Origin of the sequence: Pseudomonas sp. NCCP-436 (assembly GCF_019656335.1) — a bacterium.
GTDB lineage: Bacteria > Pseudomonadota > Gammaproteobacteria > Pseudomonadales > Pseudomonadaceae > Aquipseudomonas.
On the sequence record NZ_BPLZ01000020.1, the window covers coordinates 1 to 48265 of the forward strand.

47 protein-coding genes, 1 other RNA gene and 4 pseudogenes are annotated in these 48265 nt (G+C 60.1%); 28 read left to right on the top strand and 24 right to left on the bottom strand.

Annotation, left to right across the window (positions count from 1 at the left end; translation table 11 throughout):
* Positions 1-126 precede the first annotated feature (126 nt).
* A pseudogene (locus NCCP436_RS16165) lies at positions 127-451 on the top strand (IS3 family transposase); the annotation flags it as partial.
* Between the two features lie 121 nt (positions 452-572).
* On the opposite strand, the gene NCCP436_RS16170 reads toward NCCP436_RS16165, so the two are convergent.
* Positions 573-1496: a LysR family transcriptional regulator gene (locus NCCP436_RS16170; RefSeq protein WP_220804997.1), complete on the bottom strand. Its 924-nt coding sequence runs from the start codon at positions 1494-1496 to the stop codon at positions 573-575.
* A 212-nt stretch (positions 1497-1708) separates the two neighbouring features.
* Between NCCP436_RS16170 and NCCP436_RS16175 the strand changes: the two genes are divergently transcribed.
* Genes NCCP436_RS16175 through NCCP436_RS16200 form a run of 6 tightly spaced genes read left to right on the top strand, consistent with a single transcriptional unit; the run spans position 1709 to position 8098 of the window.
* Positions 1709-2785, top strand: coding sequence for a 4-oxalomesaconate tautomerase (locus NCCP436_RS16175; RefSeq protein WP_143499044.1), 1077 nt, complete (start codon positions 1709-1711; stop codon positions 2783-2785).
* Between the two features lie 39 nt (positions 2786-2824).
* On the top strand, positions 2825-4075 hold the full coding sequence (locus NCCP436_RS16180) for an OprD family porin (protein ID WP_220804998.1): 1251 nt from the start codon (positions 2825-2827) through the stop codon (positions 4073-4075).
* Positions 4076-4110: 35 nt separating this feature from the next.
* Positions 4111-5091, top strand: a complete 981-nt coding sequence (locus tag NCCP436_RS16185) for a tripartite tricarboxylate transporter substrate binding protein (protein WP_220804999.1) — start codon at positions 4111-4113, stop codon at positions 5089-5091.
* Between the two features lie 46 nt (positions 5092-5137).
* Positions 5138-5590 (top strand): tripartite tricarboxylate transporter TctB family protein, encoded by a 453-nt coding sequence (locus NCCP436_RS16190; RefSeq protein ID WP_220805000.1) that lies wholly within the window; start codon positions 5138-5140, stop codon positions 5588-5590.
* 3 nt (positions 5591-5593) lie between these two features.
* Positions 5594-7108, top strand: a complete 1515-nt coding sequence (locus tag NCCP436_RS16195) for a tripartite tricarboxylate transporter permease (RefSeq protein ID WP_220805001.1) — start codon at positions 5594-5596, stop codon at positions 7106-7108.
* A 24-nt stretch (positions 7109-7132) separates the two neighbouring features.
* Positions 7133-8098 (top strand): D-2-hydroxyacid dehydrogenase family protein, encoded by a 966-nt coding sequence (locus NCCP436_RS16200; RefSeq protein ID WP_220805002.1) that lies wholly within the window; start codon positions 7133-7135, stop codon positions 8096-8098.
* Between the two features lie 42 nt (positions 8099-8140).
* Here the strand turns inward: NCCP436_RS16200 and NCCP436_RS16205 are convergent, their stop codons facing one another.
* Positions 8141-9049 (bottom strand): LysR family transcriptional regulator, encoded by a 909-nt coding sequence (locus tag NCCP436_RS16205; RefSeq protein ID WP_220805003.1) that lies wholly within the window; start codon positions 9047-9049, stop codon positions 8141-8143.
* Positions 9050-9166: 117 nt separating this feature from the next.
* Between NCCP436_RS16205 and NCCP436_RS16210 the strand changes: the two genes are divergently transcribed.
* A complete protein-coding gene (locus tag NCCP436_RS16210; RefSeq protein WP_220805004.1) occupies positions 9167-9925 on the top strand; it encodes an SDR family NAD(P)-dependent oxidoreductase in 759 nt (252 codons plus the stop codon).
* 111 nt (positions 9926-10036) lie between these two features.
* Here the strand turns inward: NCCP436_RS16210 and NCCP436_RS16215 are convergent, their stop codons facing one another.
* The 3 genes from NCCP436_RS16215 to NCCP436_RS16225 form a co-directional block, all read right to left on the bottom strand.
* The gene (locus tag NCCP436_RS16215; RefSeq protein ID WP_220805005.1) at positions 10037-11233 is read right to left on the bottom strand and encodes a benzoate/H(+) symporter BenE family transporter; all 1197 of its coding nucleotides are present in this window, start codon (positions 11231-11233) and stop codon (positions 10037-10039) included.
* A complete protein-coding gene (locus NCCP436_RS16220) occupies positions 11233-11844 on the bottom strand; it encodes a LysE family translocator (protein WP_220805006.1) in 612 nt (203 codons plus the stop codon). The genes NCCP436_RS16215 and NCCP436_RS16220 overlap by 1 nt, the downstream gene beginning before the upstream one ends.
* A gap of 181 nt (positions 11845-12025) precedes the next feature.
* Complete coding sequence (locus NCCP436_RS16225) at positions 12026-12472, bottom strand: MarR family winged helix-turn-helix transcriptional regulator (protein ID WP_220805007.1); 447 nt, start codon at positions 12470-12472, stop codon at positions 12026-12028.
* 83 nt (positions 12473-12555) lie between these two features.
* Between NCCP436_RS16225 and NCCP436_RS16230 the strand changes: the two genes are divergently transcribed.
* The 7 genes from NCCP436_RS16230 to NCCP436_RS16260 all read left to right on the top strand — a co-directional run bounded on the left by NCCP436_RS16230 (position 12556) and on the right by NCCP436_RS16260 (position 18776).
* Positions 12556-13716, top strand: a complete 1161-nt coding sequence (locus NCCP436_RS16230; protein ID WP_220805008.1) for a PLP-dependent aminotransferase family protein — start codon at positions 12556-12558, stop codon at positions 13714-13716.
* An 83-nt stretch (positions 13717-13799) separates the two neighbouring features.
* Positions 13800-14402: a glutathione S-transferase family protein gene (locus NCCP436_RS16235; RefSeq protein ID WP_220805009.1), complete on the top strand. Its 603-nt coding sequence runs from the start codon at positions 13800-13802 to the stop codon at positions 14400-14402.
* A gap of 120 nt (positions 14403-14522) precedes the next feature.
* Positions 14523-15029, top strand: coding sequence for a hypothetical protein (locus NCCP436_RS16240; RefSeq protein WP_259651512.1), 507 nt, complete (start codon positions 14523-14525; stop codon positions 15027-15029).
* A 75-nt stretch (positions 15030-15104) separates the two neighbouring features.
* The gene (locus tag NCCP436_RS16245; protein ID WP_220805010.1) at positions 15105-15404 is read left to right on the top strand and encodes a hypothetical protein; all 300 of its coding nucleotides are present in this window, start codon (positions 15105-15107) and stop codon (positions 15402-15404) included.
* Positions 15391-16791, top strand: a complete 1401-nt coding sequence (locus tag NCCP436_RS16250) for a TolC family protein (RefSeq protein WP_220805011.1) — start codon at positions 15391-15393, stop codon at positions 16789-16791. The genes NCCP436_RS16245 and NCCP436_RS16250 overlap by 14 nt, the downstream gene beginning before the upstream one ends.
* Positions 16792-16806: 15 nt before the next feature.
* A complete protein-coding gene (locus tag NCCP436_RS16255; protein ID WP_220805012.1) occupies positions 16807-18219 on the top strand; it encodes a multicopper oxidase family protein in 1413 nt (470 codons plus the stop codon).
* A gap of 263 nt (positions 18220-18482) precedes the next feature.
* A complete protein-coding gene (locus NCCP436_RS16260) occupies positions 18483-18776 on the top strand; it encodes a copper-binding protein (RefSeq protein WP_220805013.1) in 294 nt (97 codons plus the stop codon).
* Positions 18777-18819: 43 nt separating this feature from the next.
* Here the strand turns inward: NCCP436_RS16260 and NCCP436_RS16265 are convergent, their stop codons facing one another.
* Positions 18820-19098 carry an HU family DNA-binding protein gene (locus tag NCCP436_RS16265; RefSeq protein WP_220805014.1) on the bottom strand — a complete coding sequence of 93 codons (279 nt, stop codon included), beginning with the start codon at positions 19096-19098 and terminating at the stop codon, positions 18820-18822.
* Between the two features lie 370 nt (positions 19099-19468).
* Here NCCP436_RS16265 and ffs point away from each other — a divergent pair.
* Positions 19469-19565: signal recognition particle sRNA small type (ffs, locus tag NCCP436_RS16270), an RNA gene on the top strand.
* A 153-nt stretch (positions 19566-19718) separates the two neighbouring features.
* On the opposite strand, the gene NCCP436_RS16275 is transcribed toward ffs, so the two are convergent.
* Complete coding sequence (locus NCCP436_RS16275; protein WP_220805015.1) at positions 19719-20762, bottom strand: LLM class flavin-dependent oxidoreductase; 1044 nt, start codon at positions 20760-20762, stop codon at positions 19719-19721.
* Positions 20763-21113: 351 nt separating this feature from the next.
* Here NCCP436_RS16275 and NCCP436_RS17915 point away from each other — a divergent pair.
* Positions 21114-22049: pseudogene (locus tag NCCP436_RS17915) on the top strand (cache domain-containing protein); the annotation flags it as partial.
* Positions 22050-22367: 318 nt separating this feature from the next.
* A pseudogene (locus NCCP436_RS17920) lies at positions 22368-22904 on the top strand (methyl-accepting chemotaxis protein); the annotation flags it as partial.
* A gap of 48 nt (positions 22905-22952) precedes the next feature.
* Here NCCP436_RS17920 and NCCP436_RS16285 read toward each other — a convergent pair.
* From NCCP436_RS16285 to ribBA, 7 genes are all read right to left on the bottom strand, one after another.
* Positions 22953-23438 carry a flavin reductase family protein gene (locus tag NCCP436_RS16285; protein WP_220805017.1) on the bottom strand — a complete coding sequence of 162 codons (486 nt, stop codon included), beginning with the start codon at positions 23436-23438 and terminating at the stop codon, positions 22953-22955.
* An 89-nt stretch (positions 23439-23527) separates the two neighbouring features.
* Complete coding sequence (locus tag NCCP436_RS16290) at positions 23528-24541, bottom strand: ABC transporter substrate-binding protein (protein WP_220805018.1); 1014 nt, start codon at positions 24539-24541, stop codon at positions 23528-23530.
* A gap of 64 nt (positions 24542-24605) precedes the next feature.
* A complete protein-coding gene (locus NCCP436_RS16295; protein ID WP_220805019.1) occupies positions 24606-25754 on the bottom strand; it encodes an ABC transporter ATP-binding protein in 1149 nt (382 codons plus the stop codon).
* Positions 25755-25771: 17 nt separating this feature from the next.
* Positions 25772-26581 (bottom strand): ABC transporter permease, encoded by an 810-nt coding sequence (locus NCCP436_RS16300; protein WP_220805020.1) that lies wholly within the window; start codon positions 26579-26581, stop codon positions 25772-25774.
* 3 nt (positions 26582-26584) lie between these two features.
* Positions 26585-27481: an ABC transporter permease gene (locus NCCP436_RS16305; RefSeq protein ID WP_220805021.1), complete on the bottom strand. Its 897-nt coding sequence runs from the start codon at positions 27479-27481 to the stop codon at positions 26585-26587.
* A complete protein-coding gene (locus tag NCCP436_RS16310) occupies positions 27478-28503 on the bottom strand; it encodes an ABC transporter substrate-binding protein (protein ID WP_220805022.1) in 1026 nt (341 codons plus the stop codon). The genes NCCP436_RS16305 and NCCP436_RS16310 overlap by 4 nt, the downstream gene beginning before the upstream one ends.
* A gap of 240 nt (positions 28504-28743) precedes the next feature.
* On the bottom strand, positions 28744-29853 hold the full coding sequence (ribBA, locus tag NCCP436_RS16315; protein WP_220805023.1) for a bifunctional 3,4-dihydroxy-2-butanone-4-phosphate synthase/GTP cyclohydrolase II: 1110 nt from the start codon (positions 29851-29853) through the stop codon (positions 28744-28746).
* Positions 29854-29929: 76 nt separating this feature from the next.
* Between ribBA and NCCP436_RS16320 the strand changes: the two genes are divergently transcribed.
* Positions 29930-30232, top strand: coding sequence for a DUF1330 domain-containing protein (locus tag NCCP436_RS16320; RefSeq protein WP_220805024.1), 303 nt, complete (start codon positions 29930-29932; stop codon positions 30230-30232).
* Positions 30233-30247: 15 nt separating this feature from the next.
* On the opposite strand, the gene NCCP436_RS16325 is transcribed toward NCCP436_RS16320, so the two are convergent.
* The 8 genes from NCCP436_RS16325 to NCCP436_RS16360 all read right to left on the bottom strand — a co-directional run bounded on the left by NCCP436_RS16325 (position 30248) and on the right by NCCP436_RS16360 (position 37018).
* Entirely contained in the window at positions 30248-30811 is a 564-nt protein-coding gene (locus tag NCCP436_RS16325) for an NUDIX hydrolase (RefSeq protein WP_220805025.1), read from the bottom strand.
* Between the two features lie 5 nt (positions 30812-30816).
* Positions 30817-31569 carry a GntR family transcriptional regulator gene (locus NCCP436_RS16330; protein WP_220805026.1) on the bottom strand — a complete coding sequence of 251 codons (753 nt, stop codon included), beginning with the start codon at positions 31567-31569 and terminating at the stop codon, positions 30817-30819.
* Between the two features lie 70 nt (positions 31570-31639).
* Complete coding sequence (locus NCCP436_RS16335) at positions 31640-32032, bottom strand: carboxymuconolactone decarboxylase family protein (protein WP_220805027.1); 393 nt, start codon at positions 32030-32032, stop codon at positions 31640-31642.
* A 19-nt stretch (positions 32033-32051) separates the two neighbouring features.
* Positions 32052-33491: an NAD-dependent succinate-semialdehyde dehydrogenase gene (locus NCCP436_RS16340; RefSeq protein WP_220805028.1), complete on the bottom strand. Its 1440-nt coding sequence runs from the start codon at positions 33489-33491 to the stop codon at positions 32052-32054.
* Between the two features lie 102 nt (positions 33492-33593).
* A complete protein-coding gene (locus NCCP436_RS16345) occupies positions 33594-34079 on the bottom strand; it encodes a flavin reductase family protein (protein ID WP_220805029.1) in 486 nt (161 codons plus the stop codon).
* 11 nt (positions 34080-34090) lie between these two features.
* Positions 34091-35572 (bottom strand): aldehyde dehydrogenase, encoded by a 1482-nt coding sequence (locus NCCP436_RS16350; protein WP_220805030.1) that lies wholly within the window; start codon positions 35570-35572, stop codon positions 34091-34093.
* Entirely contained in the window at positions 35569-36402 is an 834-nt protein-coding gene (locus tag NCCP436_RS16355; RefSeq protein ID WP_220805031.1) for an alpha/beta fold hydrolase, read from the bottom strand. Before NCCP436_RS16355 ends, NCCP436_RS16350 begins: the two co-directional genes overlap by 4 nt.
* A gap of 25 nt (positions 36403-36427) precedes the next feature.
* Positions 36428-37018, bottom strand: coding sequence for an amino acid synthesis family protein (locus tag NCCP436_RS16360; protein ID WP_220805032.1), 591 nt, complete (start codon positions 37016-37018; stop codon positions 36428-36430).
* 351 nt (positions 37019-37369) lie between these two features.
* Between NCCP436_RS16360 and NCCP436_RS16365 the strand changes: the two genes are divergently transcribed.
* Positions 37370-38902, top strand: a complete 1533-nt coding sequence (locus tag NCCP436_RS16365; protein ID WP_259651513.1) for a BCCT family transporter — start codon at positions 37370-37372, stop codon at positions 38900-38902.
* A 71-nt stretch (positions 38903-38973) separates the two neighbouring features.
* Here NCCP436_RS16365 and NCCP436_RS16370 read toward each other — a convergent pair whose 3' ends face one another.
* Together NCCP436_RS16370 and NCCP436_RS16375 are read right to left on the bottom strand one after the other, a co-directional pair.
* Entirely contained in the window at positions 38974-39261 is a 288-nt protein-coding gene (locus tag NCCP436_RS16370; RefSeq protein WP_220805034.1) for a DUF3509 domain-containing protein, read from the bottom strand.
* A gap of 52 nt (positions 39262-39313) precedes the next feature.
* Positions 39314-39535, bottom strand: coding sequence for a hypothetical protein (locus tag NCCP436_RS16375; protein WP_220805035.1), 222 nt, complete (start codon positions 39533-39535; stop codon positions 39314-39316).
* A gap of 534 nt (positions 39536-40069) precedes the next feature.
* Between NCCP436_RS16375 and dnaX the strand changes: the two genes are divergently transcribed.
* The 8 genes and pseudogenes from dnaX to NCCP436_RS16415 all read left to right on the top strand — a co-directional run.
* A complete protein-coding gene (dnaX, locus tag NCCP436_RS16380) occupies positions 40070-42181 on the top strand; it encodes a DNA polymerase III subunit gamma/tau (protein ID WP_220805036.1) in 2112 nt (703 codons plus the stop codon).
* Between the two features lie 22 nt (positions 42182-42203).
* The gene (locus tag NCCP436_RS16385) at positions 42204-42530 is read left to right on the top strand and encodes a YbaB/EbfC family nucleoid-associated protein (RefSeq protein ID WP_220805037.1); all 327 of its coding nucleotides are present in this window, start codon (positions 42204-42206) and stop codon (positions 42528-42530) included.
* Positions 42531-42612: 82 nt separating this feature from the next.
* The gene (recR, locus tag NCCP436_RS16390; protein WP_220805038.1) at positions 42613-43212 is read left to right on the top strand and encodes a recombination mediator RecR; all 600 of its coding nucleotides are present in this window, start codon (positions 42613-42615) and stop codon (positions 43210-43212) included.
* A 199-nt stretch (positions 43213-43411) separates the two neighbouring features.
* Positions 43412-44560: an acyl-CoA dehydrogenase family protein gene (locus tag NCCP436_RS16395; RefSeq protein WP_220805039.1), complete on the top strand. Its 1149-nt coding sequence runs from the start codon at positions 43412-43414 to the stop codon at positions 44558-44560.
* A gap of 294 nt (positions 44561-44854) precedes the next feature.
* Positions 44855-46144, top strand: a complete 1290-nt coding sequence (locus NCCP436_RS16400; protein WP_220805040.1) for an FAD-binding oxidoreductase — start codon at positions 44855-44857, stop codon at positions 46142-46144.
* Positions 46145-46161: 17 nt separating this feature from the next.
* Positions 46162-46719 (top strand): helix-turn-helix domain-containing protein, encoded by a 558-nt coding sequence (locus NCCP436_RS16405; RefSeq protein ID WP_220805041.1) that lies wholly within the window; start codon positions 46162-46164, stop codon positions 46717-46719.
* A 28-nt stretch (positions 46720-46747) separates the two neighbouring features.
* Positions 46748-48094 (top strand): glutamine synthetase family protein, encoded by a 1347-nt coding sequence (locus NCCP436_RS16410; RefSeq protein ID WP_220805042.1) that lies wholly within the window; start codon positions 46748-46750, stop codon positions 48092-48094.
* A 23-nt stretch (positions 48095-48117) separates the two neighbouring features.
* A pseudogene (locus NCCP436_RS16415) lies at positions 48118-48265 on the top strand (aspartate aminotransferase family protein); the annotation flags it as partial.

Here is a 48265-nt window from a genome sequence, read left to right on the forward strand (position 1 = left end):
AGCGGCAACATCAGGAACTGGGTGCTGGCACCAATCGTGTGCCTGAACCCGGAGCGGGAAGCGGTACTGCAGCAAACATCAAAGGCAGCGTGATACGCTCACGCGACAACTACCTTGAAAATCGCCGAGAACAGCCGGCTGAAAAAGCTACTGGCCGAAGCCCATCTGGACATCGAGGTGCTGAAGGTGGTCGCTCGGAGACAAGGGTAAGCACGACAGCTCGGCGGGAAGCGCTGCAGGAGATGCGGGAGCGAACCGGTATCTGCGGCGCCGTGCCTGTCAGCTGATCGGGTTGTCTTGCTCGGTGCTGCACTGTCAACCTCGTGGCAGCGAGCAAAACACCAGGGTGCAAACCCAACTCGTGGAACTGGCACAGGAGCGCCGGTGTTTCGGCTATCGGCGCCTGCATATCCCGCTGCGATGTGCTGGTGTGGAGGTCAACCCTGACCGGCAGTGAGTCCGAGCAGCCACTAGCCGATGAAGCGCACGGCTCAAACGACTGCAGACCGAATAAGTCGAGGAGTTGGCCATCGTGAAGAGGGCTGATCTTGCTTATTCCAATAACTTCGAACTCAACTTGATTTGCTGTCGACGCCAAGCGAGGTGTAGCTGGGCCATTGCCGCAGCAGGGTTTCGACGAACTGTTCCGCTGCCGGTGACAGTGAAGAGCCACGGCGGCGCACCAGACCCAGAGTACGGCTGATTACCGGGTCGACCAGCGGGCGACTGACCAGGATCGGATGATCCTCGGCCGGCATCGCCAGGCTGGGCAGGGCGGCTATGCCCAGGCCGGCCTCGACCATGCCGAGTGAGGTCGACAGGTGTTGTACCTCGTAGAACCAGCTTGGGCGCCAGTCGAGATGGGCCAGGCCGTGGTCGAGCAGCACGCGGTTGCCACTGAGGCGGCCGACGCCAATCAGGCGGTAGTCGCTCAGTTCGCGCCAGGCCACTTCCGAGCGTTTGGCCAGGGGATGATCGCGCCGGCAGGCGAGCACGAAGGGCTCGTTGACCAGCGGCGTGAAGTCGATTTCCGCGCTCTGCCCGCTCTGCATGTTGATGCCGAAGTCCGCCTCGCCACGTATCACCGCCTCCAGCCCTTCATGGGCACTGAGGTCGAGGATACGGATGCGGATCTTCGGGTACTGCAGGTTGAAGGCGCGGATCACTGTCGGCAGGAAATAGAAGGCGGCCGTCGGTATGCAGGCGAGGGTGACCTGGCCGGACTGGCGCTCGGCCAGTTCGCGAATGCCGAGGATCGAGCGTTCGAAGTCGTCCAGCAGACGCTGCGCCTTGGGCAGAAAATCCCGGCCCACGGCTGTCAGGCTGACACGGCGCGTGGTGCGGTCCAGGAGCTGGATACCGAGGCTTTCTTCCAGCTTCTGCATGCGCCGGGTCAATGCCGGCTGGGACAGGTGGATGGCGTTGGCTGCCTCGTGAAAGTTGCCGAATTCGGCAATTTTCACGAAAGCGCGGATGTCTTGCAGTTCGTAATTCATGCGTCTGGATTATTAGTTGTGCGTATTTTTGTTTGAAAGTTACCAATGAACCCTAGTCTTTCGGCTCAGGACTGGCAAGCGAGAAAACTTCCGCATGCATTAATGCTTGAAATGGAATAAATATCAAAATATATGCATTTTACAAAATAAATACCTGCTCCTCATAATCAACGCAAAGCAACAATCACTAGTTTTATTGCGTTGGAGGCATCATGCGGACGGTACCTTGTGTACTCATGCGAGGCGGTACTTCGAAAGGACCGGTCTTTCTGGCCAATCACCTGCCCACTGACCCGCAGCAGCGCGACGAGGTATTGCTCAGCCTGATGGGGTCGGGCCACGAGCTGGAAATCGACGGCATCGGTGGCGGCAGCCCGCAGACCAGCAAGGTGGCGATCGTTAGTCGCTCGCCGCACCCGGACGCCGATGTCGACTACCTGTTCGTGCAGGTCATGGTTACCCAGCGCCGCGTCGATACCGCGCCCAACTGCGGCAACATGCTCTGCGCCATCGGTCCTTTCGCCATCGAGCACGGCCTGGTCAATGCCGGCTCGCCGATGACGCGGGTGCGCATTCGCAACCTCAATACCAACACCTTCGTCGACTCCGACGTGATGACCCCTAACGGCCGCGTTCGCTATGACGGCGACACCGCCATCGACGGCGTGCCCGGTACTGCCGCGCCCATCAAGCTGACCTTCCTCAATGCCGCTGGTGCCAAGACCGGTCGCCTGCTGCCTACCGGCCGCGTGCGTGACGAGTTCGACGGTGTCGTGACGACCTGCATCGACATGGCCATGCCGATGGTGCTGATGCATGCCGAGGCGCTGGGCAAGACCGGCTACGAGTCGCCCGCCGAGCTGGATGCCGACAGCGCGTTTCTCCAGCGCCTGGAACGCATTCGCCTGCAGGCCGGCCTGGCCATGGGGCTTGGCGATGTGTCGCAGATGGTCATTCCCAAACCGGTGCTGCTGGCACCTGCACGCCACGGCGGCACGCTGAGCGTGCGCTATTTCATGCCGCACAACTGCCACCGCTCGGTCGCTGCCACCGGGGCCATCGGCCTGGCCACGGCCTGTGCACTGCCCGGCAGCGTCGCCCAGGATGTCGCGCCCATCGAAGGCGAGGCACTGGTACGCCTGGAGCATCCGGGCGGCCAGATCGAGGTTTCCCTGCAGCCTGCTGCAGACGGTAACCCCGAGAACCTGCGTGCCTCGCTGGTGCGCACGGCCCGTCGCCTGTTCTCCGGCGAGGTGTACATCCCCACCCTGAGGCGCACGGGCAGCTGACTTCGTTTCACCACAACCACACCCCTAGGGCCAACCACAATGACAAGAACAAAATCCCTCAGTTGCTCCGTCGTCGGTCTGACGGTCATGGCATTGCCAGCAGTCGGTGCCAACGCTGCCGGTTTCATCGAGGACAGCAAGGCCAGCCTGGAGCTGCGCAATTTCTATCTCAACCGCGATTTTCGCGAGAATGCCGGGCAGAACAAACGCGAAGAATGGGCGCAGGGCTTCATTCTCAACCTGGAGTCCGGCTACACCCAGGGCACCGTGGGTTTCGGCGTCGATGCCATCGGCATGCTCGGCATCAAGCTCGATTCCTCACCCGATCGCAGTGGCACCGACTTGCTGCCGCGCAACAGCCGCAACCGCGCCGAGGACGACTACAGCAAGCTGGGTGTGACCGGCAAGGTGCGTTTCGCCGAGAGCGAGCTGCGCGTAGGCACGCTGCTGCCGAAGATGCCCTATCTGCAATACAGCAACGCACGCCTGTTGCCGCAGGTGTTCGAGGGCTGGCAGGTGCAGAGCAAGGATCTCGAACGCGCCACCTTCACCCTCGGCGAGATCGACCGCGTGGTGCAGCGTAACGTCTCCGGCTCCGACAAGCTGACGCTGAACAACAAGAACGGCCGTTTTGGTGGTAGCCCGGAGAGTGACGAGCTGCGTTTTGCAGGCGTGGATTACGCTATCAATCCGCAGTTGCTCACCAGATATCACTATGCTGAGTTGAACGATGTCTATCGCCAGCATTTCCTCGGCCTGCAGCACTCCCTGGCGCTGGGGCCTGGCAAGCTGAAAAGCGATCTGCGCTACTTCAGCAACAGCGAAGCCGGGCAGGAACTGGCAGGCGATATCGACAACCGTGTCATCAACGGCATGTTCACCTACAGCGCCACGGGTCACTCCCTAGGCCTGGCTTACCAGAAGATGCTCGGTGACGACGGCTTCACCTACGTCAACGGGGCTACGCCTTACCTGACCAACTTCCTGCAGATCAACGATTTCGCCGGTCCCGGCCAGCGTTCCTGGCAACTGCGTTACGACTTCGACTTTGCCAGCGTCGGAGTGCCGGGACTGACCTTCATGACTCGCTATGTGCGCGGCGACCAGGTCGACCTGGCGGTAGGCGAGGGGCGTGAGTGGGAACGCGATACCGATATCGCCTACGCCTTCGGCGATGGCCCGCTGAAGAATCTGAAAGTGACCTGGCGAAACGCGACCTACCGGTCGAGCTTCGTCCGCGACCTGGACGAGAATCGCCTGATCCTGAGTTACATCGTGCCGCTCTGGTAACGCCTTTCCTGACAACTCCAATAAAAGGAACAAACATGTCCACTTCAAATATTCGCAAGATTCTGCCGCTTACCCTGGCCTTGCTCATTGGCAGCACTGCCTCTGTGGCCGGTGAGCCGCATCGCCCTGAATGCATTGCCCCGAGCAAGCCCGGTGGCGGTTTCGACCTGACTTGCAAGCTGGCGCAAGTCGGCTTCAAGGACGAGAACCTTATCAACTCACCGATTCGCGTGACCTACATGCCGGGTGGCATCGGTGCGATTGCTTACAACGCCATTGCAGCCAACCGTCGTGCCGAGCCCGGCACTCTGGTTGCCTTTTCCGGCGCTTCGCTGCTGAACCTGGCACTGGGAAAGTACGGTCGCTTCGACGAGAACGCCGTGCAGTGGCTGGCTACCGTTGGTACCGACTATGGCACTCTGGCAGTCCGTGGCGACTCGCCATACAAGACGCTCGACGATGTCGTGCAGGCGCTGAGGAAGGATCCGAAGAGTATCACCGTGGGCGGTGGTGGCAGCATCGGCGGCCAGGGCTGGATGAAGATAGCACTGCTTGCCCGTGCTGCCGGCCTCGATCCGCGTGACCTGCGCTACGCAGCCTTCGAAGGAGGCTCCGAGCACTACATGGCACTGATGGGCGGGCATGTGGATCTGGTCACCGGCAGTGCGAGCGAGATTCGTGCACAGCAGGACAACGACATCCGCACGCTGGCGGTCTTCAGCGAAGAGCGCCTGACTGGCGAGCTGGCGTCGATTCCCACAGCGCGCGAGCAGGGTTATGAAATCCTCTGGCCGCTGATTCGTGGCTACTACGTCGGCCCTGAGGTGAATGCCGAGGACGTTGCCTGGTGGCGCGATCGCTTTGCCAAGCTCAGCGCTTCACCGGACTTCCAGAACTACCTGGCAGATCGTGATGTGCTTCCTTTCCATGTCGATGGAAAGGAGCTCAACGATCTGGTGAAAGCCCAGGTACAGGAGTACCGGAAATTGGGACGCGAGTTCGGTCTGGTTGAATGATGTCTATGGCGCCGCCTGTGTGCGGCGCGTTCTCGCGGAGCCCCCTATGCACGATCGTATCTTCGCAGCTATCACCCTGCTGCTTTGCTGTGTCCTGGCCATAGCCGCCTGGGGATACAGTGCCCCCTTTTCCTACGAGCCTGTCGGCCCGAAAGCCTTTCCCTTGCTGTTGCTCCTGCTGATTGCAGCCGGCGCCGTGCAACTGATGCTCAGACCAGTCCACGAGTCGCACAGCGAAGAGGCTGCCGCACCGCGTGAGGTGTTGATCAAGGTCGGTATCTGCCTGGCGATTCTGGCGCTTTACGCGGCACTGTTCGAAGTGCTCGGTTTCATCCTCTCCAGTGTGATGTTCGGCATCGCAATGGCCAGATTGTATGGCGGTCGCTGGTCGCACAGCCTGATCAACGGCACGGTGTTGGCTGTTGGGCTTTATCTGCTGTTCGACAAGGCGCTCGACGTTCCTCTGCCGCTCGGCATCCTTTCGTCCCTGGAGAACTGATTCATGGATACTCTCGGTTATCTCAGTCAGGGCTTCGGTGTCGCCCTGACGCCCTACAACCTGGTCACGGCCCTGTGTGGCACCTTGATCGGCACCGTGGTTGGCCTGCTGCCAGGTCTGGGCCCGATCAACGGCGTGGCCTTGCTCATTCCGGTCGCGTTCGCCCTCGGCTTACCGCCGGAAAGCGCCCTGATTCTGCTGGCTGCCGTGTATCTCGGCTGCGAGTACGGCGGCCGTATTTCTTCGATCCTGTTGAACATTCCCGGCGAAGCCTCGGCGGTGATGACCACCCTCGACGGCTACCCGCTGGCACGCAAGGGCCATGCAGGCGTCGCTCTGTCGCTGTCGGCCTGGAGTTCGTTCATCGGTGGGCTGATCGCCACCATCGGCGTGGTGTTGTTCGCGCCATTGCTGGCGAAATGGGCCGTGGCCTTCGGCCCGGCGGAATACTTCGTGCTAATGGTGTTCGCCATCACCTGTCTGGCCGGCATGGCAGGCAACAAGCCGCTGAAGACCGCCGTTGCGGCGTTAATCGGTCTGCTGCTGTCGTGCGTCGGCATCGACTCCAACAGCGGTGTGTACCGCTTCACTTTTGGCAGCCTCGGCCTGGCTGACGGCATCCAGTTCGTAGTGCTGGTGCTCGGCCTGTTCTCGATCAGCGAAATCCTGGTCTTGCTGGAGCGAACCCATCAGGGTCAGAAGGCGATCAAGGCAAGCGGTCGCATGCTCTTCAACCTCAAGGAAGGCGCTTTCGTTCTGGGTACCAACCTGCGCAGCGGTCTGCTTGGTTTTGTCCTCGGTATTCTGCCGGGCGCCGGGGCGACACTGGCCAGTGCTGTGGCTTATATGTCCGAGAAACGCATGGCGGTGAAGGACAACACCTTCGGCAAAGGCGATCTGCGTGGCCTGGCTGCACCGGAAACCGCCAACAGCGCCTCGGCTTGTGGCTCCATGGTGCCTATGCTGACCCTGGGCGTGCCGGGGTCGGGCACCACGGCAGTAATGCTAGGGGCGCTGACTCTGTACAACATCACTCCTGGCCCGCTGCTGTTCCAGAACCAGCCAGACATCGTCTGGGGCCTGATCGCCTCGCTGTTTGTGGCCAACCTGATGTTGATCGTGATGAACGTGCCGATGATCAAGATCTTCACCAAGATCCTCTCCGTGCCTTACTGGGCGCTGGTGCCTGCGGTCGCGATCATCACGGCCATCGGTGTCTACGCGGTACATGCGACCACCTTCGACCTGTTCCTGATGATCGTCATCGGCATCTTCGGCTACGTGCTGCGCAAGATGGATTTCCCGCTCTCGGCCATCCTGCTGGGCTTCATCCTTGGCGGGCTGATGGAGCAGAATCTGCGCCGTGCCCTGTCGCTGTCCAATGGCGAAATCGGGATACTGTTCGCCAGCCCGATCACCTGGGGTGTGTGGGCCTTGGTTGGCGTGATGATCGCGTTGCCGTTCTGGCGCGCCTGGCGTGCACGTCGCCAGCAGGCTCGTGTATCCAGCATGGCCTGATCCATTTCAAAGGAGCGTTCCTAGATGCGTGTCGTGATACCGGAAGACTACCAACGGGTCGTACAGTCGCTGGAGTGTTTCCAGCTGCTCGACGGTTTCGAGGTTCGCGTGTATCACGATCATGCCAGCGACCTCGAGGTACTGGTTGAGCGGTTTGCCGACGCTGACGCGCTGGTATTGACACGTGAGCGCACACGTATTGATGCCGAGTTGCTGGCACGTCTGCCCAACCTCAAGCTGATCAGCCAGACCGGAAGGGTGGGGCCGCACCTCGACCTGCAGGCCTGCCGCGAGCGCGGCGTGACCGTGGCTGAAGGCACCGGCTCACCCATCGCCGCTGCCGAGCTGACTTGGGCATTGATTCTCAATGCCCGGCGGCAACTGCGTGAGGCTATGAACGGGCTGTATGCTGGGCGCTGGCAGGTCAACCTCGGCCAGCGTCTGTATGGTCAGACACTGGGTATCTGGGGCTACGGCAAAATCGGCCAGCGTCTGGCTCGCTATGCACGAGCTTTCGATATGCGTGTGCTGGTGTGGGGCAGCGAAGCCTCACGGCAGACTGCCGTAGCGGATGGGCATGAAGCCGCGCAAACGCGCGAAGCCTTTTTCGAGCAGGCCGATGTGCTCAGCCTGCACCTGCGTCTGGTACCTGCCACTCGGTACTGTGTAGGTGCTGCTGATCTTGCACGGATGAAACCTGACGCGCTGCTGGTCAATACCAGCCGTGCCGAGCTGATCGCCCCGGGAGCTCTGCTCGAGGCTCTGGATCGAGGGCGTCCTGGTCAGGCGGCGCTGGATGTATTTGAGCAGGAGCCGATCCTGCAGACCGATCATCCACTGCTGGCCCATCCGCGCATACTCTGCACCCCGCATCTGGGCTATGTCGAAAAGCACAGCTACGAAGCTTACTTCGGTGAAGCATTTGCCAATGTGCGCAAGTTCTTGAAGAACCAGTCCGCAGAGATTGACCGTGATCCAGCGGCGAATTGAATCGACAGACGTGAGGGAACTTCGCCACTATGCTGTGTAGCTCTACTTGATCGAGGTGACATGAGGGCTGATCAGGCCTGTCAGCCAGTCCATAAACACCTGTACTCGCTTCGACAGATTGCGCCGGTGCGGGTAGAGCAGCAACACAGGCATGGGGGCGGCGCGGTACTGGGGCATCACCTCCACCAGACGACCGTCCGCCAGATAGGGCAAAACCCCGACCCGCGGCACCTGGATCAGCCCCAGGCCAGCGAGACAGGCCTGACTGTATGCGTCGGTGCTGTTGACCGTCAGCGTGCCGGGCATATCCAGCGTGCGCAGTTCACCGTTTTCCAAATATTCCCAGCCGTCGGCCCGGGCGCCCAGGTTGGGCACGTAGTGCACCAGGCGATGGTCGGCCAGATCCGCCAGGCTCCGTGGCGTGCCGAAGTGTTGCAGATAGGCCGGGCTGGCGCAGTTTATCTGCTCCATCTGCCCCAGGGTGCGGGCAATCAGGCCCGGATCGACCTGGCCACCGACCCGTACCACGCAGTCGAAACCCTCGCGGATCAGATCGACACGATGATCCGTGCAGCTCAACTCCAGCTGCAGTTGTGGGTGGATAGCGAGAAACTCGGCCAGGTGAGGCAGCACCAGGTCGCGGGCAACTGCCTGGTTCATGTCTACCCGTAGCCGCCCGCGCAACTGGTCTGCCTCCAGCTGGAACATCGCTTCGATTTCTTCGGCGTCGGCCAGCAGATCCTTGCAGCGCTCGTAACAGGCCTGCCCGTCCTGGGTCAGGCTGACCCTGCGAGTGGTGCGGTGCAGCAAGCGGGCGCCCAACTGGTTTTCCAGCTGCTGCACCAGCAGTGAAACGCTAGCCTTGGGTAGGCCCAGACTGTCGGCTGCCCGAGTAAAACTGGCCAGTTCGGCGACCCGAACAAATGCCTGCATTGCGTGAAGTCGATCCATAGAGGGGGGATTGTTAGCAAATTTTGGATAGTATAAAAATATTTCTTGGATTTATCCGTTATTGATTGGTCAATACTCTAGTTCTCGCAAGTCATATACCACTGCGAGGTCGTTACAATGAGTACCCCCATTACCCTGATCACCGGCGCCAGCCGCGGCCTTGGCCGGAATGCTGCCATTCACCTGGCGCGCCATGGCCACGATCTGATCATCACCTACAACAGTGGCAAGGAAGCGGCCGAGGCGGTGGTCGCGCAGGTTCGTGAACTTGGCGTCAAGGCTGTGGCCCTGCAACTGGACGTGGGGCGCAGCTCCAGCTTTGTCAGTTTCGCCGAGCAGGTGCGCCAGACACTGGCGGAAGTTTGGCAGTGTGACAGCTTTGACGCCCTGGTGAACAACGCCGGTATCGGCATCAACGTGCCGTTCGCCGAGACCACCGAGGAGCAGTTCGACCTGCTGATGAATATTCATCTCAAGGGCACCTATTTCCTCACTCAGAGGCTGTTGCCACTGTTGGCTGATGGCGGTCACATCCTCAATATCTCCTCCGGGCTGGCGCGCTTCTCGATGCCGGGTTATTCGGCCTATGCGGCGATGAAAGGAGGGGTGGAGGTACTGACCCGTTTCCTGGCGACTGAGCTGGGGCCTCGTCGCATTCGTGTCAACACCATCGCTCCGGGAGCCATTGAGACAGATTTTGGGGGCGGTGTGGTGCGTGACAACCGTCAGATCAATGCGGCGATAGCTGCGCAGACGGCCTTGGGCCGGGTTGGCGTGCCGGACGATATCGGCAAGGCTATCGCCATGCTGCTATCGGAAGAATCATGCTGGGTTAATGCGCAGCGCCTGGAGGTATCGGGCGGCATCTATAGCTGATTTTCCATCGCTACCCCGGCTGGTTTTGGCCGGGGTACTTGCGGTGTAGTTCCGCTGTTTAAGGCGTGTGCTCCAGGCTGATTAGAGAAACGTATGCGGAGCCGCGTCGAGTCAGGAATGAGGCTTGCCCGCATTGAGCACAGCCAGGGTCAGCAGCCCGGCAACTATACCCCAGAAGGCTGAGCCGACACCGATCAGGGTCATTCCCGAGGCTGTGACCAGAAAGGTGACCAGAGCTGCTTCGCGCTCGCTGGGTTCGCTCATGGCCTGGGTCAGGCCACCGATAATTGAGGCAAACAGCGCCAGAGCGGCGATGGATAGGATCAGAGCGGCCGGCAGGGCAGCGAAGAGAGCTGCCAGGGTGGCTCCGAAGAGTCCGGCGATACCGTAGAACACCCCACACCAGACGGCAGCGGTGTAACGCTTGCGCGGATCTTCATGGGCTTCCGGGCCGGCGCAGATGGCTGCGCTGATGGCTGCCATGTGAATGCCGTGACTGCCGAACGGCGCGCTCAGGATCGATACCAGCCCGGTACTGGTCAGCAGCGGCGAAGCCGGAACGTCATAGCCGTTGGCGCGCAGTACGGCCATGCCCGGCAGGTTCTGCGAGGCCATGGCGACGATGAACAGCGGAATACCGATGCTGATGGCGGCCGACAGCGAGAAGCTCGGCGTCGTCCACTGTGGGGCTGCCAGCTCCAGCTCGAAATTGCTGAAATCCAGTAGGCCGAGGAGGCCGGCCATCAGGCTGCCGACCACCAGTGCGGCCAGCACTGCATAGCGTGGCCACAGACGCTTGCCGGAAAGATAGGCCAGCAGCATGGCCAGAACCAGCCAGGGCTGCTGCTCGGCAGCGTTGCAGATTTCCAGGCCGATTCTGAACAATACTCCGGCCAGCAGTGCGGCAGCGATGCTGGCGGGAATGCGGCGCATCAGGTGGTCGAAGGTGCCGGTCAGGCCGATCAGCACGATCAATCCGGACGCCAGAATATAGGCACCAATCGCCTCGCCATAGGGCACCCCGGGCAGGCTGGTGATCAGCAGGGCTGCCCCAGGCGTTGACCAGGCGATCATTACCGGCGCGCGATAGCGCAGCGAAAGCACGATGCAGCACAACGCCATGCCGATGGACAGGGCCCAAATCCAGGAAGAAATCTGCCCACTGCTCAGCCCGGCGGCCTGGCCGGCCTGGAACATCAGCACCAGCGAACTGGTGTAGCCAGTGAGCATGGCGATAAAGCCGGCCACGATGGAGGAGGTCGAGCTGTCCGCCAGCGGCCGCAGGCGAGTGGTGGTTGCATCGTGCATCAGAACGATCCTGAATCGACGAGGATGGGGTAGAGGGAGGCCACCAGCAGGACGGCCATGGTGATATTGAATAACTGCAGTGCCCGGGGGTTGTCCAGCCAGTGGCGCAGAAGGCTGCCAGCCACGGTCCAGATGCCCACGCTGGGGCAGTTGACCAGGGCGAACAGGGCCGCTATCAGCAGTACGTTGGTGAAGAAACCCTCGTGAGGCGTATAGGTGGTGATGGCACCGATGGCCATGATCCAGGCCTTGGGGTTGACCCACTGAAAAGCCGCCGCCTGGAGAAAGGTAAAGGGTTTGGCAGCACTGTTGTCGGCGCTTTGTGGGGCTCCCGAGCGGGCGATCTTCCAGGCCAGGTAGAGCAGATAGGCGGCTCCGGCATAGCGCAGTACGCGGTGTAGCAGGGGAACCTGCTCAAAGATCTGTCCCAGTCCTAGGCCGACAGCAGCCACCAGTAGCATGAACCCCAGGCTGATGCCCAGCATGTGCGGAATGCTGCGACGTACGCCAAAGTTCACACCCGAGGCGAGCAGCATCATGTTGTTCGGCCCCGGCGTGATCGAGGTGACAAAGGCGAAGGTGATGAAGGCAAGCAGCAGTTCGGCGGTCATCGCAGGTTCTCCGTAGACTGTGCATCAGCCTATTGATCCGCCTGCTCGGCGTCGCGATACAGCCAGTGGCGTGATAAGCCGTACAGTCGTGATCCACGTTTGGGCTCTGATTCTTTGCAGCGGCATACCTATGGCTGTTACGAGCATCCGGATGAACCCGGACTGATTGTTATAGCCTCGTCTATCCATGCTCCTGTCGGCCGCGGGCCAATGCGCGGTTGACATCCAGCCAGCCCTGCACGGTTTCCTCGCCCATTTCGCTAAACACTTTTTGCAGCAGGCGTGCCTGTTCGCGGCGCAAGGCCTGTTCCAGCCTGGCGCCTTCCGGGGTGAAGCCAAGCAGGCGCTTGCGTTTGTCGTCAGGCGCCGTTTCGCTGATTACCAGATGCATTTCCATCAATTGGCGCAGGGGCGTGCTGAGTGCCTGTTTGCTCACGCCCAGGTAGCCCAGCAGTTCCTTCATGCTCAGCCCCGGGTACTTGGCGATGAAAAAGAGGATGCGGTGGTGCACGCGCGACAGTCCGCGTCGTGCCAGCATCACGTCGGGTTTGGCGGTGAAGGCCTGATAGCCGAAGAAGAAGGCTTCCATGGCAGCCTGCTGAACGGCAGGGTTTTTTAGGTCAGGCATATTGACGTATCCCTGGGTGTCGTCGTAGTTTCGGTCAAGCAGTTTGACTTAAATATCGCACCTTTGGCACCTCGGGAATACACATGGCCTTCTCTGAACGCATCGCCCGCCTGAAAAGCTCTCTGATTCGTGAAATTCTTGCTGCGGCGCAGCGTCCGGAGGTGATGTCGTTCGCCGGGGGATTGCCGGCCGAACCAATGCTGCCAAAGGTGGACTGGGCGGAAATGCCGGCCAGCATGGGCCAGTACGGCATGAGTGAGGGCGAGCCGGCGCTACGTGAGGTCATCGCCGCTGAGGCCCGCAAACTGGGTGTGCCCTGTGAGGCCAGTCAGGTTCTCATCGTCAGTGGTTCGCAGCAGACCCTGGATCTGGCCTCCAAGCTGTTCATTGATCCGGGCACCGAAGTGCTGCTTGAGGCGCCGACCTATCTGGCGGCGCTGCAGGCGTTCCAACTGTTCGGTGCCGATTGCATCAGCGTGCCGCAGGAAGCCGACGGCCCCGAGTTGGCCACCCTGCGTCAGCGCCTGGAGCAGCACAAGCCGGCCTTTGCCTATCTGATCCCGACCTTCCAGAATCCGTCCGGTACTCGTTACAGTGAGGCCAAGCGCGAAGCCGTGGCTGCGCTGCTCGATGAGTTCGGCGTGACCCTGATCGAAGATGAGCCTTACCGCGAGCTGGTGTTTGACGCTGGCAGCGCCACGCCTATCGTCAGCCGCCTGAAAAAGGCCAGCTGGATCTATACAGGCACGGTCTCCAAGACTCTGCTGCCGGGCCTGCGGGTCGGTTACCTGATTGCCACGCCTGATCTGTTTCCGTATCTGCTGCGCCTGAAGCAGTCGGCGGATCTGCACACTAACCGCATCGGCCAATGGCAGGCACTGCAATGGCTGGGTAGCGAGCACTATCAGCAGCACATGGCCGAACTACGAGCTTTCTACCGTATTCGCCGCGACGCCATGCAGGCGGCATTGCTGGAAAACTTCGATGACCTAGCCGACTGGCAGGTGCCGCAGGGTGGGCTGTTCTTCTGGCTAACCCTGCGGCAGCCGCTGGACACTCGCACACTGCTCGATGCAGCGCTGGCGCAGAACGTGGCCTTCATGCCGGGCGAGCCGTTCTTCATCAACCCGGATGCCAACCCCGGTCATTTGCGGCTGAACTTCAGTCATGTGGCTCCCGAGCGTCTTGGCGAAGGTCTGGGACGGCTCGCGGCGGTCATCCGGAAGGCACAGGGGGCTGTATAAGTCGGGCAGTTATCCGGTGCCGTAAAGGCCGGGTTCGGAATGCTTTTGCAAGACGGCACGCTAGCCGTGAGCGAGGAGGAGCGATGTTGAAGGTCTATGGTGATTACCGGTCGGGCAACTGCTACAAGGTCAAGCTGATGCTGCATCTGCTGGATAAGCCCTACCAGTGGGGCGCCGTCGACATCCTCAAGGGCGAAACGCAGAGCGAAACCTTCCTGGTCAAGAACCCCAACGGCAAGATTCCAGTGCTGGAACTGGAGGACGGCACCTGCCTTTGGGAGTCCAACGCCATTCTCAACTTTCTCGCCGAGGGCAGTGAATTCCTGCCCGGCGAACCGCGGCTGCGCACTCAGGTATTGCAGTGGCAGTTCTTCGAGCAGTACAGCCATGAACCCAATGTTGCAGTGGCGCGTTTCATCCAGCTTTATCAGGGTATGCCCGAGGAGCGTAGGGAGGAGCATGGCATTCGCCTGGCGCGTGGCTACAAGGCGCTCAAGGTGATGGAACAGCAGTTGCTGCGCACCCCCTACCTGGTCGGGGAAGACTACTCGATCGCCGACATTGCACTCTATGCCTACACCCATGTGGCGCATGAGGGGGGATTCAGTCTGGAAGCATTCCCGGCCATTTGCAGCTGGCTCGACCGGATTGCCAGTCATCCGCGGCATGTGACCATGCTGGGGTGATCTACTCAAAGCGACAGTCGTAACGTGCGAGTGTAATTCGTGTGATACGACTGGTGCGGGCGTTTGGCTCTCTTTAAGGGGCGACTCATTTGCTCAAGCACTATGTCTGACGGGGTGGCAGTGCATTTTCGCAACGCCCCCGACTTTCTTGCATTCTGTTACGTAGCTCTGGACAAAGTACTCGGGGCACGGATAATCCGCCCATCGCTCATTGCGCTCTCTTTTTGCGAACCTATGCGCCATTTCCTGCGTAACGTTGTTGTTTGGGTGCTGATGCTGGCTTTGCCAGCACAGTCCTTGGCGGCGTTCGGCATGCAATTGTGTGAGCAGGTATATCGCAGCGATGTTTCGCAGGTGAGCGCAAGTCAGCAGAGCGATCATGGCATGCGCCACGGCATGGAGGCCGAAAGTGCGGCCTGCGTTCAGCATGGCTCCACTACAGTCGATGCCCCTGACAGCGATTCTTGTGCTTTTTGTGCCTTTTGCATAGTGGCTGGCGCTTCCGGTCAGGCGTCTTTCACCGACACCATCCCGCAAAACTCCGAGCTGGCCAAAGCCTGGCCTGCTCGCCTCGTTGTCGGCGTGTTCGATACACCAGAACGACCTCCTCGTCATTTTCTCGCCTGAGCCCCCAAGGCGGCGCCTTTAATTCGGCGCCTGTAGCTCATGTGGCCATCTGGCCGCTTTATGCGAGAACACATCATGACTTTGCAATTTCTTGCCGGATGGCTGCTGGGCATTTGCGCCCTGGCGGTTTCCGGCTCTCTGACGGCTGCCCAGCCTGATCCGCTGGACGCCATTGCTGCCGTGCCGGCGCAAAATTATCTTTCTCCCTTGCATGACTATCAGGCTCAGGTCGATGAGCCGCTGCAGGACTGGCGTGCAGCCAACGATCTGGTCGGGCGTATAGGAGGTTGGCGCACTTACAGCATGGAGGGCTGGCAGCAGTCCGGCGAGCAGGCTGATGAACCAGCCGCAGGAGGTGGTCATGTCCACCATTAAGCCTTTGGCAATGTTCTGTGCCGTACTGTTGCTGGCAGGGTGCGCCGGTTTTAGCCGGGATGGCGGTTTTGCCGCGGTGCAGCACGATGCTGAGAGTCGACTGAATAAGCAACTGCTCTGGGCGCGTGATCAAGAGGATCGCAGCCTGATCGAGTTACGTGTTGCAGAGTTGCTTGCTAACCCCTTGAGTGCGGAGGCTGCGGTTCAGCTGGCATTGCTGAACAATCGCGGCTTGCAGGCATCTTTCGATGAGCTGGGAATCGGCGAGGCCGACCGGGTACAGGCAGATCGCCTGCCCAATCCGGGGTTTTCATTCGGACGCCTGGAGAAGGGTAGCGAGGTCGAATACGAGCGAGGGTTGCAGCTGAATCTGGCGCGATGGATCGCTTTGCCAATGATTTCGCGCCAGGAGGGGCGTCGCTTTGAGCAGTTACAGAGGCAAATCAGTCTGGCTGTGTTCGAACTGGCCAGTGAAACACTTAAAGCCTGGTATCAGGCGGTTGCTGCCGAAGAAGGAGTGATCTACGCGCGACAGGTGCTGGAGGCTGCAGAAGCTGGAGCTGAGCTGGCCCGGCGTATGGCAGTGGTAGGCAACTTCAGCCGGCTGCAGCAGGCCGAGCAGCAGAGCTTCTATGCCGAAGTCGGCATCAGTCTGATCCAGGCCGAGCAGATCCGCATGCGTAGTCGTGAACAGTTGGCGCGCTTGCTTGGCCTTTGGGGTGGTCAACTCGACTATCAGCTGCCTGAGCGACTTCCGGCATTGCCCGATAATGCAGAAGAGTTGCTGGATGTGGAACGCCTGGCGTTGAGTCAACGACAGGACATTCTGTCTGCGCGTCTGGATGCGGAGCGCCTGGCACAAAACCTGGGGGCGATTCGAACTTTAGGTTTTATCAATGTGCTGGAACTGGGCGTGGTCAACAATCGCTCGAATGAGGCACCTACCCTGCGCGGCTATGAGGTCGGCGTGGAACTGCCGTTGTTCGACTGGGGCGGCGCCAATAAGGCACGAGCCGAGGCTCAGTATCGTCAGGCGCTTAACCGCGCGGCTGAAATTGCCGTCAATGCCCGTTCGCAGGTTCGCGAGGCTTATAAGAACTACCGCAACACCTTTGAGTTGGCCAGACACTATCGTGCCGAAGTTCTGCCGTTAAGTCGGCGAATAGCTGCAGAGAAGATGCTGCGTTACAACGGCATGTTCATCAGTACGTTCGACCTGATTGCCGATGCCCGTCGTCAGGTGCAGGCGGTGAGTAGCTACCTGCAGGCGCAGCTCGACTTCTGGCAGGCCCGCGTAGAGCTCGACAGGGCTCTGTCAGGCATTCCCCGCATCTCCCACGATTCTGCTCTTGCTGACGTAGCCGAGCTGACCACCGCCGACAGTTGAGTAAGGTATTTCCAGATGGTTTCACGACGCGATTTCTTTCTCGGGGCAGGTGCAATCAGTGCTGCGGTAGCAAGCTCGGCAGTCAGTCGGGTGGCCATGGCAGCCCTTCCTGAACCCGTGCTGCAGGCCAGTGCTGACACCCAGCCGCCGCTGCAGCCAAGCAGTGGCCGCCCCTATAACCCGGTAGTTACTCTCAATGGATGGACCTTGCCCTGGCGGATGAACAACGGAGTCAAGGAGTTTCACCTGGTCGCCGAGCCGGTTGTGCGCGAACTGGCACCCGGCTACAAGGCACATTTGTGGGGGTACAACGGCCAGTCCCCGGGGCCGACCATTGAGGTGGTAGAGGGTGATAGGGTGCGCATTTTTGTCACCAACAGGCTGCCCGAACACACCAGCATTCATTGGCATGGACAGCGTCTTCCGAATGGCATGGATGGTGTGGCTGGGCTGAACCAGCCGGCTATCCCGGTGGGAAAGACCTTTGTTTATGAATTCGTTGCCCGCCGCCCCGGAACCTTCATGTATCACCCGCACGCGGATGAAATGGTGCAGATGGCCATGGGCATGATGGGCTTCTGGGTCACCCATCCCAAAGAACACCACCCACTGATTAGCGAAGTGGATCGAGACTACTGCTTTCTCCTCAGTGCCTATGACATCGAGCCAGGCGCCTACACGCCGAAGATCATGGAGATGCTCAACTTCAACCTGTGGACTTTTAACAGCCGTGTGTTCCCGGGCATCGACCCGCTGGTAGCGCGTCAGGGTGAGCGCGTTCGTTTGCGCGTCGGCAATCTGACTATGACCAATCATCCGATCCACTTGCATGGCCATGAGTTCGAAGTCACCGGTACTGATGGCGGGCCTACGCCGCTGGCTGCGCGCTGGCCAGAGGTGACTGCCGACGTAGCGGTAGGACAGATGCGTCAGTTGGAGTTTGTCGCCGATGAGGAAGGTGACTGGGCACTGCATTGCCACAAGAGTCATCACACGATGAATGCCATGGGGCACGACGTGCCGACTCTGATTGGAGTTGACCATCGTGACATCACTCGCAAGCTGGCCAGGCTGATACCGGACTACATGGTGATGGGGGAGCGCGGCATGGCCGACATGGCCGAAATGCAGATGCCTCTGCCGGACAACACCGTGCCAATGATGACCGGTGATGGGCCGTTTGGCTCAGTCGAAATGGGAGGCATGTTCACCATGCTCAAAGTACGCAAGGGACAGGCCGGGGGGGATTATCGAGACCCGGGTTGGTTCAGGCATCCAGCCGGAACGGTGGCCTATGAGTGGAAGGGTAAGTTGGCTAGTCCGGTCCGCTCGAATCACGGTGGCGGTCATTCGATGCCTCTCAAGCAGTCCCCAGAAGCGCCAGTAGAGGTGATGGTGCGAAAACCTGGCGTACATGACGGTCACTGACGGGGCGACATTCCCCCAGTGACTGGGGCGTGGCAATCAAGAGGTGAGCAGTTGAACAAACATTGTTCACCGGCTCTGACAGGGTTACCGGACATTCCGGATGTAGCCCGGCGCCCCTGGAGGGGGCAAGGCTGCGGATGAATTAACTTAAACCTTTAATTGATCAGAAAGGATCCACTGGATTCGACTGATTTCTTGTGTTGGCAGATGGATATGGTCGGGGGCATTGGCGCCCCGGTCGAAAAAACTTTAGAGGAAATGTAATGAACAAATCATTATTGCTTGCGGCCCTGGCTACTTTGCTCAGCCTGCCGGTACAGGCCGCCGACTCGCAGCCGTTAAGCCGTGGAGAGGTACGCATGGTAGATATTGCTTCGCAGAAGATCACACTGCGCCATGGTCCGATCTCCAGTATCGGCATGCCGCCTATGACAATGGTCTTTGAGGTAGAGAAACCGGAACTGCTGGAGGGAATATCAGTCGGGGACAGGGTGGACTTTCAAGCAAAACAGCAAGCCAATCGATTTATCGTTACCGAGTTGCATGTAACGAAATAAGGCGCTGGAGTAGGCCCAGGCGCAACACCTGGGCCTACCTGTATCAGTTCAGAGCGTCGGTCAGAGCCTTGGCTGGTACCAGCTTGACCACTTTCTTGGCAGCGATCTCGATGCTTTTGCCGGTCTGAGGATTGCGCCCGGTGCGCGCCGGACGTTCGCTCACCTTCAGTTTGCCAATGCCGGGCAGGGTGATCTCACCGTCGTTTTCCAGTGCGTCGCCGACAATTTCGCCCAACTGATCGATCAGGTTGCGGACGGTGGCCTTTGGCAGGGAAACGGCCTCGGCCAGATCGCCGATCAGCTGGTCTTTGGTGATTGCCATGATGTAACTCCATTGCAGGTGAGATGGTTCGGTAGCCAGAGTCAGTTCCGGTTGTCCGAGTGTGGGAACGCTAGCACATAAGACCGGGATTGGCAGTGATGCATTGGCCCGGCTTGATAGGGCTTAGTGTCGCATCTGGCAGCGAGGTTCCGGGGGGGCGATGAAAAAGCCGCTGCGCATAGATGAGGCGTCTCGGCGGTTGGAACTCCTGCTGACTGGCAGTTATGTGGAGCTACGCAAGTGCTGGCTTGGAAGGAAAGCGCAGATGTAACTGATCGCTCAGGCTAAGTCCTTGAAGCGGTTGTAAGTTTCCATTTAATCGTTACAATGACGCGGCTCGCTGCAATGGCGGGCTGCGTTATGGTGGTCCTGCCGGTCCCCTCGCATCGATCAGCCGTGAACCCGGTCAGGCCCGGAAGGGAGCAGCCGTAGCGGTGACATCGAGTGCCGGGGTGTGGCTGGTGGGGCCACCTCCAGTATTCTTATTTTTCCCTACTTGATTGACCAGCTCCCGGCGCTTCGCTGTATGGAAGGCTATTGCCGCATCTGTGGCAAAACGCACTGCGCCTGCCGGGCAGGGCGCGGCAGGCGCAGAGGTTGGTGCGGCAGCTAGTCGACGATTAGCGGAATGCTGGCACCACGTACTTGATGAACAATTCCAGAGATTTCTTCTTCTCAGCGTAGGGCAGGCTGTTATCGGCCCAGAAGCTGAACTCGTCCACGCCCAGTTCCTGATAGTAACGAATGCGTTCGATGACTTCTTCGGGGGTGCCGATCATGCTGTTGATGCGGATATTTTCCAGCTCGAACTCCGGACGCTCCTTGAATTTTTCTTCCGGACTTGGCGGCAGCAGACCATTGACCGGGGTCTGCTTGTTGCCGAACCAGGCGTCGAAGGTTCGGTAGAAGTTCGAGATGGCCGCTGCGCCAATCTTCCAGCCGTCCGGATCATCTGCACTGTGCACGTGGGTGTGACGCAGAACCATCAATTGTGGACGCGGTACGCCGGGGTTGTTGGCCAGGGCGTTCTCGAACTTGTTCCTCAGGTCGACCACTTCTTCATCGCCCTTCATCAGCGGTGTGACCATTACGTTGCAGCCGTTGGCCACGGCGAAATTGTGGGAATCCGGGTCGCGCGCGGCAATCCACATCGGCGGGGTGGGCTGCTGAATCGGACGGGGCGAGGAGGTCGCGGTGGGAAACTTCCAGATCTCGCCGTCATGAGCGACATCGCCCTGCCACAGTGCTCGTACTACAGGCACCATTTCACGCAGGTACTTGCCGCCATCGGTGGCCGGCATGCCATTCATCATGCGATCGAATTCGTATTGGTAGGCGCCACGGGCCAGCCCGACCTCCATGCGACCGTTGCTGATTACGTCGAGCAGGGCGCATTCGCCGGCAACGCGGATCGGGTGCCAGAACGGCGCGATGATGGTGCCGGCGCCCAGACGAATGGTAGTGGTGCGTGCGGCGAGGTAGGCCAGCAGGGGCATCGGGCTCGGCGAGATGGTGTACTCCATCGCATGGTGCTCGCCGATCCATACCGTGGAGAAACCGCCGGCCTCGGCCATCAGTGTCAGCTCGGTGAGCTGTTCGAACAGTTGGCGATGGCCGACCTGATCGTCGTAGCGCTCCATGTGAACGAACAAGGAAAATTTCATTCTGGGTGTCCTCGAATCTGTTGGGTCGTTTCGAACCTGCAGGGCTGAAGCGTTCTGTGCGCTTCTGCTGTAGGGGTTCCGCGATCGGTTTGGCGCAGTGCAAGGCGGTGCGGATCGTTACATATTGGTATACCATAATATGGGATGTCTGCAAGGCTTTCCCGCTTTTCCTTTCCAGAACAATAAGGCCACTCCATGAATATCAAGCACAAACTGGTGCTGACCTTTGCTGTCATCGCCAGCCTTCCTGTCGTCCTGATTGCGGTGTTGGTAGTACTGAATCTGCGCGATTCGGCGAGAAGTGAATTCGTCGACAGCAGCAACCGCGAGATCCGCCAGGTCGAGAACGCCATGCACCTGTTCTTCGAAGGTATCAGCCAGAACGTTGACTATCTGGCCCGGCATCCACAGGTAGCAGCAACGGATGAGCAACTGAAGCGCTTTTTCAACCGCCAGTTGTCGGCGCAACCGGAGGGCGAACAGGACCGTGCGGTGTTCGAGCTGTTCGCCGGTCTGGCTGCCAGCCATCCAGCCTATGCCTACGTATCCTTGGGTACGAGCGAAGGCGGTTACGTATTCTGGCCTGGCGACCCCAACCTGAGCGATTACGATCCGCGCACTCGTCCGTGGTATCAGCGAGCGATGGCCGAACCGGGCCGCACATTGCGCACGGAAGCCTACTACTGGGCCGATGATGACGTAGTGCTGGTAAGTACCGTACGCAGCTTTGCCAATGCGCTGGGGACGCAGGGCGGGGTGGTAAACATCGACGTATCGCTACGCCAGCTGACCGATATGGTGCGACAGATCAGGCTGGGCGAGAGCGGTTATCTGATGCTGATGGAGCGCAACGGCACCGTGCTAGTCGATCCCAGCCGGCCAGTACATAACTTCAAGGTGCTCAGGGAACTGGGCGAGGGTTACGCTGAGCTGGCCGCCGCTGGCAGCGGGCTGGTGGAGCTGGAGATCGATGGTGAGCCCTATATGGCCAATGTCTATGCTTCCGAGCGCCTGGGGTGGCAGTTCATCGGGCTGATCCGTCTGGATGAGGTGATGGCTGGTGCGACCCGTATGACCTGGCTGATTGTTTCCATCGCGGCAGTAGTGGCGCTGGGGTTTGCCGCGCTCGGTGCGGTATTTGCCGGCATGATTGTACGGCCGATCCGTGCAGTGGCCAGCGGGCTGGAGGGCATTGCCCAGGGCGAAGGTGACTTGACCAGCAGTCTGGATGTGCGCGGGCGGGACGAAACAGCACAGCTGGCAGGCTGGTTCAATCGGTTCCTGGCTTCTATCCGCGAGATAATCTTAAGCATCGGCCAGACCGCCGGGCGCATGCACGGCAGTTCCAGTCGTTCCAGCGAAGTCGCACAGGAGCTGGCCGAAGTTGCTAGTCGCCAGCGTGAAGCCGTGGACATGGTGTCTACTGCCTTCCACGAGATGGTAATGACCGCCAACGAGGTGGCCCGGGCTTGTTCGGCAGCCGCTGCGTCGGCCGATGCCAGTCAGCGCCAGGCTCATCAGGGGCAGCAGCAGATCGACGCCTCCGCTGGCAGCGTGATGCGTCTGAGCGAGGAGATGCAGCTGTCGGTACAGGCGATGCAGCAACTGCAGCAGGACAGCGAGGCGATTCAGTCGATCCTCGATACCATTCGAGCGATTGCCGAGCAGACCAACCTGCTGGCGCTCAACGCGGCCATTGAGGCGGCGCGGGCTGGTGAGCAGGGACGGGGGTTTGCAGTGGTGGCTGATGAGGTGCGGGCCCTGGCCAAGCGCACCGCCGATGCTACTGGGGAGATTGATGGCCTGCTCGGTAATCTGGCACGGCGTACTCAGGACACTGCCCGGCAATTGCATGCCAGTCTCGATGTGTCGCGCCAGACAGTTTGCTCGATTGGTGAAGCACGTTCGAGCTTTGAACAGATCCGTGAGGCGGTAGACAACATCCGGGATATGAACACGCAGATCGCCACGGCGGCCGAGGAGCAGCATCAGGTGGCTGAGGACATTAACCGGCATATCAGCCAGATCCACAGCGATTCACAGCAGGTCGCCGAACTGGCCAGCGCTACCAGCAGCGATGCGCGCACCTTGACGGCTCTTTCCGAACAGTTGAATCAGCTGGTGAGTCGTTTCCGAACCTGACGTGAGCCGTATGGCCGCCAGGGATGGCGGCCGGTGAGGAGGGCGGACTCAGGTCAGAGCGGGCAGGGCACCCATGCGGCCACGGCAGTAGATCATTGGGGCGGGATTCTGCTCGGCGATGATCAGGTTCTTAACGGCGCCAACCAGAATGGCATGATCGCCTCCTTCGTACTCGCGCCACAGCTCGCACTCAATGACCGCGGTGGCGTTGGCCAGTATCGGATTACCCAGTGCGCTGAGCGACCAGGTAATACCCTGCGCCTTGTCCTTGCCCTTACGGGCAAATGCGTAAGCCTCTTCTTTCTGTTCGGCCGAGAGCAGGTGAATGGCAAAGCGTTTGTTGCGTATCAGTGTTGGATAGGAGTCGGAACTGTAATTCGGGCAGAACAGCACCAGAGGCGGATCCATCGACAGCGAACTGAATGCGCTGGCAGTCAGGCCGACGATTTGTCCATCGTCATCGAGCGTAGTGATCACAGTCACGCCGGAAGGGAAGGAGCCCATGACTTTCTTGTAGGTATCTGCGTCGATCATTGTTAAGTCCATGCAGGTAGTTTTTGTATTTTAGTATTATGGTATGCCAGGTGGGCGATCAGGAAAAATCCTCTCTTCTGGTCTTGCGCTCAGCGGCTCTGCCACGCCTGCCAACGCCTCGCGATAGCATTTCCATGGCGCCCCCAAAATTTGAAATCCAGGGTGACTTGCTGCTCTGCATAGGCGCTGGGCAGTTGTCGGGCCTGTATGTCGGGGACCATAGGCAGGCTGCTGAGATTGACCGGTGCATAACCACTGCGGATGGCGAAATCGGCCTGTGCTCTGGCACTGCTGGCGTACCCGAGGAAACGCTTGGCCGCTTCACGGTTGGGACTGCCGCGAGGGATTACCAGGAAGTCGCCGGTCACCAGGTTTTGCTTCCAGTTGATGGCGACTTCCGCGCCGTTGCGGCGCAGTGCTTCCACTCGTCCGTTCCAGAACATGCCCAGGCTGGCCTGGCCGGAGGCGAGCAGTTGTTGCGACTCGTCACCACTACTCCACCAGAGAATATGCGGACGAATGCTGTCGAGTTTGGCGAAGGCACGATCCAGATCAAGCGGATAGAGCTGTTCGGGCGCAACACCGTCAGCCAGCAGGGCTATTTCCAGTACCCCCGGGCTCGGCCATTTGTACAGAGCGCGCTTGCCGGGGTGAGCCTGCAGGTCGAACAAGGCTGCCCAGCCATCAGGAGTGCTGGATAAGGCCCTGGTGTTATAGCCGAGCACAAAGGAGAAGTAGAACGAGCCGACGCCATAAATGGTGACGAAGCGAGGATCGATTTCGCGCTGTGCAATCTGGCGCAGATCCAGAGGTTCCAGCAGGCCTTCGCGCCCGGCACGCAGGGCAAAGTCGGCTTCCACGTCGACCACATCCCAGATTACCTTGCCGCTTTGCACCATCTGGCGGAACTGCTGGTAGTCGGTAGGGCCGGCCTGAATCACCTCGATGCCGGTCTCACGGCTGAAAGGAATGCCCCAAGCCTGCTGCTGAGCTGCCTGGGTGGTGCCCCCCCAGCTGACGAAGGTCAGTGACTCGTTGGCCTCGGCTGCGAGCAGCGGCCAGCTGCCCAGCAGTGCGGCAACGATCCTCTGCACCTTGTTCATACTCCCTCCTTAGAATGCGTGGCGATATTGTCGGCGACGGCTGTGGCAGGCCGCCGCCATAGGCTCAGTGGCTACCGGCACCCTTGAGTAGATCGCTCTCGTTCCACTGGCTGTAGACGCAGCTTTCCTTTGCATGCCAGCGAACCCGTACCGGGCTACCGGTTTGCGGTGTGGCGGCTGAGCCGGATAGCGCCTTCAGGGTCATGCGGCTACCGCCGGCGGTGACGACACTGCAGGTCAGGCTTTCACCGAGAAACACCATCTCCTCGACCACTGCGGCGATCTCGTTGCAGCCCGGTGGCAACGGATTCGCCTCGGCCTCTTGTGGACTCAGGAGCGTTGCCTTTTCCGGGCGAATCATCAGAACCACTTCCTGACCGCCGCACAGGCCGGCAGTTTGGCGAATGGCCAGGGGCTGGTTTTCGAACACTGCGCAGTGGCTGTCCTGTGCCCGTGCCCTGAGGAAGTTCGAGTTGCCAAGGAAGGAGGCGACGAAGGCATTCGGCGGGTTCTGGTAAAGGTCGTAACCGCTGCCCAGGCCGACGATACGGCCGTGGCTGAAGATGGCAATGCGCTGAGAAAGGCGCATGGCTTCTTCCTGGTCATGGGTAACGTAGACGATGGTCAGGCCAAGGCGGCGATGCAGGTGGCGCAATTCGTCCTGCAGGTCTTCACGCAGCTTTTTGTCCAGTGCTCCCAGAGGTTCGTCCATCAGCAGGATGCGTGGCTCGTAGACCAGTGCTCGGGCAATGGCTACACGCTGCTGCTGGCCACCGGAGAGCTGTGCCGGGCGACGGTGAGCGAAGGCTTCCAGCTGCACCAGCTTGAGCATGGCATCCACCCGCCGAGCGATCTCGGCAGGATCCTGCTTGCGGATGGTCAACGGGAAGGCGATGTTGTCGCGGACATTGAGATGGGGGAACAGCGAGTAGCGCTGGAACACCATACCGATGTCACGTTTGTGCGGAGGTACGTTGATCAGCGATTTACCATCGACCAAGATTTCGCCGGAGCTGGGCGTCTCGAAACCGGCCAGCATCGACAGTGTGGTGCTTTTGCCCGAGCCGCTGGAGCCAAGGAAGGTAAGGAACTCACCTTCACGAATATCCAGGTTGATGTTGTCGACGGCGGCAAAGTCGCCATAGTGCTTGTTCAGGTCACGCAGGCTGACCAGTGGCGCCTGGTTGGGGGATTCTTGGAGTACGGCACTCATCTCGCTTACCTCGTGGTTCAGGCGCGGGGTTCGCTGCGCCGGCGGATGACGGCGGCAACGATCATGATCAAAAGGGAAAGGCCGATCAGCAGCGTCGATGCGACGGCGATCACCGGAGTCAGATCCTGGCGCAGGGTCGTCCACATCTTCACTGGCAGGGTCTGCAGGCTGGGGCTGGCCATCATCACGCTCAGCACCACTTCATCCCAGGACACCAGAAAGGCGAACAGTGCGCCGGCCATCATGCCGGGACGAATCGCAGGGAAGGTCACCCGCAGTATCGCTTGCAGGCGCGAGGCACCGCAGATCACCGCGGCGTCCTCCACGGACTGGTCGAACAGCTTCAGCGAATTGATGATGGAAATGATGGTGAACGGCAGCGCTACGATTACGTGGCTGATCACGAAGGCCAGCAGCGTGCCGGTCTGGCCAAGGATGAGAAACAGCGCGTATACAGCCACCGCGATGATCACCAGTGGCACGATCATCGGCAGAGTGAATAGGGCGTAGAGCAGTTCCCGTCCCGGGAATTTGCCGCGTACCAGGGCGAAGGCGCAGGGCAGGCCCAGGGCTACGGCGCACACTGTGGTCAGGAGCGCCACCTTCAGGCTGGTGTAGGCGGACTTCATCCACTCCGGATTGGAGAAGAACTGCTCGTACCACTTCAGCGTCCAGCCCGGTGGAGGGAACACCAGCCACTGTGACGAGCCGAACGACAGCAGGACGATGAAGACGATGGGCAGCAGCAGGAATGCGGCAATCGCGCCCGTCGTCAGGTACAGGCCCGCGCGCAGGCGCGAACCCATGGCATTCGGTGACAACAGCATGACTTACCTCGCGGTACTGGAGGCGACCGGAGATTCCGGTTGCAGCTTCAGGTAGGCGTAGAACAGCAGCAAGGTGATGGCGATCAGCAATGCGGCGGCCGAACTGGCCAGGCCCCAGTTGAGGAACGACTGCACCTGCTGGATGATGAACTCCGGCAGCATCATGTTCTGGGCGCCGCCGAGCAGGGCGGGGGTCACGTAGTAACCCAGCGACATGACGAACACCATCAGTCCGCCGGAGAACAGACCAGGGCGGCACAGCGGCAGAAATACCCGGAAGAAATTCCTCCACGGGCTGGCGCCACAGATCGAACCGGCCTGCAGCACCATCGGGTCAATGGCGCTCATGGTGGCCTGCAGTGGCAACACGATGAACGGGATCATGATGTAACTCATGCCGATCACTACTCCGGTAAGGTTGTGCACCATTTCCAGCGGCTGATCGACCAGACCGAGCCACAGCAGCACCGAGTTGATCACTCCCGAACTCTGTAGCAGTACCAGCCAGGAGTAGGTGCGCGCCAGCAGGCTGGTCCACATCGATAGCAGGACGATGCTCAGTAGCCAGCGTCCCCAGCCGTTGGGTACCAGGGTGATCACCCAGGCGAGCGGGAAACCCAGCAGCAGGCTGATCAGGGTAACCAGTGCGGCTACCAGGAAGGTGTTAAGCAGAACCCGCGAGTAGGCTGAGTTGGCGAATAGGGCTTCGTAGTTGGCCAGCCCCGGCTCGGGCTCCAGCACGCCGCGCAGCAACAGCCCGATCAACGGGGCGATGAAGCACAGCGTGAGGAACAGCAGGGCGGGTAGCAGGGGCGTGGCGCCCCGCCAGCGCTGCAAACGGGCCGGGCGGCTCGCGCCGCCGGCGGATGACCGGGTCAACTGCACGGCGGCGACTTTCATTTGACCAACCACTCGTTCCAGCGCGCGGCGATTGCGTTGCCGTGCTCAGCCCAGTAGGAGAAGTCCAGGGTTACCTGCTCCGAGGCATGGGCGGTAGGCAGGCTGGGCGCCAACTCCGACTCCAGCAGGCTGACCGAGTCGAGGTTGACCGGCGCATAGGCGGTCAGGTTGGCGAACTCGGCCTGACCAACGGCGCCACTGGCAGCAGCAAGGAATTTCATGGCAGCGTCCTTGTTCTTTGCTCCTTTCGGAATGACCAGGAAGTCGGCCATGACCAGGTTCTGCTTCCAGCTCACGCCAACCGAGGCGCCTTCCTGCTCCAGAGCGTGGATGCGGCCATTCCAGAATTGCCCCATGCTGACCTCGCCGGAGGCAAGCAACTGTTGCGACTGGGCACCACCGCCCCACCAGACGATGTCCTTTTTAATGGTGTCGAGCTTGGCGAAGGCGCGATCGAGATCCAGCGGATAGAGCTGATCCGGTGCTACACCATCGGCCAGCAGGGCCAGCTCCAGAACACCGGGGCTTGGCCACTTGTAAAGGGCGCGCTTGCCAGGATAGGTGGCGGTGTCAAATAGTGCCGACCAGTCCTGCGGCTGCTTACCGCCCAGACGACGCTCGTTATAGCCGAGCACGAAGGAGAAGAAGAACGAGCCAACGCCGTGATCCGAGACAAAGCGCGGGTCGATGCGGTCACGCTGGATCACGCTGAAGTCCAGTGGTTCCAGCAAGCCTTCACGGGCGGCGCGCAGGGCGAAGTCAGCTTCCACGTCCACTACGTCCCACTGCACGTTGCCACTGTCGACCATGGCCTTGAGTTTGCCGTAGTCGGTGGGGCCATCCTGCAACACGCGAATCCCGGTTTCTCGAGTGAAGGGGACGGCCCAGGCACTCTTCTGGGCATCCTGGGTGGTGCCACCCCAGCTGACGAAATTGAGGCTTTCGCTGGCCATGGCCGCGCTGGTAGTCAGACCCATCATCGCGAGACCGATGACGGTATTGAAGGTCTTTTTGAACATCATCTTGCTTGCCCTCGTTTGTTGTGTTTGTACGCAAGCGGGCTTTCGCATCAGCCCGATTTTCAGGGAGCAGTCAGCCGGTGAGGCTGATGAGGCATGGCTGTTTCCACTTTTGCCAGGCTCGGCGGCGGTGAATAAAAAGCTCGGCCTACGGAATGTCATATTATGGTATTCCAAACTTTCTGCAAGTCCTTGTCGCTATCCCGCACCTGTCGAGGCGGGTTGCTGTTCGCTCAGGCAGTCTCAGCCTTCGAAAGGAATGTTCTCCAGCACTTCCAGGTCGTAACCCGTCAGTCCGGCATACTTCAGCGGTGGGCCGAGGTGGCGCAGCTTGCCGACGCCCAGATCCTGCAGGATCTGGGCGCCGGTTCCGATCTCCGAATAAATGCGCGACTGCGAGCGATTGAACTGCCGGCGTGGCTGGGTAAGTTGTGGCACGCGGGCCAGCAGAGCCTGGGAGGACTCATTGTTGGCCAGTACTACCACCACTCCGTGACCTGTCTGTGCGACTTTCTCCAAGGCTGCCCACAGCGTCCAGTTCTTCGGCCCGTTGTATTCGGCTCCCACCAGGTCGCGCAGCGGATCGATTACGTGTACGCGAACCAGAGTAGGCTGATCGCGCTGGATATCGCCCATCACCATGGCCATATGTACGCCACCTTCGATGCGATCTTCGTAGGTCACCAGGCGGAAGGTGCCGTGCACGGTGGGCAGTTCGCGTTCACCGATACGTTCAACTGTGTGCTCGGTGCTCAGCCGGTAGTGGATGAGATCGGCGATTGTGCCAATCTTGATTCCGTGTCGGGCGGCAAAGGATTCCAGATCGGGTCGACGGGCCATGCTGCCATCATCGTTCATCACTTCGACAATGACCGAGGCTGGTGTGAATCCGGCCAGTCGTGCTAAGTCGCAGCCGGCTTCGGTGTGCCCGGCGCGGGTCAGTACACCGCCTTCGCGTGCACGCAGCGGGAATATGTGCCCGGGCTGCACCAGATCCTCGGCCACGGCGTCGGGGGCAACGGCTGTTAGCACTGTATGGCAGCGGTCGGCGGCGGAAATGCCGGTAGTCACTCCCTGTGCGGCTTCTATCGAGACGGTAAAGGCGGTGCTGAAGACGCTGCCGTTGGCGGGCACCATCTGCTCAAGTCCCAGGCGCTGACAATGTTCTTCGGTTAGCGTCAGGCAGATCAGCCCGCGTGCTTCGCGGGCCATGAAGTTGATTGCGGCCGGTGTGCATTTCTCTGCGGCCAGCAGTAGATCGCCTTCGTTCTCGCGATCCTCGTCATCGACCAGTAGTACCATCTTGCCTTGACGGTAGTCTTCTATGATTTCTTCAATGGAGTTGAACGGCATGGCGAGTACCTGAGGTTGATGGATATGTCTTTTGGTATACCATAATACATGAAGGCCACCAACAGCAGAGGTCAAGATGAAGGGTTACTGGATTGCCCATGTGAATGTGAGTGATGTGGAGCAGTACGCTGAATACACCCGCCAGGCACCGGCAGCGTTCGCACGCTATGGCGGGCGCTTTCTGGCTCGCGGCGGACGTTCCCAGGCGCTGGAGGGGCGTAACACGCCGCAGCGCAGCGTGGTGATCGAATTTGATTCCTATGATCAGGCGCTGGCCTGCTACCACTCGCCTGAGTATCAAGCAGCCTGCAGTCATCGCCAGGGGGTGGCGAAGGCCGAGGTGATCATTGTCGAGGGGCTTGACGAACTGGTGGGGTAGTAGCTGGCGACGACGTCAGCGGATGAAATGCACTCTGCCGCTGTCGTCGTTGCCCATATAGATTCCGTAGACGCCGGCCTGGCGTTCGGCGATGTAGCGCTCGAGGATTTGCCGTATAGCCGGATAGTAGATGGCGTCCCAGGGAATCTCGTCAGCAGCGAAAAAACGCCAGTCGAGGGTTTCCGGGCCGTGCTGGCCGGTAACTTCCAGAACACCGGCGCGGAAGATGATGTAGACCTCGCTGATGCGTGGCACGCTGAAGATGGAGTAGGGCGAGAGTATTTCCGCTCGCACCCCAGTCTCCTCCCACACCTCACGCAGGGCCGCTTGTTCGGTGCTCTCGCCGTTTTCCATGAAGCCGGCCGGCAGTGTCCAGGTTCCGGGGCGCGGCGGGATGGCGCGTTGGCATAGCAGGTATTTGCCGTCCCGCTCGATAATGCAGCCGGTGATGATCTTCGGATTTTCGTAGTGAATATATCCGCAGGACGTGCAGAGAAGTCGCGTGTGGGTATCGCCGGCAGGTTGTTGCCGGTTCAGCCCGGCCGAGCCACACTGTGGGCAGAATCGCAGGGCGGGCACGGCCCTTAGCGTCCTATGCGTGGGTCTTGCAGGGCAATCGGCGTGACGAAGTCACGCACCTCACCGGGCTCGGCCTGCTTGGAACGTAGGTAATCGAGAGCCACCTTGGCAGCGGCGCGGACGTGATCCACTGAAGCCTGGTGGGCGGCAATCGGGTCGCCGCTCTTGATCGCTTCGACGATGCGCTCCATCTCGTGGTTGCTGGTTCCGCGCCGGTTAACCTGCGAGACTGAGGTGGCTCGCAGGTAGCTGATGCGGGCTTGCAACTGGCGCAATTGGGTGGCTGCGATCTGGTTGCCCGAGCCTTCCAGCAGTACGTCGTAGAAGCCCTGCACCGATTCGAGCACTTGCTGTAGGTCACCGCTCTCCAGTGTCTCGCGGTTGTTCTCCAGAGCCTTTTCCAGGGCAGCGATGTCCTGAGGTTTGGCGTTGAGGGTGAAAAGCTGGACAATCAGGCCTTCGAGAACGCAGCGCAGCTCGTAGATATCGCGGGCGTCCTCGAGAGTAATGATGGCAACGCGTGGGCCCTTGCTGTCGGCGAACTCTACCAGTCCTTCAGACTCCAGGTGACGCAGGGCCTCGCGCACCGAAGTACGGCTGACGCCGAGGCGCTCGCAAAGGTCGCGTTCGACCAGGCGATCACCGGGCAGCAGCTGGAAGTTCAGGATGGCGCCACGTAGCTTGTCGAGTACGATTTCGCGCAGGGTGACGGGGTTGCGATTGACCTTGAAGCTGTCGTCGAGTGGCAGGCGTTTCATGGGGTCCGCTCTTGTTTGGCTGTCCTTGAAAAAGCAATGAAGGAGTGTCCGGGGATACTCCTTCATCCGTTTACTGGCCCTGTTCTTCTGCCTCGGCTTCGGCGAAGGCTTCCCGGGCAATACGGAAGCTGTCCACTGCAGCCGGTACGCCGCAATAGATGCCGACTTGTAGCAGGATCTCGCGGATCTGCTCACGACTCAGGCCATTGCGCAAGGCTCCGCGAATGTGAAGTTTCAGTTCATGCGGACGATTCAGGGCCGAAATCATCGCCAAGTTTATCATGCTGCGTTCTTTCAGCGACAAGCCGTCACGTCCCCAGACGTGGCCCCAGCAGTATTCGGTCACCAGTTCCTGTAGTGGCCGGCTGAACTCATCCGCATTTTTAATCGACTTGCTGACGTAAGCCTCGCCCAGCACCTGGGTGCGGATATTCAGGCCTTTCTCGTACTTGTCGTTGCTCATATGCCGCTCCTTGTGCGGATCAGAGTCCGCCCATCAGGGTGTATTTGATTTCCAGGTAGTCCTCGATGCCGTACTTTGAGCCTTCGCGACCCAGTCCCGAGGATTTGATGCCGCCAAAAGGGGCTACTTCGGTGGAGATCAGACCTTCGTTAATGCCGACCATGCCGTACTCCAGAGCTTCGCTCATACGCCAGGCTCGCCCCAGATCGCGGGTGTAACAGTAGGCGGCCAGGCCGTACTCGGTGTCGTTGGCCAGGGAAACCGCCTCGGTTTCTTCTTCGAAGCGGAATACGGCCGCCAGAGGTCCGAAGGTTTCTTCCCGGGCTATCTTCATCGCGATGTTGGCGTCGGCCAGCACCGTAGGTTGGAAAAAACCGTGGCCCAGTGTATGCCGCGCGCCGCCGCAGACCAGGCGTGCGCCCTTGTCCAGGGCGTCCTGGATGTGATCCTCGACCTTCTGTACGGCTCGCTCGTTGATCAGTGGGCCAAGCTTGACGCCTGTTTCGAAGCCGTCGCCGATAGGCAGTTGCGAGACGCGCTCGGCCAGGCGGGTGACGAAAGCATCGTAGATGCCGCCCTGCACCAGGAAACGATTGACGCAGACACAGGTCTGGCCGTTGTTGCGGTACTTGGCAACCAATGCGCCGTCGACGGCTTTTTCCAGATCAGCATCGTCAAAGACGATAAATGGTGCGTTGCCCCCCAGTTCCAGGGAAACCTTCTTGAGGGTCTCGGCCGACTGCGCCATCAGTAGCTTGCCGACTGCGGTGGAGCCGGTGAACGACAATTTGCGTACCTGTGGGCTGCGCGTTAGTTCTCCGCCAATGGCTACGGCGTCGCCGGTAACCACGTTGAGGATGCCTGGTGGAATGCCGGCCTGTTCGGCCAAGGCGGCCAGGGCCAGAGCGCTGAAAGGGGTTTCCGGTGCCGGTTTGACGATGCATGGGCAGCCTGCGGCCAGAGCCGGGCCAACCTTGCGGGTGATCATTGCGGCTGGAAAGTTCCACGGCGTGATTGCTGCGACAACTCCAATTGGCTCCTTGCTGACGACAATGCGGGCGTCACTCTTGTGGCTGGGGATGGTATCGCCATAGATGCGCTTGGCTTCCTCTGCGAACCATTCAATGAAGCTGGCGGCATAGTGGATTTCCCCGCGGGCTTCCGCCAGTGGTTTGCCCTGTTCCAGAGTAAGTATCTGCGCCAAGGCGTCACACTGCTCGATGATCAGTCCGTGCCAGCGCTTGAGGATCAGACTGCGTTCCTTGGCGGTGAGGGCGCGCCAGGTCGGCCAGGCGCGGTTGGCTGCCTCTATGGCCTGACGGGTTTCGCTGGCACCGAGATTGGGTACCGTTCCGATCTGTTGGCCGTTGGCCGGATTGTAGACGGGGCAGGTCGAGCCATCCTCGGCATCGAGCCAGCGGCCACCGATAAAGGCCTGTTGGCGGAACATTGAGTTCATGACAGCTCCGTGCTTGGGCAGGCAGTCGTGTGGTGTGGCTGCTGCCGGATCGAATAAAAAGGGGCCGCTGCCGAGGAGGGGATGGAGCAGCCCGGGAAAGTGTCAGGCAAGCTCCGGCAGGGCGCCGAGTTTGCCGCGGTGGTAGACCATAGGGATTACGTCCTGCTCGGGAAGGATCAGATTCTTCACCTCGCCGACGATAATGGCGTGATCGCCACCGTCATACTCGCGCCACAGCTCGCACTCAATAATGGCGGTCGACTTCAGTAGCAGTGGGTTGCCTCTTTCGCTGAGGCGCCACTCGATGCCTTTGGCTTTGTCCTTGCCCTTACCGGCGAAGGCATAGGCTTCAGCTTTCTGATCTGCACACAGCAGGTGAATGGCGAACTGCTTGCTATCGCGTAGTACCGGATAGGTGTCGGAGGCATAGTTGGGACAGAACAGCACCAGCGCCGGGTCGATGGACAAGGCACTGAAGGCGCTGGCGGTAATGCCGACGATGCCCCCTTCCCGATCCAGAGTGGTCACCACAGTGACACCGGAAGGGAAGGAGCCCATCACTTCTTTATAAATACCGGGTTCGATCATGAAGAAGTCTCTCAGCGCATGACGAAGGGATCGGGCATGGGCTCCTGCGAGAGGTTGATCCATACCGTCTTCAGTTCTGTGTAGGCCAGCACCGAGTCGATGCCGCTTTCGCGACCGTAGCCGCTATTGTTGAAGCCGCCGATTGGGGCCATGGCGGAAACGGCTCGATAGGTATTGACCCAGACGATACCGGAGCGCACGCCTTTGGCCATACGGTGAGCGCGGCCCAGGTCGCGTGTCCAGATTCCGGCGGCCAGGCCGAACTGTGAGTCGTTGGCCATGGCCAATGCCTGTGCCTCGTCCTTGAAACGGATCACCGAGGCCACCGGGCCAAACACCTCTTCCTGCATGATTTTCATCGAATGGCTGTCGCATTCGAGCAGTGTCGGCTCGTAGTACCAGCCCCTGGCATCGATGGCTGGACGTTTGCCTCCCAGACGCAGGCGTGCTCCTTCGGCCAGGGCATCGGCCACCAGGCCTTCGACCACTGCCAATTGCTGGGCGGTTGCCATCGGCCCCATTTCGCTGGCGTCGTCCTGCGGATTGCCGATGCGGATACGGCTGGCGCGTTCGATCAGGCGTTCGACGAAGTCGTCGTAGATATCCTCCTGCACCAGCAGGCGCGAGCCGGCAACGCAGCTCTGACCGGATGCCGCGTAGATGCCGGCGACTGCACCGTTGATGGCACTGTCCAGGTCGGCATCGGCAAAAATGATATTGGGCGACTTGCCGCCCAGTTCCAGCGACAACCGGGCGAAGTTCTCGGCACTGCTGCGCACCACGTGGCGCGCCGTGGCCGCGCCGCCGGTAAAGGCAATCTTGCGTACCAGGGGATGGCGGGTGAGGGCAGCACCAGTGCTAGGCCCAAACCCAGTGACAACGTTCACCACCCCGGCCGGGAAGCCGGCCTCCAGTGCCAGGCGAGCCAGTTCAAGAATGGTGGCAGAGGCGTGTTCAGACGGCTTTAGGACAATGGTATTGCCGGCGGCCAGGGCTGGTGCCAGTTTGATCGCGGTGAGATACAGCGGGCTGTTCCAGGGGATGATGCCGGCCACCACGCCGAGTGGTTCGTGGGTGGTGTAGGCGAACATGTCCGGCTTATCGAGTGGCAGCGTGCCGCCTTCAAGCTTGTCGGCCAGCCCGGCGGTGTAATGGAAAAATTCCGGAAGATAGTTCACCTGGCCCCGGGTTTCACGGATCAGCTTGCCGTTGTCACGGCTTTCCAACTGCGCCAAATGTTCCTTGTTGTCAGCAATCAGGTCGCCCAGGCGACGCAGCAGCTTGCCTCGACCAGTGGCGCTTAGGTTACGCCAGGCTGGGTTTTCAAAGGCCTTCTGGGCCGCTTGTACCGCTTGTTCCACGTCAGCTTGGTCGGCGTCTGGCAGCTCAGCCCAGGCCTCGGCCGAGGACGGGTCGAGGCTCTTGAAGGTCTTGCCGGACAGGGCGTCGACCCACTGTCCGTCGATGCACATCTTGAAGCGTGCGAGGGTCATGCGACGATCCCCTTTGTCTGATTCTGGATGGTTCGGGCCTGCTGCAGGAACTCCAGCAGCATCTGGTTGACCAGACGCGGCGACTCCACCGGCATCATGTGTCGCTGTTCGTTGAGTATGGCGACCCGTGCGCCGGGAATGTGGCCGGCCAGTTGGTGAGCCATTTCCGGCGTCGATCCCGGATCCAGTTCGCCAGTGGCGATCAGTGTCGGAGCCTGAATACTGGCCAGGTCTTCGACCCGGTACATGTCCTGGGTGGCGAATAGCTCGTAAGTGGTCAGATACCCTTGCGGATCGTTGCTGGCAAGGGTCTGACGGATGGCGGCGATCTGAGCCGGGTTGGCGGCCTGGTATTCCTGGCTAAACCAGCGCGATAGCGCCGCCTCGGCATTGGCGTCCGGGCCGTGCTCCGCCGCCTGGCGGGTACGGGCGATGACTCCAGCGCGCTGTTCGGCACTGCGGTTGAATACGCTGTTGAGAATCACCAGGCTGTCCAGTAGCTGCGGGTGGTGCAGGGCGAAGGCGCGTGCGACCAGCCCCCCCATGGAGAAGCCGATCACGCTGACGCGCTCCAGGCCAAGATGCTCTACCAATTCGCGGAGCTGCTCCGCATAGCCTTCCAGGCTGGTACCCGGTGCCGGGCGAGGACTGTCGCCATGACCCAGCATGTCATAGGCAATGACCTGGAAGTGCGGAGCCAGGCCGACGATCTGCCCGCCCCACATTTCCTTGTTGAGGCCGACCCCATGGATCAGCACCACAGGATGGCCCTGGCCAGTCGCCAGGTAACTGGTGCCGGCCGGCGTACGTTCAGCGGTGAGCCGAATCATTGCGTGCTCCTGCCCGTGGTTGACATTACTGAGCCTGCTCGGCAGCCAGTTCCTGCAGATCGAGGTAGCGGTTACCAATGCGCGGATGAATGCGACCGCCGTCGGCTGCGCCCAGTACCACGATGATTTCATCGGCACGCGGAGCGTCTTCTATTTGCATCTCCAGGGTGATGTAGTGCGAGCGCAGGCCTTCGTCATCCTTATGCATCATCGGGATCTGGATCGAAGTTCCGGGGCCGCCGCGCTTGTTGGTAAAGCTCAGGTAGCTCTTGGCCTGCACTGCATCGCGATAGTGGTTGCCGAAACGTAGGGTGTGGATCACTGCCGAGGCATGTTCGATTTCACCATCTGCACCGACCACCGCAGCCTTGCCGTAGGCTTCGATCTTGTCGGCGCCACCGATGGCCGCAGTCAGGCGCTCGACCATCAAGGCACCGAGTTCGGAGCAGTTGTCTCTGATTTCCGGCTTGAGGTCATCGACAAAGCCGCGGCCGATCCAGGGGTTCTTGATCACAACTGCCAGACCCGCCATCGTCACCGGGCGTTCGGCAGCCTTGCCACCCTCGATGCGGGTCTCTTCGAGGAAGGTGACGATCTTGCGAATTTCGAAACTCATGGACGATGCGCTCCTAAGCATGTTGGTGTGTTCGTATCATGGTATACCATAATACCAATGACGCAAGTCAAGCATTTGGCAGTGCCTTCTTTCATCTACCGGGCGAGGTGATAATCGATGGTGCTGAATGATTGAATGTGTATTTTGGTTGATGGTATACCATAATATATCGCGAGCCAGGATAGATTCGGCAAGCGCTGCGTGCCGTCGTCTGGATGGCTCGTGAAGCTTGCGCGGAGATGTTCCAGCTGGCGCTTTCAGATCGGTTGCACAACAAAAACAAAGGAGACGCTCGTGAGCGTACGCCCTCAATCCCTCCTCGAACGCTGGTTCGCGGGAGTCAGTCCAACCATGGCAATCGCCTCCCTGGCCATGGTGTTTGCCTTCGTGATCTTCACCGTGAGCAATGCGGAGTTGGCCAATTCGCTGTACACCGGCGCTAAGGCCTGGATCGAGCGATCCCTCGGCTGGTATTACGTTGCGATAGTCAGTGGGGTGCTGGGCTTTACCTGCTGGGTGGGCTTGAGCCGCTTCGGGGCACTGCGCTTGGGCAGGGACGACGAGCGCCCGGAGTTCGGCAACTATTCCTGGTTCGCCATGCTGTTCAGCGCGGCCGTCGGTACCGGGCTGTTGTTCTGGAGTATTGCCGAGCCGCTGATGCACATGCAGGGCAACCCCTTTATGGAAATGGCCGGGGTGGAGCCGGGCAGCATGGAGGCCGGTCAGATGGCGCTGCGCATCACCATGTTCCACTGGGGGCTACATGGTTGGGCTGTCTATATCATGGTCGGCCTGATCCTGGCCTACTTCACCTATCGCCATGGTCTGCCACTGACCGTTCGCTCGGCGCTTTATCCACTCCTCGGTGAGCGTATCTATGGGCCGTTAGGGCATGCGGTTGATCTACTGGCGATTTTCAGCACCCTGTTTGGTACTGCTACCACGCTCGGGTTGGGCGTTTCGCAGATGAATGCCGGGCTCAGTTACATGTTGGGCTGGGAGCTGTCGCTCACCAATCAGTTGCTGTTAATTGCGCTGACCTCTGTGGTGGCTACGTTGTCAGCTGTCTCGGGCGTCGGGCGGGGGATCCTCTGGCTCAGTCGATGGAACATTCGGTTGAGCAGTGCGCTGTTCCTGTTTCTGCTATTGGCCGGGCCAACCCTTTTCCTGTTGGGCCTGTATGCCACGAGCATCGGTGATTACCTCGCTCACTTCATACCCATGGGGCTCTGGACGGATCCGCAGCCGGAGCGCCAGTGGCAGGGTTGGTGGACCATCTTCTACTGGGGCTGGTGGCTGTCTTGGGGACCGTTCGTGGGCATGTTTATTGCCCGTATCTCCCGTGGCCGTACCGTGCGTCAGGTGGTTGTGGGTGGAATGCTTTCGGCCACTCTGGGAGCCTTCCTGTGGATCGTGATCATGGGTGGCACAGGAGTGCATCTGCAGCTCAACAATGTCGATCTGGCCAGCGTTGCCAGTAACGACCTGACCATGGTGCTGTATAAAACCATCGAAGGGCTCGGGGTGGACTGGGCGACCATGGCGATGGCTGCCCTGGCCACGCTGATGATCGCCAGCTGGTTTGTCACCTCAGCAGACTCGGCCACCCTGGTGATTTGCACCATTCTGTCCATGGGGGATCCAAGCCCGCCATGCCGCTACCGGGTAATTTGGGGAATCGGGCTGGGCGTACTGGCCGGCGTGCTGCTGCTGGCCGGCGGTTTGCAAGGCTTGCAGGCGGCGACTATCGTGGCGGCTCTGCCGTTCTCCGTGGTACTGCTACTCATCTGTTATGGCCTGGTACGGGCTCTGTATGAGGAGGAGAGAGCTGCGGCAGTGTCGGTGACCGGACTGTCTACAGGCCAGGCTCCAGGTTCGCACTGATTCCGCGGCATGAAAAAGCCCGCATTCGAAAGAGTGCGGGCTTTTCTTTTTGTCTTGCAGAGTCGGGGGGATCAGGGGGTGCGATAGCTCAGTACGCTGTCCTGCTCCTTGAGTACCTTGCGCAAATCGGCCGGGATATTGCCGGAGCGCACAGCCAGCTCCAGGCGTATTTCCTCCAGGCTTTCGGCGAAGGCATGCCGGTCGTCGATCTGCGGCTTGGCCAGAACACGGCTGTAGACGGTGCTGTCGCTTTCGTCGAGCAGGGCTAGGATGACGGTGCCGTCGGGGCGTGGAGAGCTGAAACGGGCACGCAGGGGAGTGAAGAGGCGGTCGACGAGTTGCTGATTGGTAAGTTCCATACCTGACTCCATCCTGAAGGGGATTTTTTAGACCCCGGTATGGCCGCTTGGTTCAGGCGGTAAGCGATTGGCGGGTTCGTTCGATTACTCGTTGCAGTGATTCATCGCTGTACTGCCCCCGATACAGACGCTGGCTGTAGTGGGCGATGCCGGTGTTATCGACCAGTGTGAAGCTGAAGTTGCCTTTGCGAGTGGCTTGGATACGGCAGTCGAGTGGGGCAAATGCCTGGCTAAGGGTGTGTATGGCTTTCTGGATTTGATGTTGTGTATTCATAAAAAGGTTTTCCTTGAAAACAAGTGCGCTTCGATGCGCCTGGTAAAGCTCCATTGGATAGGCCGTGAGCGGCCAGGAACCAGTAACGCCATTTCACTCTCGAAACCAACCGCGGATTTGGCCGGCAGGTGGAGCGAAATCGTTATCGGGCTCTGTAGTCAACGATCGGAGCTGGCTTGGCACGATAAAGTTCCATTGTTACGGTTCTTCGTCGTGGTCGGTACGCCGGGAAACAGAAACGAGACAGCACCGGGATGAAGCCCTGGTGAGTTGTCCTGTTCAGTCGTCGATGGGGCGGTGCAGGCAGGGCTCAGGGCCGTGCGACGAACCGTAACCTGCGAGAGGCCATGAAGGCCGGGTGACTTGCAGCGTGTTGCGAACGGCCGACATCTTAGATTTTTGTTCAGGAAATAACCAGCTTTATTTAGGAACTGGCGTGCCGCCTCAGCGGCGGCAATTGTCGGCGGATGCAATTTGCCGGTCGCTCCGCTAGGATTAGTTCTCTTCGATGCTTACCCCTCGCGACGGTTTTCCATGAGTTATCAGGTTCTTGCACGTAAATGGCGTCCGCGCTCGTTCCGTGAAATGGTCGGCCAGACCCATGTGCTCAAGGCTTTGATCAACGCACTGGACAGCCAGCGTTTGCATCATGCCTACCTGTTTACCGGTACCCGCGGCGTGGGCAAGACCACCATTGCGCGGATCATCGCCAAATGCCTGAACTGCGAGACTGGCATCAGCTCCACGCCCTGCGGTACCTGCTCGGTATGTCGGGAGATTGACGAAGGACGCTTTGTCGACCTGATCGAAGTGGACGCCGCCAGCCGTACCAAGGTCGAGGATACCCGCGAGCTGCTGGACAACGTGCAGTACTCGCCCAGTCGTGGTCGCTTCAAGGTCTACCTGATCGACGAAGTGCACATGCTTTCCACCAGTTCGTTCAACGCTCTGCTCAAGACGCTGGAAGAGCCGCCACCGCACGTCAAATTCCTGCTTGCCACCACCGATCCGCAGAAGCTGCCGGTCACCGTGTTGTCGCGTTGCCTGCAGTTTTCGCTGAAGAATATGCCGCCGGAGCGGGTGGTCGAGCATCTCAAGCATGTCCTGAGTGCCGAGAACGTCCCCTTTGAGGAGGATGCTCTGTGGCTGCTGGGGCGGGCTGCCGATGGCTCGATGCGCGATGCCATGAGCCTGACCGATCAGGCTATTGCCTTTGGCGAAGGCCGGGTGCTGGCAGCTGATGTTCGGGCCATGCTTGGCACGCTCGATCATGGTCAGGTCTACGGCGTGTTGCAGGCGCTGATCGAAGGAGATGCGCGCGGCCTGATCGAGGCGGTGCGTCACCTGGCCGAGCAGGGGCCGGACTGGAATGGTGTGCTGGCAGAAATGCTCAATGTGCTGCACCGAGTGGCCATTGCCCAGGCGTTGCCGGAGGCAGTGGACAATGGTCAGGGCGACCGTGAGCGCGTGCTGCAACTGGCTCAGGCGCTGCCGGCTGAGGATGTGCAATTCTACTACCAGATGGGCCTGATTGGCCGTCGCGACCTGCCGCTGGCACCCGAGCCGCGCAGTGGTTTCGAGATGGTGCTACTGCGAATGCTAGCATTCCGCCCAGCAGGTGATGAGGATGCCCCCAGGGTGACGCTAAAGCCGCTGGGGATCAGCCAGGCCACTGCTGATCCCCAGGTAACGCCAGTGGCCGGCACCGCCGTGGCGGCACCGGCTCCAGTAATTTCTGCTGCTCCTCCGGCTCCAGTGCCTGCTCCAGTTCAGCCGGAGGCCGTGGCAGAGGCTCCTCTGCCGGCAACTGAGCAACCGGCCGAATCCGATATTGCAGAACAGCCACCGGTGGCTATGCTGCCTGCTGAGCCTGAGCCTGAGCCTGAGCCTGAGCCTGAGCCTGAGCCTGAGCCTGAGCCTGAGCCTGAGCCTGAGCCTGAGCCTGAGCCTGAGCCTGAGCCTGAGCCTGAGCCTGAGCCAGCAGTGTTTGTCGAGCCGTTGGACGTGCCATGGCATACCGAGCCTGTCACGGCGGCATCGGTTGCACCAGCGCACTCTGTGCCACCGCTGCCGGCCGAAGCCACAGCCGAGATGGGGCAGGGAGAGTCCTCCGATGATGACGAGCCGCCTCCTGGCGACTACGACTACGTCGAGATGGACAGCGGTTCGCTCGATTATGGCTTGGATCTGCCGGGCGAAATGGTACGCGCCGAACCTGAGCCTGAACCACAGCTTGCAGCAAAGCCGGCCACCGGGCTGGCGGCAGAGTGGCTTGCGCTGTTTCCGCAACTGGGGCTGGGCGGCATGACCGGCAGCATCGCGGCCAACTGCACGCTGGTCGAGGCCAATGGTGAGGACTGGCTGCTGCATCTGGATCCGGCGCACAGTGCGCTGTTCAATCCGACTCAGCAGCGCCGCCTGAATGAAGCGCTCAATCAGCAGCAGGGGCGCACTATCAGGTTGCGCATCGAATTGCACAAACCCGAGCAGGAAACACCGGCTCAGGCTGCCGCACGTCGCCGTGCCGAGCGCCAGCGCAGTGCCGAGGCTTCGATCCATGCCGATCCGCTGGTACAGCAGATGATCCAGCAGTTCGCCGCGAAGATCCGTGAAGACAGCATTGAGCCAATCGACACTTCCAGTTAACCCCGATACCGAGGATACCGACATGATGAAAGGTGGCATGGCTGGCCTGATGAAACAGGCCCAGCAGATGCAGGAAAAGATGCAGAAAATGCAGGAAGAACTGGCTAATGCCGAGGTAACCGGTCAGTCCGGTGCCGGCTTGGTCAGCGTGGTGATGACCGGTCGTCACGACGTCAAGCGTATCACTCTGGACGACAGCCTGATGCAGGAAGACAAGGAAGTGCTGGAGGACCTGATTGCTGCAGCGGTCAATGACGCGGTGCGCAAGGTTGAGCAGAACAGCCAGGAAAAGATGGCTGGCATGACGGCCGGTCTGCAATTGCCGCCAGGCTTCAAGATGCCGTTCTGATCCTTGCCTCACGGGCGCCTGGCCGTCGAATAGTGCCAGGCGTTTCGCGATTTGTTTATGACCTTCTCCCTGTAGGAATGCCATGAGCTTCAGCCCTCTGATCCGCCAGTTGATCGACTCCCTGCGCATCCTGCCCGGCGTGGGGCAGAAGACTGCGCAGCGCATGGCGCTGCAACTGCTTGAGCGTGATCGCAGCGGTGGCCTACGTCTGGCTCAGGCGCTCAATGCGGCGATGGAGGGTGTTGGGCACTGCAAGCGCTGTCGCAGTCTGAGCGAGGACGAACTCTGCCGGCTTTGCCTGGACACCAGTCGTGATGACAGCCTGCTGTGTGTGGTGGAGGGTCCGATGGACGTACATGCGGTGGAGCAAACGGGTTACCGCGGACGCTATTTCGTGCTCAAGGGGCATCTTTCGCCGCTTGATGGTCTTGGCCCAGAGGTCATCGGTATTCCCGAATTGCTGGAACGCATTGACGCAGGTGCTTTCAGTGAAGTGATCTTGGCCACCAATCCGACGGTGGAAGGTGAAGCCACCGCTCATTACATCGCGCAGATTCTTGCTGGCAAGGGGGTAGTCGCTTCGCGCATCGCTCATGGCATGCCGCTGGGTGGTGAGCTGGAGCTGGTCGATGGCGGTACCCTGGCCCACGCTCTGGCCGGGCGCCGACCGATCAGTCTGTAGTCCTTTACCCACTTCCTATTAGCTGATTCCGGCAGCCTTGTATCTCTGATACCCAATGTCTGTCAGTGCTTATCGCTGACTAGATGGGCCTTCGTGCGTCCTTTTCCTGGAGCATTCTCAGGAGGAAAATCAAACGATCGCTTGAAAACCAAGCAAGCGCTAGGTTAGGGTGGCTAAAAACAATAACGGGAGTCTGCACATGGCCGTCCTGCAAACCTATTTCGATGAGTCTCACCAACTGGTTCGCGATTCCGTCCGGCGTTTCGTCGAGCGGGAGATCCTGCCGTTTATCGATGAATGGGAGGAGGCTGAGGAATTTCCCCGCGAGCTGTACAAGAAGGCGGGTGACGCGGGCATCCTTGGCATCGGCTTCCCCGAGCATTTGGGTGGAAGTCACGAGGGCGATCTGTTCGCCAAGATAGCTGTCAGTGAAGAGCTGATTCGCAGTAGTTCGACGGGGTTGGTCTCCAGCCTGTGCTCGCTGGATATCGGCTTGCCGCCGGTGCTCAAGTGGGCCAAGCCGCATATCCGCGATCGAGTGGTGCCTGAAGTGCTGGCCGGCGACAAGATTATCGCCCTGGCCATTACCGAGCCGGGTGGTGGTTCCGATGTGGCCAACCTGAAGACCCGCGCGGTTCGCGACGGCGACTATTATCGGGTCACGGGCAGCAAGACCTTTATTACCAGTGGAACCCGTGCTGACTATTACACCGTGGCGGTGCGCACCGGTGGGGAGGGTTTCTCCGGCATCAGTCTCTTGCTGGTGGAGAAGGACACGCCGGGCTTCAGCGTTGGTCGCAAGCTGAAGAAGATGGGCTGGTGGTGCTCGGATACTGCCGAGTTGTTCTTTGACGACTGTCGGGTGCCGGTGGAAAACCTGATCGGCATGGAGAACATGGGTTTTGCAGGGATCATGGCCAATTTTCAGAGTGAGCGCCTGGCGCTGGCTCTGATGGCCAATGTCACCTCGGAAATGGCGCTGGAGGATGCCCTGGCCTGGGCGCGTGAACGCAAGGCTTTCGGTAAACCGATCCACAAGTTCCAGGTACTCAAGCATCGCCTGGCGGAGATGGCTACCCAGCTGGAGGTGTCGCGCGAGTTCACTTACCGGCAGGCGGCGAAGATGGCGGCAGGCAAGAATGTGGTCAAGGAAATCTCCATGGCCAAGAACTTTGCCACTGACGTTTCCGACCGTATGGTCTACGACGCCACACAAATCCTCGGTGGCATGGGCTTTATGCGCGAGAGCCGGGTTGAGCGTCTGTACCGCGACAACCGCATTCTCTCCATTGGTGGCGGCACCCGAGAGATCATGAACGAGATTATCTCCAAGCAAATGGGGCTCTAGCGCTCAGCCTCAGAATATCGCCTGCCTAGCCTGGCGCAGGCTGGCGATATTGCCACATGAGCAGCCCTACCAGCTCCGGTATTGAATGGTGCTGGCAATCATTGGCTGTCCGGAGCGATATGGCGAGTCTGCACAAATTCATAGACGGCTCGTTCGATATTTCTTTAAGCAAATGCAGCGGAGCTCAGGCTTGATGCTTTGGAGTGTGGGTGACCAGGGCGTAGGACTTGCTTTTGTGAATTTATTTTTATATTTTTTCATGAAATTAATTATTAAAAATTTCATGAGATTGCTATGTTTCGCCAGGCTAGTACGCATGTCGAAAGCTATTATGCCCATGTCTGCCAGGATCGACTGAAGAACTATCCGATCCTGCAGGCAGATCTGCGCTGCGATGTAGCAGTGATAGGTGCCGGCTTCAGTGGTTTGCACTGTGCCTTGCGCCTGGCCGAAGCTGGGCTGAGTGTGGTGATACTGGAGGCCAGCCGAGTAGCCTGGGCCGCTTCAGGGCGTAATGGTGGTCAGGCGATTCTCGGCTGGTCCTGCGATACGGATCCGTTGGAAAAGGCGCTTGGCATCGAGCGTGCCAAGCGCCTTTGGGACAGCGTGGCCTGGGCTGCCACTGAGATTCGTGAGTTGCCACAGCGCTATGGATTCGACTGTGACTACCGGCCGGGGCACCTCTGGACTGCGGTACTGCCTCGTCGTGTCGGCATGCTGCGCGAGTGGCAGGAAGAAGCTGCGCTGCGCTGGGGGCATGATCAGCTGCAGTTCGTTGGACGCGAGCAGATTGCCGACTGGGTTGCCAGTGAGCGTTATTGCGCCGGTCTCTATGATCCGCAGGCCGGTCACCTCAACCCGCTTAAGCTGGCACTTGGGCTGGCTGAGGCCTTCGTTCGTGCCGGAGGGCAGATCTTTGAGCTCAGTCAGGCCCTGAGCCAGGAGCCCCATGCAGGTGGCTATAGGGTGCGCACCGGACAGGGTAGCGTACAGGCCGATCGGCTGATTCTGGCATGCAATACCTATATCGATCGCCTGGAGCCGCGTCTGGCCCGACGCATCCTGCCGGTAGGTACTTATCAGGTAGCCACCGCACCCTTGGGCGCTGAGCGCGCCGCAGCGCTACTGCCGCGCAATGCCTGCATTACTGACAATCAGTTTGTGCTCGATTACTTCCGTCGTACCCCGGATCACCGTTTGTTGTTCGGCGGCGGCTGTACTTACCTGGGGGGGCTGCCCAAGGATATGGCGGCGGCAACCCGACCGTTCCTGGAACGGGTGTTTCCGCAACTGGCCGGTGTATCCATCGAGTTTGCCTGGGGTGGACATATCGATGTCACCCGTGCCCGAACCCCGGATATTGGTGGCGAAGGTGGGCGCTACTGGCTGCAGGGTTTTTCCGGGCACGGCGTATTGCCAACTATGGCAGCAGCCCGCGCAGTGACCGATGCCATCCTCGGTCAGGGCGATGAGCTGGCGTTGTACCAGCAACTGCGTAACCCCGACTTCCCCTTTGGAGAGCGTCTGGCCGCACCGCTGGAGGCGATTGGCAAGGCCTGGTACCGCCTGCTTGACTACTTTTGAAGCGAGCACTTTCCGATATGGACAAGCATGACGAAATGGCTGCGCTGGCCATCCTCATTCATGACCTGCGCAAGCACAAGAAGGTCACCCTGAACGAACTGGCCGAGCGCATCGGCCGCTCTGTTGGCTTTCTCTCGCAGGTTGAGCGTGGCTTGTCGCGTCCGACCATGGCTGACCTGACGGCCATCAGCGAAGCGCTCGATGTGCCCACCAACTATTTCTACAACTTGCCAAAAGCCAAGGCGTTGCACTGGGTCACCCGACCGGGTGAGCGGCGCACCCTGTACCTTGCAGGCGGCATCACCGACATCATGGCTTCGCCGACTCTGCAGGGAACCTTCACCCTGCTTGAGAGCGTGCTTGAGCCAGGTGCAAGCAGTGGTGAGCGACAAATGAGCGACCGCTCCGAGCAAGGGGGCTATGTGCTGGAGGGTCAACTGACCATGTGGTTGGGTGAGGAAGAGAGCTGCACCACGCTGTACCCGGGCGATGCCTTCCAGATACCAAGTTATGCGCGCCTGCGCTACGCCAATCAGGGCGACACCCTGACGCGGGTGTTGTGGGTCTACACCTGAACCTTTTCGTGAACCGGAAACAATCACAATGAATGCCACACGAGTCGAGTTGCTTGAAGAAGTCCGCCAGTTCCGCCAGACGTATCCGGAGGTGCGTTTTGTCGACCTGATCTGTCTGGACATCCCGGGGCACTTCTATGGCAAACGCTATCCCGTCGAGATGTTGGAGAAGGTCGCTGCCGGCAGCGTGCTGAAGCTGCCGCAGAACTGCGTGCTGCTCGGTGCCCAGGGGGGGCTCTACGAGATCGGCGACTACTGTTTCCATGACGGTGATCCGGATGCGCCGCGGCGCCTGATCCCGGGTACGCTAAAGCTGGTCAACTGGGAGCGCCAGCCGCTGGGGCAGATGCTGATCAGCTCCGATGGCACCGCGGCCCCCATCGAGTTCGAGCCGCGCGAGGTGCTGGCGCGGGTGGTGCAGCGTCTTGCTGCGCGCGGCATCCGTCCAGTGGTGGCTTTCGAGCTGGAGTTCTATCTGTTTGACAAGGCGCTCAAGGATGGTTTGCCACAGTATCCGCGCGACCTGCTCAGCGGTGATGCCGACGACCAGCCGAACATGCACATCGAGCGCCTCTCGCGCTTTGCCGATGTGCTCGACGATATCAGTGAAACTGCGCGTCTGCAGGGCATCGACACTACGGTGATTACTGCCGAGATCGGCCCGGGCCAGTTCGAGATCAACTTCGGCCACAACACAGATCCGATGCAGGCGGCAGACTGGTCGGCATTGTTCTGCCGGCTTACCCGCGGAGTAGCGCTCAAGCATGGTCATCGCGCCAGCTTTATGGCCAAACCCTATCTGCAATACCCGGGAAGCGGCATGCATATCCATGTCAGTCTCTACGATGAGAATGGCAACAACCTGCTGGCACGTGACGAGCAGCGTCTGCTGCGTCACGCAGTGGCCGGTTGCCTGGCGCTGCTGCCCGAGTTGATGCCGGTCTATGCGCCGAACCACAACAGTTACCGGCGCTTCGGTGCTCAGGTCAACTCGGCCAGCAAGGCCAGTTGGGGCTTCGAGGATCGCGATGCCTGTGTACGTATACCTGAGTCGGATGCACGCAACCTGCGTCTGGAGTTCCGCCTGCCCGGCGCCGATGCCAACCCCTATCTGGTGCTGGCGGCGCTGCTGACCAGTATCGAGCACGGATTTGATGCGGCTCAGGAGCCCATTGCACCGCTTAACGAGAACCGCCAGAGCGGTATCGAATTCCCCAAAGACATGCTCGAAGCAGTACGCCGCATGCAGGCCAGCGAGCAGGTCGCTGCCGGTCTCGGCAGTGAATTCGTCATGGTCTATTGCGAGAACAAACGCCAGGATCACCTGGCCTTCATGCACGACATCAGCCCGCGCGAATACCGCTGGTACCTGTGATGTCACGGATCGAAGGAGGCGACATGAACAACTCGAAAACCGCGCACTGGCAGGCTCTGAGCCGGGCCCACCATTTGGCGCCCTTCAGCGACTACCGCCAGCTGCACGAGAAGGGCCCGCGCATCATCACCGAGGCGAAGGGCGTACACCTGTGGGACAGCGAGGGCAACA

Excerpts from the sequence above, each read along its gene's own strand:
- NCCP436_RS16410 (WP_220805042.1), top strand. The coding sequence starts at position 46,748 with ATGAATGCCACACGAGTCGAGTTGCTTGAAGAAGTCCGCCAGTTCCGC.
- NCCP436_RS16405 (WP_220805041.1), top strand. The coding sequence starts at position 46,162 with ATGGACAAGCATGACGAAATGGCTGCGCTGGCCATCCTCATTCATGAC.
- NCCP436_RS16365 (WP_259651513.1), top strand. The coding sequence starts at position 37,370 with ATGGCAATCGCCTCCCTGGCCATGGTGTTTGCCTTCGTGATCTTCACC.
- NCCP436_RS16310 (WP_220805022.1), bottom strand. The coding sequence starts at position 28,503 with ATGATGTTCAAAAAGACCTTCAATACCGTCATCGGTCTCGCGATGATG.
- NCCP436_RS16170 (WP_220804997.1), bottom strand. The coding sequence starts at position 1,496 with ATGAATTACGAACTGCAAGACATCCGCGCTTTCGTGAAAATTGCCGAA.
- NCCP436_RS16230 (WP_220805008.1), top strand. The coding sequence starts at position 12,556 with ATGGCCTTCTCTGAACGCATCGCCCGCCTGAAAAGCTCTCTGATTCGT.
- NCCP436_RS16395 (WP_220805039.1), top strand. The coding sequence starts at position 43,412 with ATGGCCGTCCTGCAAACCTATTTCGATGAGTCTCACCAACTGGTTCGC.
- NCCP436_RS16295 (WP_220805019.1), bottom strand. The coding sequence starts at position 25,754 with ATGAGTGCCGTACTCCAAGAATCCCCCAACCAGGCGCCACTGGTCAGC.
- NCCP436_RS16320 (WP_220805024.1), top strand. The coding sequence starts at position 29,930 with ATGAAGGGTTACTGGATTGCCCATGTGAATGTGAGTGATGTGGAGCAG.
- NCCP436_RS16195 (WP_220805001.1), top strand. The coding sequence starts at position 5,594 with ATGGATACTCTCGGTTATCTCAGTCAGGGCTTCGGTGTCGCCCTGACG.
- NCCP436_RS16385 (WP_220805037.1), top strand. The coding sequence starts at position 42,204 with ATGATGAAAGGTGGCATGGCTGGCCTGATGAAACAGGCCCAGCAGATG.
- ribBA (WP_220805023.1), bottom strand. The coding sequence starts at position 29,853 with ATGCCGTTCAACTCCATTGAAGAAATCATAGAAGACTACCGTCAAGGC.
- NCCP436_RS16335 (WP_220805027.1), bottom strand. The coding sequence starts at position 32,032 with ATGAGCAACGACAAGTACGAGAAAGGCCTGAATATCCGCACCCAGGTG.
- NCCP436_RS16235 (WP_220805009.1), top strand. The coding sequence starts at position 13,800 with ATGTTGAAGGTCTATGGTGATTACCGGTCGGGCAACTGCTACAAGGTC.
- NCCP436_RS16225 (WP_220805007.1), bottom strand. The coding sequence starts at position 12,472 with ATGCCTGACCTAAAAAACCCTGCCGTTCAGCAGGCTGCCATGGAAGCC.
- NCCP436_RS16340 (WP_220805028.1), bottom strand. The coding sequence starts at position 33,491 with ATGAACTCAATGTTCCGCCAACAGGCCTTTATCGGTGGCCGCTGGCTC.
- recR (WP_220805038.1), top strand. The coding sequence starts at position 42,613 with ATGAGCTTCAGCCCTCTGATCCGCCAGTTGATCGACTCCCTGCGCATC.
- NCCP436_RS16175 (WP_143499044.1), top strand. The coding sequence starts at position 1,709 with ATGCGGACGGTACCTTGTGTACTCATGCGAGGCGGTACTTCGAAAGGA.
- NCCP436_RS16350 (WP_220805030.1), bottom strand. The coding sequence starts at position 35,572 with ATGACCCTCGCACGCTTCAAGATGTGCATCGACGGACAGTGGGTCGAC.
- NCCP436_RS16260 (WP_220805013.1), top strand. The coding sequence starts at position 18,483 with ATGAACAAATCATTATTGCTTGCGGCCCTGGCTACTTTGCTCAGCCTG.
- NCCP436_RS16355 (WP_220805031.1), bottom strand. The coding sequence starts at position 36,402 with ATGATTCGGCTCACCGCTGAACGTACGCCGGCCGGCACCAGTTACCTG.
- NCCP436_RS16200 (WP_220805002.1), top strand. The coding sequence starts at position 7,133 with ATGCGTGTCGTGATACCGGAAGACTACCAACGGGTCGTACAGTCGCTG.
- NCCP436_RS16245 (WP_220805010.1), top strand. The coding sequence starts at position 15,105 with ATGACTTTGCAATTTCTTGCCGGATGGCTGCTGGGCATTTGCGCCCTG.
- NCCP436_RS16275 (WP_220805015.1), bottom strand. The coding sequence starts at position 20,762 with ATGAAATTTTCCTTGTTCGTTCACATGGAGCGCTACGACGATCAGGTC.
- NCCP436_RS16185 (WP_220804999.1), top strand. The coding sequence starts at position 4,111 with ATGTCCACTTCAAATATTCGCAAGATTCTGCCGCTTACCCTGGCCTTG.
- NCCP436_RS16190 (WP_220805000.1), top strand. The coding sequence starts at position 5,138 with ATGCACGATCGTATCTTCGCAGCTATCACCCTGCTGCTTTGCTGTGTC.
- NCCP436_RS16250 (WP_220805011.1), top strand. The coding sequence starts at position 15,391 with ATGTCCACCATTAAGCCTTTGGCAATGTTCTGTGCCGTACTGTTGCTG.
- NCCP436_RS16300 (WP_220805020.1), bottom strand. The coding sequence starts at position 26,581 with ATGCTGTTGTCACCGAATGCCATGGGTTCGCGCCTGCGCGCGGGCCTG.
- NCCP436_RS16400 (WP_220805040.1), top strand. The coding sequence starts at position 44,855 with ATGTTTCGCCAGGCTAGTACGCATGTCGAAAGCTATTATGCCCATGTC.
- NCCP436_RS16290 (WP_220805018.1), bottom strand. The coding sequence starts at position 24,541 with ATGAACAAGGTGCAGAGGATCGTTGCCGCACTGCTGGGCAGCTGGCCG.
- NCCP436_RS16345 (WP_220805029.1), bottom strand. The coding sequence starts at position 34,079 with ATGATCGAACCCGGTATTTATAAAGAAGTGATGGGCTCCTTCCCTTCC.
- NCCP436_RS16180 (WP_220804998.1), top strand. The coding sequence starts at position 2,825 with ATGACAAGAACAAAATCCCTCAGTTGCTCCGTCGTCGGTCTGACGGTC.
- NCCP436_RS16370 (WP_220805034.1), bottom strand. The coding sequence starts at position 39,261 with ATGGAACTTACCAATCAGCAACTCGTCGACCGCCTCTTCACTCCCCTG.
- NCCP436_RS16285 (WP_220805017.1), bottom strand. The coding sequence starts at position 23,438 with ATGATCGACGCAGATACCTACAAGAAAGTCATGGGCTCCTTCCCTTCC.
- NCCP436_RS16210 (WP_220805004.1), top strand. The coding sequence starts at position 9,167 with ATGAGTACCCCCATTACCCTGATCACCGGCGCCAGCCGCGGCCTTGGC.
- NCCP436_RS16220 (WP_220805006.1), bottom strand. The coding sequence starts at position 11,844 with ATGACCGCCGAACTGCTGCTTGCCTTCATCACCTTCGCCTTTGTCACC.
- NCCP436_RS16375 (WP_220805035.1), bottom strand. The coding sequence starts at position 39,535 with ATGAATACACAACATCAAATCCAGAAAGCCATACACACCCTTAGCCAG.
- NCCP436_RS16255 (WP_220805012.1), top strand. The coding sequence starts at position 16,807 with ATGGTTTCACGACGCGATTTCTTTCTCGGGGCAGGTGCAATCAGTGCT.
- NCCP436_RS16330 (WP_220805026.1), bottom strand. The coding sequence starts at position 31,569 with ATGAAACGCCTGCCACTCGACGACAGCTTCAAGGTCAATCGCAACCCC.
- NCCP436_RS16265 (WP_220805014.1), bottom strand. The coding sequence starts at position 19,098 with ATGGCAATCACCAAAGACCAGCTGATCGGCGATCTGGCCGAGGCCGTT.
- NCCP436_RS16360 (WP_220805032.1), bottom strand. The coding sequence starts at position 37,018 with ATGAGTTTCGAAATTCGCAAGATCGTCACCTTCCTCGAAGAGACCCGC.
- dnaX (WP_220805036.1), top strand. The coding sequence starts at position 40,070 with ATGAGTTATCAGGTTCTTGCACGTAAATGGCGTCCGCGCTCGTTCCGT.
- NCCP436_RS16305 (WP_220805021.1), bottom strand. The coding sequence starts at position 27,481 with ATGAAAGTCGCCGCCGTGCAGTTGACCCGGTCATCCGCCGGCGGCGCG.
- NCCP436_RS16215 (WP_220805005.1), bottom strand. The coding sequence starts at position 11,233 with ATGCACGATGCAACCACCACTCGCCTGCGGCCGCTGGCGGACAGCTCG.
- NCCP436_RS16205 (WP_220805003.1), bottom strand. The coding sequence starts at position 9,049 with ATGGATCGACTTCACGCAATGCAGGCATTTGTTCGGGTCGCCGAACTG.